50 protein-coding genes and 1 pseudogene (1 of these 51 running past the window's edge) are annotated in these 57,671 nt (G+C 68.0%); 23 read left to right on the top strand and 28 right to left on the bottom strand.

All coding sequences use genetic code 11. The annotated features are described in order from the left end of the window. Positions 1–343 precede the first annotated feature (343 nt). The 4 genes from AB4Z47_RS18895 to AB4Z47_RS18910 are packed head-to-tail and all read right to left on the bottom strand — an operon-like array spanning position 344 to position 6,493. Positions 344–3,550 (bottom strand): MMPL family transporter, encoded by a 3,207-nt coding sequence (locus tag AB4Z47_RS18895; protein ID WP_441952437.1) that lies wholly within the window; start codon positions 3,548–3,550, stop codon positions 344–346. After that, on the bottom strand, positions 3,550–4,278 hold the full coding sequence (locus tag AB4Z47_RS18900) for an NYN domain-containing protein (protein WP_441952438.1): 729 nt from the start codon (positions 4,276–4,278) through the stop codon (positions 3,550–3,552). Before AB4Z47_RS18900 ends, AB4Z47_RS18895 begins: the two co-directional genes overlap by 1 nt. Then, positions 4,278–5,087 (bottom strand): tRNA (guanosine(46)-N7)-methyltransferase TrmB, encoded by an 810-nt coding sequence (gene trmB / locus AB4Z47_RS18905; RefSeq protein WP_441952440.1) that lies wholly within the window; start codon positions 5,085–5,087, stop codon positions 4,278–4,280. Before trmB ends, AB4Z47_RS18900 begins: the two co-directional genes overlap by 1 nt. Positions 5,088–5,146: 59 nt before the next feature. Further along, complete coding sequence (locus AB4Z47_RS18910; RefSeq protein WP_441952442.1) at positions 5,147–6,493, bottom strand: lipase family protein; 1,347 nt, start codon at positions 6,491–6,493, stop codon at positions 5,147–5,149. 164 nt (positions 6,494–6,657) lie between these two features. On the opposite strand from AB4Z47_RS18910, the gene AB4Z47_RS18915 reads away from it, so the two are divergent. The 4 genes from AB4Z47_RS18915 to AB4Z47_RS18930 all read left to right on the top strand — a co-directional run bounded on the left by AB4Z47_RS18915 (position 6,658) and on the right by AB4Z47_RS18930 (position 12,324). Next, positions 6,658–7,440: an SDR family oxidoreductase gene (locus AB4Z47_RS18915; RefSeq protein ID WP_441952528.1), complete on the top strand. Its 783-nt coding sequence runs from the start codon at positions 6,658–6,660 to the stop codon at positions 7,438–7,440. A gap of 65 nt (positions 7,441–7,505) precedes the next feature. Further along, positions 7,506–8,639, top strand: a complete 1,134-nt coding sequence (locus AB4Z47_RS18920) for a hypothetical protein (protein ID WP_441952444.1) — start codon at positions 7,506–7,508, stop codon at positions 8,637–8,639. Beyond that, a complete protein-coding gene (locus AB4Z47_RS18925; RefSeq protein WP_441952445.1) occupies positions 8,626–10,257 on the top strand; it encodes a hypothetical protein in 1,632 nt (543 codons plus the stop codon). The genes AB4Z47_RS18920 and AB4Z47_RS18925 overlap by 14 nt, the downstream gene beginning before the upstream one ends. 234 nt (positions 10,258–10,491) lie before the next feature. Further along, positions 10,492–12,324: a phosphoenolpyruvate carboxykinase (GTP) gene (locus AB4Z47_RS18930; RefSeq protein ID WP_441952447.1), complete on the top strand. Its 1,833-nt coding sequence runs from the start codon at positions 10,492–10,494 to the stop codon at positions 12,322–12,324. 140 nt (positions 12,325–12,464) lie between these two features. Here the strand turns inward: AB4Z47_RS18930 and AB4Z47_RS18935 are convergent, their stop codons facing one another. The 3 genes from AB4Z47_RS18935 to AB4Z47_RS18945 form a co-directional block, all read right to left on the bottom strand. After that, complete coding sequence (locus AB4Z47_RS18935) at positions 12,465–13,061, bottom strand: GNAT family N-acetyltransferase (protein ID WP_441952529.1); 597 nt, start codon at positions 13,059–13,061, stop codon at positions 12,465–12,467. 269 nt (positions 13,062–13,330) lie between these two features. Then, positions 13,331–14,005 (bottom strand): hypothetical protein, encoded by a 675-nt coding sequence (locus AB4Z47_RS18940; RefSeq protein WP_441952449.1) that lies wholly within the window; start codon positions 14,003–14,005, stop codon positions 13,331–13,333. Between the two features lie 602 nt (positions 14,006–14,607). Next, entirely contained in the window at positions 14,608–15,780 is a 1,173-nt protein-coding gene (locus AB4Z47_RS18945; RefSeq protein ID WP_441952451.1) for a glycosyltransferase family 4 protein, read from the bottom strand. A gap of 114 nt (positions 15,781–15,894) precedes the next feature. On the opposite strand from AB4Z47_RS18945, the gene AB4Z47_RS18950 reads away from it, so the two are divergent. Beyond that, the gene (locus AB4Z47_RS18950; protein WP_441952452.1) at positions 15,895–16,680 is read left to right on the top strand and encodes a class I SAM-dependent methyltransferase; all 786 of its coding nucleotides are present in this window, start codon (positions 15,895–15,897) and stop codon (positions 16,678–16,680) included. A gap of 17 nt (positions 16,681–16,697) precedes the next feature. Here the strand turns inward: AB4Z47_RS18950 and AB4Z47_RS18955 are convergent, their stop codons facing one another. After that, complete coding sequence (locus tag AB4Z47_RS18955; RefSeq protein ID WP_441952454.1) at positions 16,698–16,988, bottom strand: hypothetical protein; 291 nt, start codon at positions 16,986–16,988, stop codon at positions 16,698–16,700. A gap of 208 nt (positions 16,989–17,196) precedes the next feature. On the opposite strand from AB4Z47_RS18955, the gene AB4Z47_RS18960 reads away from it, so the two are divergent. Beyond that, the gene (locus AB4Z47_RS18960; protein ID WP_441952455.1) at positions 17,197–18,642 is read left to right on the top strand and encodes an aldehyde dehydrogenase; all 1,446 of its coding nucleotides are present in this window, start codon (positions 17,197–17,199) and stop codon (positions 18,640–18,642) included. On the opposite strand, the gene AB4Z47_RS18965 is transcribed toward AB4Z47_RS18960, so the two are convergent. Both AB4Z47_RS18965 and AB4Z47_RS18970 read right to left on the bottom strand, forming a co-directional pair. Further along, positions 18,643–18,846: a hypothetical protein gene (locus AB4Z47_RS18965; protein WP_441952457.1), complete on the bottom strand. Its 204-nt coding sequence runs from the start codon at positions 18,844–18,846 to the stop codon at positions 18,643–18,645. It abuts the gene before it with no gap. A gap of 322 nt (positions 18,847–19,168) precedes the next feature. Further along, a complete protein-coding gene (locus AB4Z47_RS18970) occupies positions 19,169–20,119 on the bottom strand; it encodes a GlxA family transcriptional regulator (protein WP_441952459.1) in 951 nt (316 codons plus the stop codon). Between the two features lie 111 nt (positions 20,120–20,230). Between AB4Z47_RS18970 and AB4Z47_RS18975 the strand changes: the two genes are divergently transcribed. Further along, the gene (locus tag AB4Z47_RS18975) at positions 20,231–20,983 is read left to right on the top strand and encodes a phosphohydrolase (RefSeq protein WP_441952460.1); all 753 of its coding nucleotides are present in this window, start codon (positions 20,231–20,233) and stop codon (positions 20,981–20,983) included. 42 nt (positions 20,984–21,025) lie between these two features. On the opposite strand, the gene AB4Z47_RS18980 is transcribed toward AB4Z47_RS18975, so the two are convergent. After that, positions 21,026–22,798: a hypothetical protein gene (locus AB4Z47_RS18980; RefSeq protein ID WP_441952462.1), complete on the bottom strand. Its 1,773-nt coding sequence runs from the start codon at positions 22,796–22,798 to the stop codon at positions 21,026–21,028. 194 nt (positions 22,799–22,992) lie between these two features. Between AB4Z47_RS18980 and AB4Z47_RS18985 the strand changes: the two genes are divergently transcribed. Together AB4Z47_RS18985 and AB4Z47_RS18990 are read left to right on the top strand one after the other, a co-directional pair. Further along, positions 22,993–24,204, top strand: a complete 1,212-nt coding sequence (locus AB4Z47_RS18985; RefSeq protein ID WP_441952463.1) for a polysaccharide biosynthesis protein — start codon at positions 22,993–22,995, stop codon at positions 24,202–24,204. A gap of 24 nt (positions 24,205–24,228) precedes the next feature. Then, a complete protein-coding gene (locus AB4Z47_RS18990; RefSeq protein WP_441952465.1) occupies positions 24,229–24,594 on the top strand; it encodes a VOC family protein in 366 nt (121 codons plus the stop codon). 67 nt (positions 24,595–24,661) lie between these two features. Here the strand turns inward: AB4Z47_RS18990 and AB4Z47_RS18995 are convergent, their stop codons facing one another. Continuing rightward, on the bottom strand, positions 24,662–25,816 hold the full coding sequence (locus AB4Z47_RS18995; RefSeq protein WP_441952467.1) for a porin PorA family protein: 1,155 nt from the start codon (positions 25,814–25,816) through the stop codon (positions 24,662–24,664). A 202-nt stretch (positions 25,817–26,018) separates the two neighbouring features. On the opposite strand from AB4Z47_RS18995, the gene AB4Z47_RS19000 reads away from it, so the two are divergent. Next, a complete protein-coding gene (locus AB4Z47_RS19000) occupies positions 26,019–27,272 on the top strand; it encodes an acyltransferase family protein (RefSeq protein WP_441952468.1) in 1,254 nt (417 codons plus the stop codon). Positions 27,273–27,290: 18 nt separating this feature from the next. On the opposite strand, the gene AB4Z47_RS19005 is transcribed toward AB4Z47_RS19000, so the two are convergent. The 5 genes from AB4Z47_RS19005 to AB4Z47_RS19025 all read right to left on the bottom strand — a co-directional run bounded on the left by AB4Z47_RS19005 (position 27,291) and on the right by AB4Z47_RS19025 (position 34,475). Further along, positions 27,291–27,791 (bottom strand): DinB family protein, encoded by a 501-nt coding sequence (locus tag AB4Z47_RS19005; protein WP_441952469.1) that lies wholly within the window; start codon positions 27,789–27,791, stop codon positions 27,291–27,293. 84 nt (positions 27,792–27,875) lie between these two features. Then, positions 27,876–32,447: an alpha-(1->3)-arabinofuranosyltransferase gene (locus AB4Z47_RS19010; RefSeq protein ID WP_441952471.1), complete on the bottom strand. Its 4,572-nt coding sequence runs from the start codon at positions 32,445–32,447 to the stop codon at positions 27,876–27,878. Then, complete coding sequence (locus AB4Z47_RS19015; protein WP_441952473.1) at positions 32,428–32,598, bottom strand: DUF2613 domain-containing protein; 171 nt, start codon at positions 32,596–32,598, stop codon at positions 32,428–32,430. Before AB4Z47_RS19015 ends, AB4Z47_RS19010 begins: the two co-directional genes overlap by 20 nt. 187 nt (positions 32,599–32,785) lie before the next feature. Beyond that, positions 32,786–33,880 (bottom strand): isochorismate synthase, encoded by a 1,095-nt coding sequence (locus AB4Z47_RS19020; RefSeq protein WP_441952475.1) that lies wholly within the window; start codon positions 33,878–33,880, stop codon positions 32,786–32,788. Between the two features lie 121 nt (positions 33,881–34,001). Continuing rightward, entirely contained in the window at positions 34,002–34,475 is a 474-nt protein-coding gene (locus AB4Z47_RS19025) for a universal stress protein (RefSeq protein ID WP_441952477.1), read from the bottom strand. Between the two features lie 184 nt (positions 34,476–34,659). On the opposite strand from AB4Z47_RS19025, the gene AB4Z47_RS19030 reads away from it, so the two are divergent. From AB4Z47_RS19030 to AB4Z47_RS19040, 3 genes are all read left to right on the top strand, one after another. After that, a complete protein-coding gene (locus AB4Z47_RS19030) occupies positions 34,660–35,823 on the top strand; it encodes a glycoside hydrolase family 3 N-terminal domain-containing protein (protein ID WP_441952478.1) in 1,164 nt (387 codons plus the stop codon). A gap of 99 nt (positions 35,824–35,922) precedes the next feature. Further along, the gene (locus AB4Z47_RS19035; RefSeq protein ID WP_441952480.1) at positions 35,923–36,522 is read left to right on the top strand and encodes a TetR/AcrR family transcriptional regulator; all 600 of its coding nucleotides are present in this window, start codon (positions 35,923–35,925) and stop codon (positions 36,520–36,522) included. Between the two features lie 120 nt (positions 36,523–36,642). Further along, positions 36,643–37,893, top strand: coding sequence for a DUF5685 family protein (locus AB4Z47_RS19040; protein WP_441952482.1), 1,251 nt, complete (start codon positions 36,643–36,645; stop codon positions 37,891–37,893). Between the two features lie 94 nt (positions 37,894–37,987). Here the strand turns inward: AB4Z47_RS19040 and AB4Z47_RS19045 are convergent, their stop codons facing one another. Together AB4Z47_RS19045 and AB4Z47_RS19050 are read right to left on the bottom strand one after the other, a co-directional pair. Then, a complete protein-coding gene (locus AB4Z47_RS19045; RefSeq protein ID WP_441952483.1) occupies positions 37,988–38,857 on the bottom strand; it encodes a MaoC family dehydratase in 870 nt (289 codons plus the stop codon). Next, the gene (locus AB4Z47_RS19050) at positions 38,854–40,212 is read right to left on the bottom strand and encodes a 3-oxoacyl-ACP reductase (RefSeq protein WP_441952484.1); all 1,359 of its coding nucleotides are present in this window, start codon (positions 40,210–40,212) and stop codon (positions 38,854–38,856) included. The genes AB4Z47_RS19045 and AB4Z47_RS19050 overlap by 4 nt, the downstream gene beginning before the upstream one ends. Positions 40,213–40,420: 208 nt before the next feature. Between AB4Z47_RS19050 and AB4Z47_RS19055 the strand changes: the two genes are divergently transcribed. Beyond that, on the top strand, positions 40,421–41,743 hold the full coding sequence (locus AB4Z47_RS19055; protein WP_441952485.1) for an acetyl-CoA C-acetyltransferase: 1,323 nt from the start codon (positions 40,421–40,423) through the stop codon (positions 41,741–41,743). Positions 41,744–41,804: 61 nt separating this feature from the next. Here AB4Z47_RS19055 and gnd read toward each other — a convergent pair whose 3' ends face one another. Continuing rightward, on the bottom strand, positions 41,805–42,833 hold the full coding sequence (gnd, locus tag AB4Z47_RS19060; RefSeq protein WP_441952486.1) for a phosphogluconate dehydrogenase (NAD(+)-dependent, decarboxylating): 1,029 nt from the start codon (positions 42,831–42,833) through the stop codon (positions 41,805–41,807). 550 nt (positions 42,834–43,383) lie between these two features. Here gnd and AB4Z47_RS19065 point away from each other — a divergent pair. Further along, the gene (locus tag AB4Z47_RS19065; RefSeq protein ID WP_441952487.1) at positions 43,384–45,042 is read left to right on the top strand and encodes a VanW family protein; all 1,659 of its coding nucleotides are present in this window, start codon (positions 43,384–43,386) and stop codon (positions 45,040–45,042) included. A gap of 17 nt (positions 45,043–45,059) precedes the next feature. Here AB4Z47_RS19065 and AB4Z47_RS19070 read toward each other — a convergent pair whose 3' ends face one another. Both AB4Z47_RS19070 and AB4Z47_RS19075 read right to left on the bottom strand, forming a co-directional pair. Continuing rightward, positions 45,060–46,145 (bottom strand): DUF4185 domain-containing protein, encoded by a 1,086-nt coding sequence (locus AB4Z47_RS19070; protein ID WP_441952488.1) that lies wholly within the window; start codon positions 46,143–46,145, stop codon positions 45,060–45,062. 183 nt (positions 46,146–46,328) lie between these two features. Next, positions 46,329–48,179, bottom strand: a complete 1,851-nt coding sequence (locus tag AB4Z47_RS19075) for an acyl-CoA dehydrogenase (RefSeq protein WP_441952489.1) — start codon at positions 48,177–48,179, stop codon at positions 46,329–46,331. Positions 48,180–48,888: 709 nt separating this feature from the next. On the opposite strand from AB4Z47_RS19075, the gene AB4Z47_RS19080 reads away from it, so the two are divergent. After that, positions 48,889–49,479: an alpha/beta hydrolase family protein gene (locus AB4Z47_RS19080; RefSeq protein ID WP_441952490.1), complete on the top strand. Its 591-nt coding sequence runs from the start codon at positions 48,889–48,891 to the stop codon at positions 49,477–49,479. A gap of 66 nt (positions 49,480–49,545) precedes the next feature. Here AB4Z47_RS19080 and AB4Z47_RS19085 read toward each other — a convergent pair whose 3' ends face one another. The 3 genes from AB4Z47_RS19085 to AB4Z47_RS19095 form a co-directional block, all read right to left on the bottom strand. Beyond that, complete coding sequence (locus AB4Z47_RS19085) at positions 49,546–50,220, bottom strand: class I SAM-dependent methyltransferase (protein WP_441952491.1); 675 nt, start codon at positions 50,218–50,220, stop codon at positions 49,546–49,548. A gap of 39 nt (positions 50,221–50,259) precedes the next feature. Further along, complete coding sequence (locus AB4Z47_RS19090; RefSeq protein WP_441952492.1) at positions 50,260–51,474, bottom strand: erythromycin esterase family protein; 1,215 nt, start codon at positions 51,472–51,474, stop codon at positions 50,260–50,262. Positions 51,475–51,572: 98 nt separating this feature from the next. Continuing rightward, entirely contained in the window at positions 51,573–52,679 is a 1,107-nt protein-coding gene (locus AB4Z47_RS19095) for a DUF4185 domain-containing protein (protein ID WP_441952531.1), read from the bottom strand. A gap of 293 nt (positions 52,680–52,972) precedes the next feature. Here AB4Z47_RS19095 and AB4Z47_RS19100 point away from each other — a divergent pair, with 293 nt between their 5' ends. Continuing rightward, a complete protein-coding gene (locus AB4Z47_RS19100; protein WP_441952493.1) occupies positions 52,973–53,293 on the top strand; it encodes a hypothetical protein in 321 nt (106 codons plus the stop codon). Positions 53,294–53,434: 141 nt separating this feature from the next. Beyond that, positions 53,435–53,686, top strand: a pseudogene (locus AB4Z47_RS19105) (hypothetical protein); the annotation flags it as partial. Between the two features lie 282 nt (positions 53,687–53,968). Here AB4Z47_RS19105 and AB4Z47_RS19110 read toward each other — a convergent pair. Continuing rightward, a complete protein-coding gene (locus tag AB4Z47_RS19110; protein WP_441952494.1) occupies positions 53,969–54,766 on the bottom strand; it encodes an alpha/beta fold hydrolase in 798 nt (265 codons plus the stop codon). A 134-nt stretch (positions 54,767–54,900) separates the two neighbouring features. On the opposite strand from AB4Z47_RS19110, the gene AB4Z47_RS19115 reads away from it, so the two are divergent. From AB4Z47_RS19115 to AB4Z47_RS19130, 4 genes are all read left to right on the top strand, one after another. Beyond that, the gene (locus AB4Z47_RS19115) at positions 54,901–55,125 is read left to right on the top strand and encodes a hypothetical protein (protein WP_441952495.1); all 225 of its coding nucleotides are present in this window, start codon (positions 54,901–54,903) and stop codon (positions 55,123–55,125) included. Continuing rightward, entirely contained in the window at positions 55,112–55,408 is a 297-nt protein-coding gene (locus AB4Z47_RS19120; RefSeq protein WP_441952496.1) for a hypothetical protein, read from the top strand. The genes AB4Z47_RS19115 and AB4Z47_RS19120 overlap by 14 nt, the downstream gene beginning before the upstream one ends. A 147-nt stretch (positions 55,409–55,555) precedes the next feature. Continuing rightward, the gene (locus AB4Z47_RS19125; protein ID WP_441952497.1) at positions 55,556–55,885 is read left to right on the top strand and encodes a hypothetical protein; all 330 of its coding nucleotides are present in this window, start codon (positions 55,556–55,558) and stop codon (positions 55,883–55,885) included. Positions 55,886–56,150: 265 nt separating this feature from the next. Beyond that, positions 56,151–56,783 (top strand): hypothetical protein, encoded by a 633-nt coding sequence (locus AB4Z47_RS19130; RefSeq protein ID WP_441952498.1) that lies wholly within the window; start codon positions 56,151–56,153, stop codon positions 56,781–56,783. Between the two features lie 108 nt (positions 56,784–56,891). Here AB4Z47_RS19130 and AB4Z47_RS19135 read toward each other — a convergent pair whose 3' ends face one another. Together AB4Z47_RS19135 and AB4Z47_RS19140 are read right to left on the bottom strand one after the other, a co-directional pair. Next, entirely contained in the window at positions 56,892–57,092 is a 201-nt protein-coding gene (locus AB4Z47_RS19135) for a DUF1905 domain-containing protein (protein WP_441952532.1), read from the bottom strand. Next, the gene (locus AB4Z47_RS19140; RefSeq protein ID WP_441952499.1) at positions 57,089–57,526 is read right to left on the bottom strand and encodes a hypothetical protein; all 438 of its coding nucleotides are present in this window, start codon (positions 57,524–57,526) and stop codon (positions 57,089–57,091) included. The genes AB4Z47_RS19135 and AB4Z47_RS19140 overlap by 4 nt, the downstream gene beginning before the upstream one ends. Positions 57,527–57,576: 50 nt before the next feature. Between AB4Z47_RS19140 and AB4Z47_RS19145 the strand changes: the two genes are divergently transcribed. Next, positions 57,577–57,671: the start of a polyprenyl synthetase family protein gene (locus AB4Z47_RS19145; protein ID WP_441952500.1), read on the top strand. 1,915 nt of this gene lie beyond the right edge of the window; 95 of the gene's 2,010 nt are visible here — the first part of the coding sequence; it begins with the start codon at positions 57,577–57,579; its stop codon lies beyond the right edge, outside the window.

Genomic DNA, 57,671 nt, shown 5'->3' on the forward strand with positions numbered 1-57,671 from the left:
CACATCATCCCACATCATCCACCACATCAGCAGGGAAAACCCTGGTCAACAACCCCACCGACACCAAATCCGACAGCCGACGATCCGACTCCGGCTTCACCCATCCACCACGAGGCACACCGACACAATACCGCCCCAGCCATTAACTGAACGGTATTGCGGCTAGCATCGCCGGGCTCTACGGTGTGACCGCCACGACGGTGTCCAACGGCGTCGCGACCAGCGCGCGAAACGAATTCGTCCGCGGCCGCAGCACGTTTGCGTTTCTGCGGATGGCCGTTGCAGCACCGCTGAGTCTGTGCACTCGATCGCGTGCCGCGGCCTTTCGCCTTTCGGGGGTTGTTCACTCGCGATCGCGGCGGCGCAGCAGTTCGTTCACGCTGACCGTGCGTCCGTCGCCGCCATGGTGGCGGCCTTCGTCGGGCTTGCCGATGGGGCGGCGGGAGGAGCGGAGTTCGGCCATCCAGTTCTCGATGCTGCTGCGGTTGCTGTCCGGGCCGGCAGCGGATTCCTCGGTCGGCTCGGCGTTGGGTGCCGCGTGATGGGTGGGACTACTGGTGGCGTCGCCCGGGGTAATGGGTGGCCGAGGATCCGGCGGCGTGGTAGCCGACCGCGGCGCCCCATCGACCGCCGGGACGTGCGCGATGCCCGACTCGACGGTCGGAACCTGTGCGAGGTCCGAGAGCGGTCCCGGTGCGGTGCTCGAGAGCCGGTGCCGTTCCGGCGCGATGCCTGAGTGTCGGTGCTGTTCTGGTGCGGTATCCGAGTGTCGGTGCGGTTCTGATGCAGTGCCTGAATGCGGGTGCGGTTCTGGCGCGGTGTCCGAGAACGGTTGCGGCTCCGGTTCGGCCGCGACCGTCGGGGTCGACCGTGGTTCGGGTGGCAGGACCGACGGCGTGATGGGGCGCGGGCCGTTGTCCGGTGTGGGCGTCGAGGGGGCACTTCCGCGTGGCCCGTTCGGCTCCCACGTCAGGCCTGCGGACGGATTCGAACGCGAGCCTGTCGGATCATGCGGAATCGCGGACGTCGACGGCGGTCGCGGGTCGCCCTGCTCGGGCGGCGCGGAGCGCGGACCGGGCAAGGTCCACGGACGGGGGTGATCTCCCTGTGTGGGTAGGGAATTCACTGGCGGTGTCGGTCGCGGCCGGGTCGGATCCAGGGGTGCGGGCGCCTGTGGTGTAGAAGGTGCGGGCGCTGCCGCAGGCGGCATCCGGTCGAACCGCCGGGTCGGCGCCTCGGCCTCGATCTCCTCGACGGTGCGCGGCCTGCGCGGTTTACGCGGCACCTTGTTCGGGGCGGCGACCGCGGCCATCTGCATGGTCACCGGGTCGGTGATCGGAGTGGTCTTGACCAGGTCGACGAGGTCGCCGCCGACACGCTCGTCGTCGAGGATCGGTTCGCCGAGCCCGATCTTCTCCTGCACCTTCTTCATCCAGGCAGGCGCCCACCAGCAGTCGTCGCCGAGAAGTTTCATCGTGGCCGGAACGAGCAGCATGCGCAGCACCGTCGCGTCGATGAACAACGCTGCGATCATGCCGTAGGCGATGTACTGCATCATCACGAGGTCGGAGAACGCGAACGCGCCGGTGACGACCAGCAGGATCAGTGCCGCCGCGGTGATGATGCGACCGGTCTGCGCGGTACCGATCCGGACCGCCTCGGTGGTGCTCGCCCCCGTGGCACGCGCCTCGACCATGCGCGACATCAGGAAGACCTCATAGTCGGTCGACAGACCGTAGATGATCGAGATGATCAGCACCAGCACCGGCGACATGATCGGCTGGGGCGTGAAGTTCAACAGGCGCGCGGCATGACCGTCGACGAAGATCCAAGTCAGGATACCGAGGGTGGACCCGAGTCCCAGCGCGCTCATCAGCGCTGCCTTGATGGGCAGCACCAGCGATCCGAAGGTCAGGAACATCAGCAGCGTCGTGACCAGCAGCACCAGTCCGATCATCAGCGGCATCCGGCTCAGCAGCGCGTCGATACTGTCCTTCTGAATCGCCGGTTGTCCGCCCACCAGCATCGTGACGCCATCGGGCAGTTCCATCGAGCGTAGGAACTCGATGGTCGGGTCGGCGTGTTCCGAATCGGTCAGCGTCGTCGCGGTCTTGAAGATGGTGCGATCGTTCGGCGCCGTACTCGGCGGGTAGGCGAACTCTCCCGCGAGCCCGGGCGCCTGGCTCGCGCTCTTGACCGCCTTACCCACGGCAGGAGTCAGATCGGTGCTGTCGATCATGAAGACCAGTTCGATCGGATCGGACTTGCGCAGCGGGAAGACGCTGTCGAATTCTTTCTGCGCCAGCCGAGTCGCGTTGTCGGGCGGCAGGTAACGCTCGTTGATGCCGCCGAACTGGAGATTCTTGACCGGAATGATCAGCAGCAACAAGACGATGCACAGCGGGATCGCGATCTTGAGCGGGTGCTTCATCACCCATCGGGTGGATCGGCCCCAGAACCCGCTCTCCACCTCCTCGGCGGTCTTGGTCTTGCGGAACCGCCTGAAGCCCAACATGTCGACGCGCTTGCCGAGTACGCCGAGCATGGCGGGCAACACCGTGATCGAGGTCAGCGCCGCCAGCGTGACCGTCGCGATCGCGCCGTAGGCGACCGATTTGAGAAAGCCCTGTGGGAACAGCAGCATGCCGCCGAGGCTGGCGACGATCATGGTCGCGGAGAACACGACAGTGCGACCGGCGGTCATCACCGACCTGCGCACGGCGGCCCGGGTGCTGTATCCCTCGGCGAGCTCCTCCCGGAATCGGCTCACGATGAACAAGCCGTAGTCGATCGCCAGCCCGAGTCCGATCATCGAAACGACTGGGGAAACGAACGAATTCACCTCGGTGAACTCGGTGATGAAGCGGACGATGCCCCACGCGCCGATCACCGTGAGCCCACCGACGATGAGCGGCAGGGCGGCAGCGACGATCCCGCCGAAGATGAAGAACAGCAGCACGGCCACGGCCGGGATGGCGAGGATCTCCATTCGTTTCTGGTCGTCGGCCATGGTGTCGTTCAAGGTGCCTGCGACGGCCTGCAACCCGGCAACCTGCACGTCTACGCCCGGGATGTCGAAGACGTCCTTGACCTTGCGGTAGTTGCGCACCATCTCGGTGTCGTTGTCGCCCTTGATGGCGATCGAGGCGAAGGCGTATTTCTTGTCCTTCGAACCGAAAAGGCTGGTCTGCGCGGGCGCCGCGTCGGTGCGCCAGTACGTCCCGTTGACCTTGGTGATCTCGTTCGGGTGATCGCGCGGCAGGCTGTTCAGGCTGGTGACGATTTTGCTGCTGAATTCGGGATCGTCGACGGTCTTCCCCTGCGGCGCCGTGTACAGCACGATGACGTCGGAGTTGTGGTCCCGCTCGAATGCCGCGTCCTTGATCCTCGCCGCGCGTGCGGATTCCGACGTGGGATCATCCCACCCGCTGGAACTGAGGTGGTCTTCCAGACCGAGGCCGTAGGCACCGAGAGCCAGGAGCCCGGCCATGAGGACGCCGATGGTGGCGAAGCGCAGCCGGTAGACCAGATCGCCCCAGCGTGTGAACACTAAGCGACTCCTTGGGCGGGGCGAGAGGTGAGCAGTGCCGACAGCGGCCGGAACGGCTGCAGCCAAGCACCCTCGTCGGGCAGCGATTCGAGGCTCACTCGGGGCAGCGGTTCACGGAACACGCCCGGAATATCCTCGAGGTCGATGAATTCGAGAGTATCGGATGTTACGGCCCAACTTGCGTGCTCGCGGAAGCCGAGTACCTGAACCGGCACGCCGGTGGTGGCGAGCTCCTCCAGCGGCTCGCGAAATGCCTGGCCGTCGGCCGAGGCGACCATGATGCCGGCCAGGCCCGCGCCGCGGCTGCGTAGAGCGATATGCGCCAGCATGTCGGCGTCGACATCGGAGTCCTCATCGATCTTCGGTTTCGCGAAGACCGCGTAACCGACGTTGCGCAGTGCCTCCACCCATGGCCGGACGACGTCCGCGGTGCCCGGCGCGATGTTGGTGAAGACCGTGGCTTCGGGCTCGACCCGGTGCGCGCTGCCGGCCGACAGTTCGGCGGTTCTGGCCAGCAGCCAGCGGCCGAGCGCATCGAAACGGGGGCGATAGGCGGCGGTCGGCCGCCCGCCCAGAATGGCGCCGAGGCCCATGTCGAGGTTCGGGGCGTCCCACACCAGCAGGACCCGGCGGACGTCCGGCGTCACACCGCCGAGTCCTTCCGCTCCGCCCCCCTGCACCTCCCCGGCAACATCGACCACTTCGTGGGCCATCGCACTGACGCTCATCAGTCGATCTTCCCCCATATGAGCTCTGTGATGGCGCTACCGGCGCGATGTGCCTTGCCTTCGAATTTCGTGACCGGTCGTTCGAAGCCGATCGGCGCGGTCGCCCGATGCTCGGCGCTGACCCCTCCCGTGGTTTCGTTCAGTCCTCTGAGCAGTGGTTCTGCCATGCCGACCTGGTAGATGTGCTCCGCGTAGCCTGCGTGGTCGGTGGCGACGTGCAATACGCCGCCGGCCTTCAGGCGATTCGCGATCAACGCGACCGTCGCGGGCTGCAGCAGCCGCCGCTTGTGGTGCCGCGCCTTGGGCCACGGGTCGGGGAAGAAGACGCGAACGCCCGTGAGCGATTTCGCGGCAATCATGTTTTCCAGCACATCGACGGCGTCGCCGCGCAGCAGCCGGATGTTCTCGATCCGCTCGCGCTCGATGCGCTGCACCAGCTGGGCGAGGCCGGGCTGGTAGACCTCTATGCCGATCAGGTTCAGGTGCGGTTCGGCCTGTGCCATGGCGGCCGTCGCGGTGCCGGTGCCACAGCCGATTTCGATTACCAGCGGGGCGTCGCGGCCGAACCAGGCGGACGCGTCCAACGGCTCGTCGGCGACTTCGCGGCCGATCGTCGGCCACATCCGGTCCCAGGATTGCTGCTGGGTCGCGGTCAGGGCGCCACGGCGGGACCGGAAGCTGGTAACCCGTGGATACAGGCGGGAGCCGGTCTTGCGTCGGGGCCCGCCTTCAGCCGGAGCCGAAGCTGTGGACGGCGGGCCCGGAACTGACTCGGCAGTATGGTTCGCGGCGTCGTTCACGGCATCCATTGTCCAGTATCGAGCGATCAGTGCGGCAGTCGGTCGCGCTCGGATCACTGAGCAGGAGGTCAGGCGGCCCGCGCCGGTGCGATCCGTGCCGCGGGCGCCTGCTCCTGACGCAGCGGGCGGCCCAGCGCGACCTTGGCCGCGGTCACCGCCATGTCGAGCAGGCCGCGCACCCCCGCAGGCGAGGCCGCAACCGACCATACGGTCGTATCCCCGCCGTCGCTCACCGGTTGCCCGGCGAGTCGCTCGGCCAGCCACTCCAGACTGATCGGAGTGGACAGCGGCAGCAGCGAGAAGTGCTCGCTGAGCCGGTCACGCACGTAGGTCACGACGGCACCGCCGCGTCGGTAACGCGCTACCTGATCATCGATGCCGTCCACATGGATGATTTGGTCGTGCACCGGCTGCACTACGAGCAGCGGGCAGGTGGGCGTCGTGTTGCCGAGCCGCAGATCATCGAACATCGCCCGCAGTGGCGGGGTGTCGAGCACCTCGGCGAGCGGGCGGCTGAGGAAGTCGTCCACCTTCTTGTTGGCCAGCCCGAGGATCGCGCCCAATGGTGTCGCGTTCTCCGCGCGGACGACGAAGCGGTGGCCTTCCGGCGTCAGCTCGTTGTCGATCACCGCGGCCAGGGCGGGATAGAGCCTGCGTAGTGCGGCGATCACGATGGCGGGCAGGCCCGCGTAGGGGGTCCCGTTCAGGCGGTCGAACACCTGACGGGGATCGCCGACCGGTGCGCCGAGCACCGCGCCGACGATGTCGAGCTCTGGCGCGTACGTCGGCGCCATCTCTACTGCCCACGAGCTGGCCATGCCGCCGCCGGAGTAGCCCCACACCGCCACGCGGGTGTCGGCGCCGAGTCCGAGCGGGGCGAACCGCAGGGCGGCGCGAATGCCGTCGAGCGTGCGGTAGCCGGGCTCGCGCGGGGCACCGAAGTTTCCGTGCGGGCCCTCGTGGTCGGCGATGGTGACCGCCCAGCCGCGGCGTAGCGCGTTCGCGACGAGCAGCCATTCGAGCTGGGTGACCGAGCCGAGCGCGTCGGCGCCGCGGCGCAACGCATACGACGGCGAACACTTTTCCGTGACCGCGTCGATCGCGGTCTGGAATGCCAGCAATGGACGGTCCTCGTCCGGCTCGGCGCCGATCGGCAGCAGAACCGTGGTGACCGCCACTTCCGGGGCGCCGTGCAGGTCGCAGCTTCGGTACAGTAACTGCCACGCCGAGACCTGTTGTGGGACAATGCCGAAAAGCGCCAGATCGATCTTCCTGGTGCGGAGGATGGTGCCGGGTGCCTTTGCTCCGAACCCCTTCGGTGGCCGGTGGAAGGGATCCCTGCTCGGCAACGGGGGCTTGTGGTCCGCGGCTGAAGCGGGCTCCGGATCGACAGTGCCGATGACATTCGCGGTCATGACACCTCCTCATCGTCGAGTCGGTTGCTGCATTCGAACGTTGCGTTGATCGAAGCGTTATTCGAACATTGCGTTTTGGTAACGGCTGGACCATAGGAGGGTATATGACCGACCGCAGGTCTGGGAACCCCCTGGTACGAGGCCGCGGGACTAGGATTACCGGCATAAGCAGACCGACAGTGTTCATCACCGGGGCCGCGGCCGGAATCGGACGGGCCACGGCCCTGCTTTTCGCTGCGCACGGATACCACGTCGGGGCCTACGACATCGACGAGGTGGGCTTGACCAGGCTCGCCGCCGACATCACCGGCAAAGACGGCAGCGTGCGCACCGGGGTGTTGGATGTGACGAACAACACGCAGTGGGCACAGCGACTGGCCGAGTTCCACGCCGCGGCCGGGCGGCTGGACATTCTGGTCAACAACGCGGGCATCCTGAGCGCCGGGCCGTTCGAGTCCATCGAGCTGTCCGCACACCAGTCGATCATCGAAGTCAACCTGGGCGGTGTGCTCGCCGGAACCCACTGCGCGTTCCCCTACCTGCGCGACACCCCCGGCGCACAGGTGGTCAACCTCTGTTCGGCGTCGGCGATCTACGGCCAGGCCGAGCTCGCAAGCTACGGCGCGACCAAGGCCGCGGTCAAAAGTCTCACGGAGGCATTGGATCTCGAATGGGAACGCCATGACATCCGCGTGATCGCGATCTGGCCGCTGTTCGTGGCCACCGCGATGGTGGATGGCGTGGCGACCGGGACGACGAAGTCGTTGGGCGTCTGGCTGACCTCGGACGATGTCGCCGCCGGAATCTGGGACGCCACGCGCAAGCGCGGCCGGCTGCCGAAGGTGCACTACGAGATCGGCGCGCAGGCAAAGGTGCTGGCGACCGTCGCCAAATACACGCCGAACTGGGCAGTGCGGACCGTGAACAAATACTTCAGCGGCCGCTGAGCGGTCGAGCCTGTCCCGCGACCCGACTTCTGACAGAATTGCGCCCCGTAAAGGGGGTGTGCAGCATGCAGACAGCCACCGAATCTCATGGGCCGCTGCGGGAGCGCGGCGTACCAGCGTCCGAACGCGACCAGCTGGACAAACTGCTCGCCGAGTTGCGCTTCGGGACGGGCCGGGACGTGCAGATCGGGTATGCCGCTGCGGCGGCCGTCAGCACCTGGCGTAAACCGCCACGCATCCAGGTGACCGGGCGCGCGCACGCGGGACGCACCACGGTGCTGCACGCGCTCGCGCTCATGTCCGCGGTGGAGACCGAGCCGGTGGACGAGCCGGGGCTACCCGACCCGGTGCTCGACGCTGACATCGTCGTGTACGTGCTGTCGGCCGCGCCGACACCCGCCGACCGTAGGATGCTCGCTACGCTGCCGCCGGGGCGGGCGGTCGTGGCGCTGAACAAGGCCGACGCGATCGGCGCCCGCTGGAGTGACGCGGTAGCCGCGGCCGAGCAGTACGGCAGGGAACTCGGTAACCCAGTGCTTCCGGTGGTTGCGTCGCTGGCGGCGCGCACCAGGGCGGGCGCGGTGAGCGGCGAGGATCTCGCCCTGCTGCGCAGGCTCGCCGCCGAGGCGGACCCGTCGCTGATCCTCTCGCCGGATCTGTTCGTCGCGCCGGGGCCGGATCTCGCGGAGCGCGAGCAGTTGCTGCAGCGCTGGGATCTGTATGGCGTGGTCTGTGCCTACGCCGCCCTGCGCCACCACCCGGAGCTCTCTGCGCAGGCGTTGCTGCAGATCCTGCACGCCGCAAGTGGGATCGACGCGCTGCACCGGCTCCTACACCGCCGCTACGAACAGGTCTCCGCGCTGCGCGGCGGCGAACTGCTCGACGACCTGGCCCGGCTCGCCGCCCGTGCGGTGCCGGGCGAGGGCGAGCACGCCCGCGACGTCCTGGAGTCCTATCTCTCCGGTGATGACGCCCTCTGGCTCGGACTCTGTGCGGGGCTGGCCCGGCCCGAGGTCGCACACCTCGCCGCGGGCTATCCGTCCCCGGCGCCCTCCGACGCCGACGACGCGATATCCCGCGCCGCCCGCTGGCGCGCCGTCGTCTCCAGCGACATGCCCCCCGCCGCCCGCCGCGCGGCACTTCGTGTGCACAACGGTTACGTCCGACTATGGGAACGGATGAGCAGTGCCGGACTCTGAACCTGCGGAACCGCCGACGGTGACGTCCCCAGGGCAGACGGCCGATACCGACGTGGAGCGAACCGCTGCGGCGGAGCAAACAGTCGTCCGCCCCGCCGACGATGCGCGGGCGCGGACCGAGCTCGCGCCGTCACCCGAGGTCGAGGCGGTGGTGGCTCGATGGAACCCGCAGGGCATCGCCCTGCTGCGCGCGGTGCACGGGTCCGGCGCCGCGAGCACGGTCACGGTGATCGGCCCCGCCGATGCCGACACCACGCTGCTGCGGACCGAACTGGCCCGGTTCGAGCCGCGCGTCGAACTGTCCGAGCCGCTGCCGGACGCGAGCACGGCGGTGGAGACCACCACGTCGCCCTCGGTCAGCGCGCTGTCGGCGGTCGCGCTGATCCTGCTGGACGCGGGCACCACTATCGGCGCGGACATGCTCGGCCTGATCGGAAGGTTGCGCGCGGACGGAACGCGAATCCTGCTCGCCATGAACGGCATTCACGCCTACCAGGACTGGCGCGCCGTGCAGTCGCGCAATCTGGAGCTGTTGGCCGGCCAGGGTGCGGCCGACCTGGCCATCGTGCCGGTCTCGGTGCGGCTCGCGGTGGCGGCCCGCACCGCGGGCGACGCGGGACTGCTGGATCGTTCCGGCCTCGGCGCGCTGCATGCGGAGCTGACCGCCGCGGCCTCCGGCGCGCACGCGGCAAGCGGTGAGCGGCTTGCGGCGGTCACCGGCCGGGTCCTGGCCGATACACGTCAGCGGGTGGTCGAACAGGTGTCCGCACTGCGCTCCGGCAGCGAATCGGCGCGGCTGCGCGAGGAGCGGGCGGTGCTGCTCGCGGGCCGCGACGGCGGACGCGCCACCGCGATGTCGACACTGCGCGGGCAGCTGCACCTGGCCAGAGTCGACCTGATGACCGACATCGGCGCGCAGGTCCGTGCGCTGCACACCACCGCTCGCGGCGAGCTCGAGCGGCTGCGACGCGCCGAGCTCCGCGGCTACCCCGATCGGCTCCAGCAGGGCGTCACCGAACTGGCCGGCGCCGTCGACCGCACCATCGACCACCGTCTGGCCGAACTCCGCTCTCGAATGGACAGCGTCGAGGGCGGCGTGCAGCCGCGACGGCGTGATCCGGCCCCGCGTGTCGGCCCGGACCCCGAGCCGAGACATCGAGGTGTCGAAGATCACCTCATGATCGCGCTCGGCGCGTCGGCCGGTGTCGGCCTCGGTCGCCTGCTGGTTGCTCCGCTGTCGCTGCTGCCCGCGCTGGACGTCGCCAGTGTCCCGGTCGCCCTGCTGCTCGGCGGCGGCGCCGCGGCCTGGGTGGTCCGCGCGCGCGGACAGCTGGCTGATCGAGCGCATATCCGGCAATGGGTGGCCGACGCATTGATCAATGTAAAAGCCCAGCTCGAGCAGCGGGTGGCGACCGCGCTCGTGGAAACCGAAACCGTGTTGGCCGATCGTGTGGTGCAGGCAAGCACCGCGCGAATGGTCGACATCGACCGCCGCATTACCGAACTGGAGGCCCGGCTGCGACGGATGGCGGCCGAACAACCGGGACAACTCGCCGCATGCGAGCGCGATATCCGAATCATTGATCGCTGGATCTTGCCTGTTGAAGTAACCAACTGATTGGGTACACAGTGAGGAACCCGATTCCGTACCGGTCGTCACATCGCGTTAATCTCTAATCAGGAACTTGGGCGTCCGCTAAGTCCTGGTACGCCGCCCATCCTGGGTGCGCTTTCGACTGGTCGTAGCGGGTGCCTTCCCGCCAACGGTGGCGCTAGGTGTGTTCGCGCTGGTCATGGGCCTAGGGCCAGGCGGCGAAGCATCGAACAGCCGCCCATCTCAGGAGAGTTTTTCATGACCTCAGCGACCATTCCTGGTCTTCGTGGATCCGACGGCAAGGCGCCGACCGAGCACAGCGAACTACTCGCCTGGGTACTGGCAGTCGCAGAACTCACTCAGCCGGAGCGAGTGGTCTGGGCTGATGGTTCGGACGAGGAATGGGACCGGCTGACCGAACAACTCGTCGCGGCGGGGACGTTCAAGCGGTTGGACGAGAAGAAGAAGCCGAACTCCTTCCTCGCGCTCTCCGACCCCTCCGACGTGGCCCGGGTGGAATCCCGCACGTTCATCTGCTCCAAGACCGAGGCCGACGCGGGCCCGACCAACAATTGGGTCGACCCGGCCGAGATGCGCGCCACGATGACCGAGCTGTACCGCGGCTCGATGAAGGGCCGCACCATGTACGTGGTGCCGTTCTGTATGGGCCCGCTGGGCGCCGAGGACCCGAAGCTGGGTGTCGAGATCACCGACTCCGAGTACGTCGTCGTGTCGATGCGCGTGATGACCCGGATGGGCACCGCCGCCCTGGAGAAGCTGGGCGCCGACAAACCGTTCGTGAAGGCGCTGCACTCCGTGGGCGCGCCGCTGGACGAAGGCCAGCCCGACGTGCCGTGGCCGTGCAATGACACCAAATACATCACCCACTTCCCCGAGGATCGGGAGATCTGGAGCTACGGCTCCGGCTACGGCGGCAACGCACTGCTGGGCAAGAAGTGTTACTCGCTGCGGATTGCGTCCGCGATGGCCCACGACGAGGGCTGGCTGGCCGAGCACATGTTGATCCTCAAGCTGATCTCTCCGGAGAACAAGGCCTACTACATCGCCGCCGCGTTCCCGAGCGCCTGCGGCAAGACCAACCTCGCGATGATCCAGCCGACCGTGCCGGGCTGGCGGGCGGAGACCCTGGGCGACGACATCGCCTGGATGCGCTTCGGCAAGGACGGCCGCCTCTACGCGGTGAACCCGGAGTTCGGCTTCTTCGGCGTCGCACCGGGCACCAACCGCAGCTCCAACCCGAACGCCATGGCCACCATGGACGCGGGCAACACCGTCTACACCAACGTCGCGCTGACCGACCACGACGACGTCTGGTGGGAAGGTCTGGAGGGCGAGCACGACCACCTGATCGACTGGAAGGGCAACGACTGGTACCTCCGGGAGACCGAAACGCTTGCCGCCCACCCGAATTCGCGCTACTGCACGCCGATGGAGCAGTGCCCGATCCTGGCTCCCGAGTGGGACGACCCGCAGGGCGTGCCGATCTCGGCGATCCTGTTCGGCGGCCGCCGCAAGACCACGGTCCCGCTGGTGACCGAGTCCTTCGACTGGCAGCACGGCGTGTTCATGGGCGCCACGTTGTCCTCGGAGCAGACCGCCGCCGCCGAGGGCAAGGTCGGCACCGTGCGTCGCGATCCGATGGCCATGCTGCCATTCATGGGCTACCACGTCGGCGACTACCTGGGACACTGGATCAACGTCGGCAAGAACGCGGACGCCACGAAGCTGCCGAAGATCTTCTACGTCAACTGGTTCCGTCGCGGCGCCGACGGCCGGTTCCTGTGGCCGGGCTTCGGTGAGAACTCCCGCGTGCTGGAGTGGATCATCGGACGCATCGAGGGCTCGGCCGACGCCGAGGCGACCGCGATCGGCAACGTGCCCACCGCCGCGCAGCTCGACCTGGACGGCCTCGACGTCGACGCCGATGATGTCGACGAGGCGCTCGTGGTGAACGCCGACGAGTGGCGCAAGGAGATCCCGCTGATCGAGGAATGGTTCGAGTTCGTCGGCGACAAGCTGCCTTCCGGCGTGCGTGACGAGTTCGAAGCGCTCAAGCAGCGTCTGGGCTGACACTCCACCAAAAGTAGCACCGCCCGCGCCATCTGGCAGATGGCGCGGGCGGTTTCTTTTGCGCGGCAGGCGGTTCCCGCGTCGAAGACGGGCGACGGGTCACCCGGTGAAAATTTCGTCGGGCTTCCGCGATGAACTCGTCACTCGCGACGCGGAATGTCGCAGCTACCGCGGAGCCGGGGAACCTCGGCAGGTGTTCGCGGAAGGGCATAAAGTGCCATGCGGCGATTCGGCATCTGATGCTCACCCAGAAATGCAAAGCCGGCATACTCACAGATCTTGCGAGCCTCGGTGTTTCGGTGATCAGGGTCGACCATCAGTCGCTTGCACTCGGGTTCGAGTTCGAACAAACTTGCCACCACTCGAGGCAATAGCCTTGGGCCGAGACCACGCCCGACCAGATCGTCCTCGGCAGCAGCGACGTGTAGACCGATATCGTACGGGTCCGCGTCGTATACGGTCGCAATGGAATCCTGAGCGGAACGATAGAACTCGAAATAGCCGCCAGGCCTACCCCGGAAGGTTCCGATGACGGGTCGCGAGTAGGTGCCCTCGACTTGAGCTTTCAGGTGGCGATACCAGCGCTCGGTCGGCCAGTCTTGTTCCCATGCGGCAACCAACCGTGGCTGGCGCATCCAGTGCGCGATCAACTCGGTGTCGGAGCTGTCCGGGTCCACGACCCGCACCCCGTAAGGGGCGGCAACTTTCGGGATGGGTGGCGGCGGTACGGCCAACACCTCAGGGGCCAATCCATCAGTGAGCTGCCGGGGCAGAACCTGCGGGGTTACAGTCAAATCGGATCCTCACTACTTCACAACGCCGTGATCATCCTACGGAGACCCGGTTCACGACTTTCGCCATTGTGGGGAGTGCCTGAGGCTCCCTCGTGGGGACGGATCGAACCCGGTCGCCGTCATCGACTCGGTCCGGCACCTTCAGGCGGCTCCGCCGATTGGCCCGGCAAAGCCTCTCGACAGGCCTAGCCGGCCGAGGCCGAGTGGGAACCTCACTCCTTGTCGCGTGGCGGCTTTTCCTCGTCGTACGGCTGGTTCATGGTGTTCTGGAACTTCATCGCAGAGGCAATGCCCACCGGGACGCCGATTACCGCAGCGCCGACGATGGCACCCAGCCCACCGAGCAGACCGGCACCGGCAAGACAGCCTGCGATGAGGGTGAGGCCTGCGGCATCGAGGACGGGTGCCCCGAAGACCGCACCGGCCACTGCACCGGTACCGCAGCCGATAGCCGCGCCGATCGCACCACCGGCCAGAGTTCCGATCGAGGTGGCCAACTGGAACTCGTTGACAGCGGCCTGTATCGCCGCGTCGAACCGTTCGGTGTGGGGATCAGCGCTGATTTGGTCGAGGTGCATTTCCGGCGTTGCGGCTTGCGCAGCCGCCTTCGCTTCCGCCGGAGCCTCGACGGCTTCCAGCGCCTTCGGCTCAACCGCGAAAGACGCAACGCCGGCCACTGTGTTGCCGGTCGCGTCCTTCACCTGAAACTGCCCGCCCTGGGTGATGAGCGTGGACATCCCGGTCTCGATGACCACGGACTGGTCCAGGGTGTTGCTGGTGTAGTGCACCCCCGGCAGGATCTCGGTACTCAATGTGCGCCCGTCCGGCATCGCGGGCCCGGCGACCGCCGTAGCGGACCCGACTCCCACCGCACTCACAACCGTCAAGGCGATAACGGTAGCGCGGGTGACTTTATTCATGTTGTAGGCCCTTATCTCTGAGATGCACTGACTGCGCGGTGTCGGTCGGTTCGTCGATGAGCCTTCCCCCGTTCGTGGGTGCGAATCCGCTGTAAGCACCACACCGACGAACCCCATTTGCTGTCCGCGCCGTCCACTGAGCTTTCGACTTCAGGAAGTAATTTAACGGAAACGATTTTCGTTGTCTATCAGACTTCCCATCGGCGAAAATGGTTTGCGACAGCTACCGTAGGTGGACGAAATCCGATGTGTGGCAATGCATCATGAGTAATTTTGCGACCCCGGACACTTATCCGTGCCGGGTGCGCCCCGCGACCTACTGCGGCAATTATCGACTTGTAGACCGTGCTGCCGACAAGGAACGCCCGGCGGCGTCAGAGTGAGTCGGACGCGAAGGACTCCTGCCCGAGGTAGTGAGAAGTCTCTGACTTGCACAAGCGCAACCGATGTCACCGCAGGTGCGTCGAGACATGACCGACAACCTCCGCAAGTCGTACCCGGCGGATGGCATCGGCCAGGCCGCAGCCGAGCAGTCGCCCACGACCGATAAGGCGAGCGGATCGTGCGGATCAGTCGGCTGTACGTGGCGCGATCAAGCCCGCGATGGGCTCGCCACCGGCCGCGGCGGACAGGACTTCGTAGACGCCGTTTCCCGTCTGCTCCCAGGAGAACTCGCGTGCGCGGGCGCGAGCCTTCTCCCCCATGACTGTGCGCGCCGCCGGATCGTCGAGCAGATCGCCTACGGCATCGGCCAATTGGGTGACGTCATCGACCAGGATGCCGGTCGCGCCGTCGACGATGGAATCGGTGAGCCCACGCGAGCTCCGGTAACCGATGGTCGGCACGCCGTGCTGGGCGGCCTCGATCACCGCGAGTCCCCATCCCTCCTTGCGCGAGGGCAGCACGTGCACCCACGCACGGGCGAGCAGTTCGTGTTTGCGGCGTTCGTCGACGTGGCCGTGAAAGGTGACGGCGTCGGCGATATCGAGTTCGTGGGCGTTGTCCTTCAGGTTGTCGGCCCACCAGCCGTCGCCGATCACGTCGAGGCGCAGGCCGGGAACGCGATCCCGCAGCCGGGCGACGACGGCGAGCGCGTCCTCGATCTGCTTGTGCGGCACCAGGCGTGAGAGCACCACGACGGTCGGTGCGGCTGTGCGCGTTTCCGCGGCACCGGTGGGGGCGTCGACTGGAACCGGTTCGGCTCCATTGCGGACCACCGCGATGCGCGAACGATCCACGCCGAGCGTGGCCAGCTCCTCGGCCGAAGGCAGCGAAACAGTCAGATATTGGATGCCCCGATGCACGCGCGGCGACAGCCGCGACTCGATCCACCAACCGATCCGACCGACCAGCCGCCCGGCCACCGGCCACTGCTCACGATGTCCGTGGTGCACCAGCAGCACGGAGGGCGCCTTGGTGACCGCGGTGGCGAAGAACGGGATGCCGTTCTGGGTGTCTATGACCGCGTCGGGGCGCACGCCGCGCATCGGTCCGAGGCCGAGCCTGCCCAGCGCGAGCGCGGCGAGCGCGCGCGGATACACGGTGTAGCGCCCACCCGCCCTGCTGATGTCGATGCCGTCGATGCGTTCCCGCCGCGGCGCCCCCGGATAGCGGGCGGTGCGCAGGGTGACCTTGACCCCACGTGCCGCGAGCTGCGCGCCGACCTGCTCGAGGTACCGCTCGCTGCCGCCGCCCTGCGGGTGCCCGGTGTCACGCCAGCAGAGCAGGAGGACTTCGCGCACAGTGGAGCTTCTCTCGGTCAGGTGGTCTGGTGGGGACGTCGGATATCGCGCTACACCCTAACCCGAGCACCCGCCGAGAATGCCGACCGTCGGGCTTGTGCGAAACTCTGCGCCGTGCTCAAAGCCGAAACAGTGCCCACGGGGGGTGACTCGCCCCGGTTCGCCCGTCGGGCGACCCTGCGCCGATCGCTGCGATTGCTCGGCAGCTTCCGGTTCGAGCAGACCGATCCCGCGCTGTTCTACGGTGGCCTCGCCGCCGACAGCACGACGATGATCGCAGACTTCTACGCCGACCTCACCGGCCGGTCGCTGGACGGCGCCACGATCCTCGACGTCGGCGGCGGACCGGGCTACTTCGCGGACGCGTTCGTCCGGACGGGTGCGCGCTACATCCCGGTGGAGCCGGATCCCTCGGAGATGCACGCCGCGGGGCTCTCGGTCGCGGGTGCGGTCCGCGGGTCCGGGATGGCGCTTCCGTTCCGCGACGAGGCGGTGGACATCTGCTTCTCGTCGAACGTCGCCGAACACGTGTCGCAACCCTGGGTGATGGCCGACGAGATGGTGCGGGTAACCAGGCCGGGCGGGCTGATCGTGCTGTCGTACACGGTGTGGCACGGACCGTTCGGCGGGCACGAGACCGGACCGTGGCACTACCTCGGCGGCGAGTACGCCGCGCGGCGGTATCGGCGCAAGCACGGACGGGAGCCGAAAAACCGCTTCGGTACTTCGCTGTTCGCGGTGCGCGCCGCGGACGGATTGCATTGGGCGGCGCGCACTCCCGCCGACGTGCGCACGGTCTTTCCCCGATATCACCCGCGGTGGGCCTGGTGGATGGTTCGCATCCCGGTCGTGCGCGAGTTGCTGGTGAGCAACCTGGTCGTTGTAGCAGCTAAAAGTTAGCCGAGCTAATGCTCGAGTTATCCGCTACGCCAGCGCCGCTTGCTGTACGGCGCACGCAGCGGCTCACTCCACGGCGATTCGAGAATGGCGAGTCCGACGGTCTCCAGCGGGGTGAGCCCGACCAGATCGGCCAGCGTCCTGACAGCGGCGACAGCTTCGGCGGCCTGCATGGCCGCGGTCGCTTGCTCGATCGTCAGGGTGCGTCCGGGTAAGAAGGAGACCACCCATCCTCCACTGCCGACGCACTTCGCTTGATGCTCGGTCTGATCGCTGGTCATCAGCGATCGGCGGATCACTTGCACAGCCATGACTCGGACTCCCCAGTTACGGTATCGGTTCATGAATCGAGCGAGCTGATCAGTAGCTACAGCATCCCTTGTCCAGCAGTAGAACGCAATAGTGCGTTCTACGAAAAGCGAACCGAGAGGTCGGGATTCACACTGCTCAGGGGGTTGGCATGGCGAAAAACTAGAACAGGTTACAGACAACTGGAGCGCAAAACTGTAACGTGTTCTCATGCACTATGACAGTTTGTTCATCGGCGGCCGCTGGACCGCGCCAGCCACCGCCGAGCGCGTCCAGGTCTTCTCGCCGGCCACGGTCGAGCCGGTGGGCAGCGTCCCCTCGGTGACTCGGGCCGATGTCGACGCCGCGGTCGATGCCGCACGTCATGCCTTCGAGCACGGTCCGTGGCCGTCAACGTCGCCGGAGGAGCGCGCCGGGGTGCTCACCCGTGCCGCCCGCCTGATCGAGCAGCGCTCCACCGATCTTCTGGCCGCCCTCGTCGCGGAGGTCGGCACGCCGCAGGTGATGGCCATGACGTTGAACCAACTCCCCTCGGTCGCCGTGCTGGACGCCTATGCGGCATTGGCGAAGTCGTTTCCGTGGCGCGAGACCCGCGTCGGCGGGTTCGGCACCACCCGGGTTACCCGCGAGCCGCGCGGCGTCGTCGCCGCGGTCACCGCGTGGAATGTCCCGCTGTTCCTCGCCGCCAACAAGCTCGCGCCCGCGCTGCTCGCGGGATGCACCGTGGTGCTGAAGCCCGCTCCGCTGACTCCGATCACGGCCAACCTGCTCGCGGACATTTTCACCGAGGCCGGCCTGCCGGAAGGTGTGCTCTCGGTGCTGCCCGCTGAGCCCGACGTGGCCGAATACCTGGTCTCGCACCCCGGCGTGGACAAGGTCACCTTCACCGGAAGCACCGCGGTCGGCAAGAAGATCGGCGCGATCGCCACCGGACAACTCAAGAGCGTCTCACTCGAACTCGGTGGCAAATCCGCGGCAATTCTGCTGCCGGACATGGACCTCGCGGCTGATATCCCGGTGCTGTCATTCTCCGGCCTGATGAACAGCGGGCAAGGCTGCGTCGCACAGACCCGCATCCTCGCACCGCGCAGTCGATACGACGAAATCCTCGAAGCGCTGGTCGAACACGTGAAGACGATGAAGGTCGGCGACCCGACGGACCCGAGTGTGCAGCTGGGCCCGCTGATTTCCGAACGCCAGCGCGACCAGGTCGAGGGCTACATCGCCAAAGGCAAGGCCGAGGGTGCGCGGCTGGTGCTCGGCGGCGGTCGTCCGGAAGGTCTGGACCGCGGCTGGTTCGTCGAGCCGACGATCTTCGCCGACGTGGACAACAAGTCCACCATTGCCCAGGAGGAGATCTTCGGTCCGGTGCTGTCGGTGATCCCGTACGAGACCGAGGACGAGGCCGTCGCCATTGCCAACGACTCGATCTATGGCCTCGCGGGGTCGGTGTGGACCACCGACGTCGAGCACGGTGCCGAGATCGCGGCGCGGGTGCGCACCGGCACCTACGCGATCAACTGGTATGCCTTCGACCCCAGTTCGCCGTTCGGCGGCTACAAGAATTCCGGACTCGGGCGGGAGAACGGCCCGGAGGGTCTCGACTCGTTCTGCGAGCAGAAGTCGCTGCTCATGCCGCTCGGCTGGTCGGGATGATCAGCCGGTCGGCATGACCACGCGGAGGACAGGGGATCCGTCGCTGTCCGGCCGGTTCGGCGCGTCGACGAGCTCGACATGCCAACCGGGCGGCAGCACCGACTGCAGACGCCCCGCTGCGCGGCGCAGCGGCGTGCTCGCGGTCGCGAACTCGACTCCAGTAACCAACGGGGCAATGGATGCCGCCGTCTCCAGATCGGCCATGCTCCAACCACCTCTCGCGCGTCGATCACGACGTTCGCCGCGGGAATCGCGGGATCCGATGTCGGTAGGGAAGTAGTTCAGCGATCGGTTAACAATCAGCAATCTTACTGGACGCTCATGGAACGGAGAACACGTCAAGCATAAGCTATGGCTACACGAATCCTCTATAAGAGGATTACCCCTCGACGTGTCGCGGTAAACCCATTCGCGGGCATAAATCCACGACCGCTCGACCGGCTTTGCTGGATCGGCGCGATCGGGAAACGAACTTCGATGCCCGAACATGCAGCCGCACAACGACATCCGCGGCTTGTCACGTCGGTCAGCGTCGTAGCGCTCGGCGATACGCCGCAGGGGTGGCTCCCGTCGCGGCCCGCAGATGCACCCGCAGCGCGGTGACGCTGCCGAATCCCGATTGTGCCGCAACGACTTCGACCGGCAACTGTGTGCTTTCCAGCAACTCGCGGGCACGCGTGGTGCGCTGCGCATCGAGCCACCGCCGCGGCGTGGTGCCCACCTCGGCCTTGAACCGACGGATGAACGTGCGCTCGCTCATCACTGCGTGCGCGGCCAACGCCGAAACATCGACCGCCGCCATCGGTTCGGCGACGGCCCAGGCCATGGTGTCGGCTAGGCCGCCGCGGAAGTCGTTGTCGCCGAGCGCATCCGGGATGTACTGTGCCTGGCCACCCTCCCGATGTGGTGCGGTCACGTTCCACCTGGCCAGTTTCGCCGCCGCGCCGGCGCCGAGTTCCCTCCGGACGATGTGCAGACACAGGTCGAGGCCCGCCGACAGCCCCGCCGAGGTGAGCACGTCGCCGTCGTCTACGTAGAGCGCCGCCGGGTCCAGTTCTACCGCGGGAAACAGGGTGGCGAACTCCTCGCGGTAGGCCCAGTGTGTGGTGGCGGGACGGCCGTCCAGGAGGCCCGCCTCGGCCAGGATGTACGCGCCGACGCAGATGCTCACCATAATTGCCCCGCGCGCCGCCGCTGCCCGGAGTGCAGTGAGCACGTCCTCCCGGGTGGGCAGCGACGGAATGGCGATTCCGGGCACGACGACGATGTCGGCGTCCGCGAGGGCCTCCAGCCCGTGCTCCACCCGCAACTCGAAGCCGTTGGGCGTCCACACCGGTCCCGGGCGCAGCCCGCAGGTGCGCATCTCGAACCCGGACGGCTCGCCGGTCTTGCTGGGCCCGTGCCGGAACGCCTGGACGGCACAGGCCAGGTCGAAGGCCATGACGCCGTCCAGAGCGAGAGCGACCACTTTCCTCATCGGGACCAGTTTGGCATGAATCCACGCATTACTGTCATCTCCGCCGCTCGTCGCGGACCCGGATGCGCACTTGACTGAAGCGAACAGAGTCCGACGACGAAGGAAAGCGCTGTGGCCGCACCGACGGGCATCGATTGGGAATGGGCCACCCGCACCGGCGGCGCACTGTCCAAGGCGCAACGCCGCAGACTGGCCGCCGAAACCGCCCGCACGCTGCCCGCGGTGGTGCCCAACCGGGTCCGGCTCGCGTTGGGCCGCCGCGGCCGAGGCAAACTCGAGTTCGCCGGCCTGCGGCTGCCCGATTCCGCCCTGTCCGTCGCGGCGGAAACCGAAGCGCGCGAATCGCTTTCTTCGCATGTGCTCGAACATTCGCTCCGGACCTATTACTTCGGACGGGTGCTGGCCGACCTGGACGGTGCGGCCTATGACCACGAGCTGGTATACGTCTCCTGCCTGCTCCACGACTTACAGCTCGAACATCCGACGCCGCAAAGGTGTTTCGCGGTGCAAGGTGGCGAACGAGCCGTCGCGCTCGCGCTCGGCGCAGGCGCGCCCCGCGAACGCGCCGACGCGATCGGCGCGGCCATCGCCGCCCACATCACCCCCGGCGTCGCCGACGACCTCAGCGACCCCGGCGGCTTCGTCTCCGCGGGCGCTTCGGTCGACGTCCTCGGCACGCGCCTGGCCGAACTGGATCAGGACTGGGTCGCGGAACTACTGCGCCGCCACCCACGCCACGACTTCAAGCGACACCTGATCGCTGCCTTCGAAGCGGAGGCGAAAGCAGTGCCCGAAGGCCGGGTTCGCTGGCTCAATAGCGCGGGCTTCCTGCACATGATCCGAAGGGCACCGTTCACCGAATAGCTCGAAGTCCTGTTTCGGCACGGGCACGGTCGATGATCCGGGCTACCCCCGGGTTTTCGTTCGCGATCGAGCGCGTGCGCTGAGGGCGACCAGCGGGCCGGCGATAAGAATTGCGCCCCAAAGGAAGTGGGCCGCACACGCGAGGACGCGGTGCGTCGTCGATGATCCGCGCAGCTCGATGACGCCGGGCACGCGATACAGCGCAAGTTCCAGATCCTGGTACCTCGGCTCGAGCTGGGCGAGCGTCGTCTCCGACGCGCCGAGCGGACCGGGGGTGGTGTGTTCGACCAGCACCCAGCCGACTCCGAGGTGCGCCAGATCCGAGGCCGAACCGCCGTGCAGCAGAAGGGTTTCCACCTCCGCGGCGCGGGTTCCCTCTCCGGCTACGGTCCGGCCGCGCACCGGAAGCTCCCCGGTCTGCAACACGTCGTTGGGCACCATGCGCGGAGCCGGGTCCAGTACCGGTGCGGCGCCGCTGTAGCGGAACTTCCGGAACATCCCACCCGGTAGGACCGCGACATCGCCAGGACCGTCGACCCGTTCAGCGACCCGCTGCCAACTGCTCGGATAGGCCACCGCCTGGACAGCCCCGCCGACGCCCCACATGAGGTCGAACAGCGGGAGCACCAGTAGCGCGACGAACACCGCCGCGACCGTCGACGTCACCGCCCGGCGCGCCGTCTGGGGCGTGGTCGCGGGTGTCGTGGGCTGCGCGGTCTGGGCCGGGAAACGCCGGGCGAGCAGAGCGCATCCCGCCGCGGCACACAGTGCGTAGGCGGGCATGGCCAAAGCCACGTACTTCTGGGTGTCGCGCAGCAGGCCGGCGCCGGGTACATAGGCGACCAGCCACTCCAGCACGTGCATGCCCCACCTCGTCGCGCCCAGCGCGGGAAACAGGATCGCGACCGCGGCCAGCAGTAGCAGAGCGCGGCCGACGTGCTTGCGGTCCGGCTCGTCGGCACCGGTGGCGACCGCTCGCACACCCAACGCGACGATCACCAACAACAGCACCGTCCCTACTGCCGCGAGCGGCGTCGTTCGCGAATCCGGCACTGCCTCCGAGTTCCAGATCCCCCCGAGCCCGGCCAGGGTGCCCAACGTCCCGAGACCGGGTTCGGCTCGAGCGGCGAAGGCCGCGATACCCGTGGGATCGGACGGCTCGGCGCCCGAGCCGGACAAGAAGGCCGCGGTCAGCCATGGTGCCGACGCTGCCACCCACAGGGCGAGTGTCGCCGGCAGGTGCCGCGGTCGGACCAGGGCGAGCGCGGTGCAGCCCGCGAGCAGCGCGCCGGTCGGCGTGAGCCCCGCCGCGGCGAGCGAGCCCGCAAGTGCGCCCCATCCGCGGCCGCCCCGGTGCCCCGCACGAATCCGGTAGGCGGCCGATGCGGTCCACGGCAGTGCCGCGTAACCGGTCAAGAGGCTCCAGTGCCCTTGCAGAAGGCGCTCAGCCACATACGGATTCCACAGCGCGATCGTCGCGGCGACCAGCTGCGGTCCGATCGACGCCCGCAGCAGTTCCCGCGCGAGCACCGCCGACCCGTACGCCGCCGCCCACAGCGCCACTGCCAGGACCATCTTGACGATCAGCCCCCCGTCCACCACCGGCGACAGCGCCGCGAGCAAGGCGTCCTGCGGAACTGCCCGTGGCGCCGCGTCGCCCAGCCCGAGCGCGGAATCGGTCGGATAACTCCGCGGTGTACTGACCGCGTCTCGCAACAGCAGATATCCCGGTCCCAGCAGCGGCCCGGCCACGAGCAGCGCCCCCACGGCGCTGTACACCGCAGCCACCCATCGCCCCTGACCGCTCTCGTTCACGCCTGAGCACCCTACGTCCTGCCCGCACTGCCCGCTGTCGTCGGTGTGGGCGGGGAGAGACGAGGGTCGGATCGGCTTGCTCGCCGCCACGCACTGTCCGCACAAACACGGCGCTCGAGGTCCGGCGGGGCGCGGCGGAGGTCGGGATTCGGGGTGGGACGATGGGCGGCGTGTCTGCTGCCCATCGTTTTCCTATGGTGGCGGATCTGACGTTGGTCACGGCTGGGGCGATGACCGCCAATGTCGCGGGGTATCTGCTGCAATTGCTGGCCGGGCGGTGGCTCGGGGTCACCGGGTACAGCGAGTTCGCGAGTCTGCTGGCGGCGCAGCTGTTGTGCGCGGTGCCGGCGCTGGCGTTGCAGAACGTGGTGGCCAGGGAGCTGGTCCGCGGGGCGGGCGTGGCGGCGCTGCGCGGGTTGCGGTGGCGGTGCGCGGTGATCGTCGCCGTGGTCGCGGCAGTCCTGGTGCCGCTGGTGACCGTCACGCTGCACGTCGGTGTCGGCGCGGCCGCGGCGGCACTCGGTGCGGCGCCCGCCCTGGTGCTGCTGTCTGGTGAGCAAGGGATTCTGCAGGGTGGCAAAAGGTTTCGGGCCTTGGGCGTGGTGCTCGGCGTAGCGGGAATCGCCAGGGTCGCGCCCGCGCTCGTGGTGTTGGCGCTGGGCGGCGGTGCGGCGCCGGCGCTGTGGGCGGCGGCCTTCGGGATCGCGGTGGCGGCGCTGTTCGCCAGGGTCGCCGCCGGTTCGCCACGATCGCGGGTCCGCGCCGGAACCGGGGAGGACGAGGTGGTCGCGGCCGTCGGCGTGCTGCCCGTCCTGCGGGCCGCCCAGGTCCAGGCCGCGCTGATGGCGCTGTCGTCGGCCGACCTCATCGTGGTCCGGATCGTGCTCGACGACGTGGACGCCAGCCGCTACGCGCTCGGCACCATCGCCGCCAAGATCGCATTCTGGCTGCCGCAGGCCGTCGGCGTCGTGCTGTATCCGCGAATGGCTCAGCCGACTCACTCGGCGCAAGCGATCCGGGCCGCGCTGGCGGTGCTCAGCGGGATCGGGATGGTCGCGGTGCTCGGCGCCGCGCTCGCCGCGCCGCTCGCCCCGCTGCTCGCGGGCAAGGACTACGCTCCGATCCAGGGCCTGCTGTGGTTGTTCGCGCTGCACGGCGCGCTTCTGGCCGTGCTGCAGGGCGCGATGCTCTCGGCCATCGCCGTGGACCGCACCGCGCTCGCCGTGGTCACCTGGGTGGGGCTGGCCGTCGAAGTCACGCTGATGGTGTCGTTCGCCCGCTCGGTTCCCGCTCTCATCACGACGGCCGCTTCGGTCGCGGCCAGCACGACCCTGCTGGTCGCCGTGATCGTCCTGCGCACCGCCGATCACCCGACGCGCGCGGAGCCGCTGAGCCCGGGCGGTTGACGCACACCTGTCTACGATCGTCCCATGATCACGGCAGTGCACACCCTGGTCTACGCGAAGGATCCCGACGCGGCCCGCGCGTTCTTCCGCGACGTCCTGCAGTGGCCGAACGTCGACGCGCACGACGGCTGGCTCCTGTTCGCCACCGGACCGAGCGAACTCGGCGTCCATCCCACCGAAGGGGCGCCTGGCCACGAGATTTCGCTGATGTGTGACGACCTCGAACGGACGATGGACGAATTGGCCGCGCGCGGAGCGCGCTTCGCGGGCGAGATCGCGGAACGTGACTTCGGTCGCTGCGTGGACCTGCGTATCCCCGGTGCGGGAACGATGCTGTTGTATCAACCGCGGCACCCGGTCGCGTATCCACTGACGGCGGCCAGAGCCTGAGCCTGAAATGAATTCGGCTCCCCCGCCGCGATGGCAGGGGAGCCGAATTCGGTACTGCTCAGCGGGATCAGGGCTGCTTGGTGATCCTGATCTGCTCGGTGGGCGCATCGTCGGCACCACGGCTCGGAGCGCCGCGGTTCGGAGCCGATCCGCTGGGACGCTGGCTCGGGGCGCCGCCCGGGCGCGCGGGCGCCGGGGCCGACCCGCCGCGGATGCCGAGGAAGACGCCGACGATCAGCGCGACCACGCCGAGAATGCCGAACACGATCGGCATGATCCGGCCGTACAGCGACAGCTTGTCGATGTTCTCCTTGGCCACCGAGATCTGGGATTCGATGGTGTTCTCGTCGAACACGAGGTGCGACTTCAGCGCGGTGATCTCCGGCTTGTCCGCGCTGCGCGCGTAGTAGAGGTGGAGTTGCTCGCTGCCCTTGATCACCGTGCCGGTCTTGGGCTCGACCCACACGTCGCGGGTATTGGTGTAGAACCGCGTCATGGTCACCGGGGTCTCGTCCCCCTCGACGCCCCACTTGGCGGCCGGCAGGCTCAGCCGATTCGTCGGCGCGTGCACTACGTCCCACAGGTTGGTGGCCGGGACCGACTGCTGGAAGTGGTAGACCTTCATGTTGTTGATCTCGGTCTCCTCGACGAAGTTGGCGTCGGAGGTCTTGCGCGCGTTGAGATCGAAGTACGGGTAGGTCTTCTTCTCGGTGCCGATCGGGAACCGGTACTGCAGGCCGGTGTGCTGCACCGGGTCGGCGATGTTCTCGCCTTCTTTGGTCGTGGTGACCGCGATGGAGCCGTTGGGATCCTTGTCCACCGGCATGCCGGTCTTGCGGTCGATGGTCACCCGGTCGATGGTCGCGGTCAGCAGGCCGGTATCGCCCTGCTTGTCGATGCGTCGCAGCGTCTGGCCCGCCTGCAGCGTCATCTGGGTGGCGTCGGCCGGGTCCTCGACGGTGAGGAACCGCTGCGTGACCAGGGGAACGTTGGTGTCGACCTTCGCCGAACCCTCCGGCGCGGTCAGTGACTTGGCGTCGAGCACGAGGCTGTCTTCACCCGGCTGGTTCGTCGCGATCGTGGTGATTTCGATGTCGAGGGGAGTTTTCGCCAGTTTGCCGACGGTGTAGGTCGGAATCATCAGCGCGGCGACGATCAGCAACACGCCGAGACCCACGAGCAGGCAGGCCACCATCCTTCTGGTACCGGCACTCAGTGCCATGCAAACTCTCCTCGTCGTAGAACACAGGTCGTTCCGCCGAGTACTGCGGGCAGGCCGCGGCACTCGTGAGCCCCGACACTAACAGTCCGATGTCGTAGCATGCGGCGTCGAGGCCGAAACGGCCGAGAAATCGCCCGAGTCTAGCGTGAGATCTGAAACGCCGAATGATCACCTGTGGATCGGCAAGCCAGACTGGAGCCTGATGACCGCGACTGTGCCCGCAGCCCCCGCGACCGAACGGGTGCGCTCGCGCGCGTTCGTGCCCGCACTGGAGGGCATGCGCGGGATGGCTGCGCTCGGAGTGCTGTTGACCCACGTTGCTTTTCAAACCGGGGCCGCGGGGACGCCGGTCATCGGCCGGGTGTGGGGCCGATTCGACATGGCGGTCGCGGTGTTCTTCACGCTGTCCGGATTCCTGCTGTGGCGCCCGCACGCGGCAGCGGCGCGTGGGCTGGGCAGCGCACCGTCGGTCGGTTACTACCTGCGGCATCGTGCCGCGCGTATCCTGCCCGCGTATTGGGTGGTGGTATGCGCGGTGCTGGTGCTGCTGCCGAGCGCGGCCGGGACCGCGGGCCTGCGCGTGTGGGTGTCGAATCTGGCGCTTCTGCAGGTGTTCGTGCCGCTGACGCTCACCGACGGGCTGACCCAGATGTGGAGCCTTTCGGTCGAGGTCGCCTTCTATCTGGTGCTGCCTGTGCTGGCGTTCGCGCTGGTCCGGTTGCGGGGGTCCGCGGCGCGCCTGCGAGTGCCGGTGATTCTCGCGCTCGGGGTGATCAGCCTGGGGTGGAACTTCCTTCCGGTGCCGACGCCGGACGCCATCCACGCCGACAACTGGCTGCCCGGTTATCTGCCCTGGTTCGCGGCGGGCATGCTCTTGGCGGAGCTGGCCGACAACAGCGTGCGGCTATCGAACTGGTGGAAGGTCGCGGCGAACCAGCCGTTGATGTGGACAGTCGCGGCGGTCGCCTTCCTGCTCGCGGCGACCGATCTGGCCGGACCGGCCGGGCTGACCCGCGCCGAACCGTGGCAATACGCGGTGAAGATGGGGCTCGGCACGATCATCGGGTTCGCCCTGCTCGCGCCGCTGGTGCTGCGGGATCCGGCGGCGCGACCGCACCGCTGGCGACTGCTTGCAGGTCGGTCGAAACAACACCGCTGGCGACTGCTTGCAGGTCGGTCGAAACAACACCGCTGGCTGGAATCGCCGGTGGCCGCGACGATCGGACGCTGGTCCTACGGCATCTTCATCTGGCACCTCGCGGTGCTGTCGATCGTGTTCCCGGTGTTCGGAATTCTGCCCTTCCACGGTGACTTCTGCTATGTCCTGCTCCTCACCGTCGCCATCACCCTTCCCGTCGCGTCCGCAAGCTACGCGCTGGTCGAGGAGCCGGTGCGCCGCTGGGCTCGCGGCGGAGATCGGACGAAGCGGGCCCCGGCGATCGAACCCGCGCCCTGATCGGCGGGTCTCTCGGCGTCAGCCATCCAGCTGTCGATGCATGTCCAGCAGGTGGTGGCGCAGTTCGTGCAGGGTGTGCAGCGCGAGCCAGCGCAGCGAACGCTCCTGCGGCTCGGGGTAGGCGAACAGCAGGGTGCGCTCCCAGTCTCCCTCGCCGAGCCGCTCCAACACGTTCGCGAACAGCAGCGCCGCATCGCGGATCTGCCGGGCCACGTCCGTGGGGCTCTGCTCCGCGTAGCCATCGTGCTCGACCCGCTCGTCGCGGCCCATCAGCGTCGCGGGCGGGTTGTCGATGCGGCGGGCGGTGAGCACGCGTTCACGCTGCGCGAGCAGCACGTCTCGTGTGTGGCAGGCGTACTCCAGGGGCGACCACACCTCGGGCTCCCTGCGCTGTCGCAACTTGCCCGGATCGCCGCCGAGCAGGTCGGCGTACTCCACGGCGTGCTCCCGCGCCAGTGACGGCACGTCGGCTGCCGAAGCCAAGTCGTAGACGAAACCGCATTCGGCACAGGTATTCACGCGTGCTCACGTTAGCAACGAGCGCCGTTGCGGCGCACGGTGAATCGATGTGTTCGGAGGGAATATCGGGTCGGATCGCGGGCGCTAGCCGGCGCCTCGTCGGCGGGGCAGCGCCGCGACCCCCACGGCGACGACCGCGAGCAGCGCGGGCAGCTGCACAAGCAGCGACCCGCCCACGTAACCATCGGGCGAGCGCCACGGCCCGGTGGACAACACGGTGGCGGACAACGCCGTGCCGACGCCCGCCACGATGGCGAGTGCGCGCGGAGCGACGTGCGGCGCGAAACGGGTTGCGGCCAAGGCGATCACCGTCGCGACGGTGCCGACCGGGCCCGCGATCAGCGTGGTCGCGACGGTGAGCCCGACCGCTGCCGGCCACCATCTGCCCCAGGTGGACGGTGCCGAATCCGTTCCGGCGCCCAGCTCGTCCGCCTGCGCGTCGACGCGACCGGGGTGGGCTGCAGGTCGGTTCTCTGTCCGTGCGCGGCGAGGAATGGCGAGGACCGCGAGCGGGAGGAGCAGTAGCAGGCCGCCGAAGATGCCGAGTCGGTACCAGCGGTCAGCCGGGAAGGAGATTGTGACCTGGCCGCTGACGTCGGCGGGCAGCAGCCAGGCTTGTTGCCAGCCGTTGGCCACCACCGGTTCCATGACCCGTCCATCCGGCGTCGTCGCACGCCAACCGACATTTGTGCTCAGGGGCAGCACGAGTAGGCGGTTGCCCGCGTCCAGCTGTTGTGGCGCGGGGGAGTTCAGCTCGGTGCGGGCCGGGTGCAGCGGATCGACCGAGAACAGGCCTGTGGGGCCGACCGTTGCGCCGGCCTGGCTCTGCGACAGCACGTGTCTGCCCAGCGTCGTGGCCGTCGGTTCGCTACGGTCCAGGCGCAGCCGATCGACGAAGAACAGGTCGGTCGGCCCGACTGTTACGTCGGTCCGGCCCTGCCGCAGCGCGAACTCGCCCTGTGTCGCGGTATCCGGCTCGGTGCGTTCGACGGCGGCGGAGTTCTCCGCGCAAACCCGGGCCGGAACCGGTGCCCCAGAACGTAGTTCGTCGGCGGTGGCGGTGACGGTGGTGTGCAGGATCTGGTCGCCGACGCTGATGGTGGGGCCGAGGGCGCACGGGACAGTGATCGGGCGGTCGAGTGGTGCGGGTTGGGGGTAGTCCGGTCCGAGCACCACTACCTCGGCGAGGCCTGGCGGCTGCGTCTGTACGAAGCCGAGTGCGGTCTGGTCCAATACCGCCTTCCAGGTGCGCAGGCTGAGTTCGATCCGGTCGGTCATGGTGGGGTGCAGGGAGATGCGGGTCGGTATACCAGGGGAACTCTCGTCCAGCTCACGCACCTGGGGGCCGTCGCCGAGATTCACCGTCACCGAGGTGGGCGCCGCGGGCAGCCCGCCGAGCGAGGAGGTCAGCTCCAATCCGGTCACCAGGGCGGGTTCGGGCAGTTCGATCGTGAGCGTCGGCCTGCCACCGGTCAGGTCCCGGACGGAACCCTCCGGCGCGGTCCAGGTCGTGCGCGGGTCGCCGTCGGTCGCGGCGAACGCGGCGCCCCGTAGGTCGCCGACGTCGGCTTTGCCCCGGGCTACCGGCCGGCTGTGGTCGGTCAGCAGTGCCTCCAGCGCCGGGCCCTGCCTGGTGCGGACCGTCAATTCCGGAGTCACCGACATCGGATCCGGTACCGACAGGGTGCGCTCGAACGTTCCCGGTTCCTCCGGAGCCAACGCGAGGCCCTTGCTGCATCGAACCCGGTTGGGCGAATCGAAACAGGCACTGCGGCCAGGGAATTCCTGTCCTAGATCCCAGGTGCGAACCTGTGCGCCCGTCGGTGTGGGCGGCAGCGCCGTGCGATGCCGGATGTCGACGCGGACCGGCGCATCACGAACCGAATAATCGTTCAGGGCGAGTTCGCTGATGCCGAATTGCCCGCCGCGGGAACCACCTTCGGTTCGGGTGGCCGTGATGGTCAGCCAGTCGGTCGTGCCTGCGGGCAGCGAAACCGAAACGGGCACACCGGGTTCAGGCACCCGGACCGAGACGGTGCCGTTCGCGGTGCGCACCTCGACCCACTTGACCGGGTCGCCGATGGCAGCCGAGCTGGTGGTCAGGTTCAGCTGTCCGGTCTTGATCGGGCGGTCGAGGTCGAGCCGAAGCCACTGTCCCAGTGCGCGTTCGGTGCCATTGCTGATCCAGGCGGTAGCTGGATCGCCGTCTACCACGGCCGCGGTCGAACTGCCCGGTGCCGCGCCACCGAGCTGCGTGGCGTCGGCGGCCGAACTCGATGCGGTGATTGTCGCGCCCGACCACTCGCCGCGCACCAGCTCGGTGTCGGGCACCGGATAGTCGGGCACCAGATTGTGTGTGCGGCGCGCGTCGTCGGGAGCACGGAGCGCGGAATTGTGGTTGTCCACCCGGCCGAAATCAGCCTCGCGATCCATGGGGGTATCGGTGACGGTCACCGGGCCGACAGGCAGTCCGGCCCGCGCCGCGTCCGCGGCGAGCAAGCTGGGAGTCTCGGTCGTTCCCGGATCGCGGTGCAGTCGTTCGAGCACCTCCGGACCGCCTTGCACAACTGGCACCTGTCCTAGCGGGACGGTATACGCGCCGGGGAACGAGTCCGGCGCGCCGGTCCCGCCGCGCACCTCGGTGGGCGTTCCCGGCGGACTCGTGTCCACCCGGTAGATCTCGGTCGCCGGATATGGGGGGCGCAGATCGCCGTCGGCCACCAGATCGTCGGCGATCACCACCGATTCGATCGGGTCGCCGAACGCGGCGACCTTCCTCAAGCCGGGGGAGCCGTCCAGCGCTCGGTGCGCCAGCATCGGACGCGTCGACCGGGAAGTATCGGGATCGAGGTCGTTGCGCAGCACCACGATTCCGATGCCCTGTCCGGCCAGTGTCGCGGCAAGCCCCGCCGACGGCCTGCCGTCGGCGATCAGCCGCTGCACCGAATCCATCGCGCGGATGGTGCCCGGCGGGTTCAGCGGCACCGCGTCGCGGATCGCCCACGGTGTGCTCGCCAGCGCCTGCAGCGGTTCGTCCCGGGTCAGTCCCCAGACCTGGCTGCCGAACGGCGCGCCGGGCACCACAAGGGCACGGGTGTCGGAGGCATTATGCCGCAGCCAGTCCGCGGTCTGCTGCCAGTAGGCCGGCACCCGGTCGTAGGCACCGCGCGGTGCGAGCTTGCCGGTCCAAGCCAGCGATGTGGACAGCGCCAGCGCGGCCAGGATCAGCGCGGCGACTGCGACCGCGCGATCCCGCTCCGGGTGCGCGAACGCGGCGCGCCACACCCGCATCGGCACCGAGCCGGGCAGCGGAACCCTGGCGAGCAGTTGGGCGAGGCCGAGCACGAGGGGAATGCGGATCAGCGGTTCCAGTTTGTGCACGTTCCGCAGCGGGGCGCCGCCGGAATCGAGAAAGACCCGCACCGATTCCGCGAACGGCCCGCCCAGCTCGCCGACGTACCCTGCGCAGATGCCGACCAGCCCGACGCACAGGATCACGGCGAGCCTGCCGCGGCACGGCATGGACCGCAGGGCGAGTCCGGCCATGCCCGCCGCCGCGAGCAACCCGGTCGCGAGCACCGCAGCGGGCTGGGTCACCAGCACCGCGCCCGCGATTCGTTCCGGCGAGACGAACGGAGTCCAGCTGTCGGTACCGCGCAGCACCTCGCCGAGCGAGGCCCACTGCGTGGTCACCCCGGAGGATTCGATGTAATCCAGGAACGGCGGACTCACCTTGCCGAGCAGCAGCAGCGGCACCGCCCACCAGAACGTGGCGAGCACGAGCAACGGAATCCACGCTGCGGTGAACCGCCACCAGCGCCGGTTCAGGCGGTACGACGTCGATCGTGCGTGGCCGGACGTAGTCCGTGTCGGGCCGGATGGCGAGGCAGCCGCAGGTTGTGTGCTGTCGGACGTAGTCCGTCCGTAGCCCCGCGCCGGGTCGAGCGCAGGCGAGGCAGCCGCCCACCACAGCAGGGCGGGCAGGACGGCGGCGACCGTCGCCACCGCGTTGACCGAGCCCATCAGGGCGAGCGCCAACGCGCTGCCCGCGGGCGATGCGGCGCCGCCCCGTCGCCGCTCGCGATGGGCGATACCGAGCGCGGCGGGCGCCAGCAGCACCCACGGCGCCAGCATCATCGGCAGCGTTTCCGACGAGATCGACCCGAGCGTGGTCAGCACCCGAGGCGACAGGGCGAACGCGACCGCCGCGACGACACGCGACCCGCGCGTGCCGATGTCGAGCGTTTCACAGAGGCGGACGATCCCCCAGAATCCGGCGAGCAGCAGCAGTGCCCACCAGATCCGCTGGGTAGCCCAAGCGGGCACGCCGAGCGCGTGCCCGAGCGAGAAGAACGCACCGTGCGGAAAGAAGTACCCGTAGGCCTGGTTCTGCACCTGGCCCATCGGTGCCTGGCTGCTCCACAGATGGCTCGCGCGTTCCAGGAAGCCGAACGGGTTCTGTGCCAGGTCGTATTTTGTGTCGGCGACCGTGAGGCGGGGCGCCTGTGCGAAGGTCAGCAGAAACGCCGCGACGATGGACGCGGCGAACCAGCGTCGACCCAGCGGCGCAGTGCCGTGCTGCCCCGGCGCCGCGGAAGATCCGAGCGAGTCGGCAGGTGCAGCGGAGGTCAGCGGCTCAGCGGCTGCCGTACTCAACGGTGTTCAGCAGCGAGGAGTCCTTGTCGCCGCTGCGGTCGATGTCCGGGCGCGAGTTCTGCTGCACCGCCACGGTGATGAGGAGAACACCGAGCACGCCCAGCACAGCGCCGGCAACCGCACTCGCAACACCGGGGACAGCAAACTTCATCGGAGAACTCCAATACATCGATGCAGGCACATTCCCGGCCAACCTAGCAGGGCGTCCGGTCTTTGCACTCGTTCAGGCCGTGGAATCCCCTCGGTGCGCCGCACGGCTCGCTACCGTCGCTGTCACTCGACGCCGAAAAATTCACGACCAGTGGGCCGGAATGATCTCGACGGCGCCGAATCCGACCTCAGTGTGTGGGCAGCGTGCAGTGCAGTCCGCCGAGCAGTGTGCGCAGCTTCGCGGTGGTCTCGTCGAGCTCGGCCTGCGGGTCGGAGGCCGCGACGATGCCGCCGCCGGCATACGCGTGCACGGTGCGCCCGTCGGCCGACAGCTCCGCGCTGCGGATCGCGACCACCCACGCGCCGTCGCCGTTCGAGTCGCACCAACCGACGGCTCCGCCGTAGAACCCGCGGTCCTCCTCTATGTCCGTGATGGTGTCGAGCGCGAGGTCGGTCGGGGTGCCGCAGACCGCGGGCGTCGGGTGCAGCAACAAGGCCAGGTCGAGAGCGGTGTTCGTGGCGTCGCGCAGGCGTCCGGTGATCGGCGTCGCGAGGTGCCACACTTCGTGGGTGTTGATCAGCTCCGGGCCGTCCGGAATGAACAGCTCGAAGCAGACCGGGTCGAGTCGCTCGCGGATCCAGTCGATCACGAACGCGTGCTCGTCCCGGTTCTTGGTGCTGGCCAACAGCTCTCGGGCCTGCGCGGTGTCGGCGTCCGGGTCGGCGCGCCGCGGCAGGGTACCCGCCAGCGGACGGAGCGTGACCGTGTCGCCCTGGCGGGCGATCAACACCTCAGGTGTGGCGCCCACCAGCGTCGCTCCGGTCCGTCCTGCGGGCGTCAGGTCGACGGCGAAGACGTTCGCATGGGGATGCCTGGTCAGCAGATGTCCGGCGACCAGTTCCGGGTCCAGTGCCGCCCGCGCCTCGGCCAGCACGGAACGCGCCGCGACGACCTTGCGCAGTGGCTGCGCCGAGTCATTCATTTGCTCAACCAGTTTCGTCACCCGCGCCACATGCTCTGCCGGGCTCGGTATCTCGGTGACGAACTGCACCGCGGGCAGGTCGGGAAGCGCGGCGGGCCGCCAGGGGCCTGCCGTGTGCTCGGCGCGTTCGGGCACGCTGAGCGCGGCGGGACGACGCGGATCGAAGGGCAGCGCGCCGACGATCAGCTCCGCGGTCTTGTCCCGCAGCGCCGCCACGGCCCGGTCCGCCTCATCGAAGGCGACCCGGCTGCCGTACGCCCGCACCACGCTGTCGGGCTGAGCGAGCAGGAATCCATCCATAGTTCCCCGACCCTAACCCCGTTCACGCTCCGCACCCGGCCGGAGCGACCGAAATCTCACGTGGGGCACTTGCTTCGGCAAACGCGGGAGACCTCGCCATGGCGTGCCACGCGTCGGCGGATTACGCGGTTTTGCCGGGTGGGACGAGGAGGACGGGGCGGTGGCAGTGCTTGAGGACGGCGTCGGCGACGCTGCTGTGCAGCAAGGCGCGGATGCCGGTGGCGCCGCGGGTGCCTGCGACGATGATGTCGGCATCCAACTCGTCGGCGCATTCGACGATGGCGTTCCAGATCGTCGTCGTGCATTCGACGGTGCGCGCCTCGGCGTTCAGGCCCGCGAGCTCGGCCAGCAGCACACCCTCGGCGTTGGTGGTGCGGGCGTCGACGTAGGCCACGTCCTCGATCTCGTCGTCGGGCACCCATTCCGGTTGCATGACACCGGACAGCCCGGAGAGGCGTGCGGCCTGGCGCACCATGGGTTCCCACGCGGTCAGCACGATCGCCCGATTCGCACTGAGGAACCGTCCGGCGTATTCGACGGCCCGCTTGGCATTCTCCGAACCGTCGTAGGCGATGAGCATGAGATCGCAGGGCACGATGACCTCCTGGTGGGAGAATCCGGAGACACCTCGAGATTACCCTCGCCGAGCCCACATGAACCGGGTGGCGCATGCGGAAGACCTGCGCATACACGGTCGAACTCGCGGGCGGCCCGTCTTTGTCTCGGTAGCGACGTAGCGGCTGGGCTCCGCTATCACCCCCCGAGTACCGTTGATCCTCATGCGGAAGACGCCTCTGCTCGTGCTTGCCGTTTTCGCCGCCGTCGCGACCGCGTGCTCGGGCGGCGGCTCCACCGATTCGACGTCGTCGCGGCCCACCACGCCGGATGCGACGACCGCCGCCGCCACGCCGGTCACCTCCCCGGTTCGGCAGGACTGCACCGCGGGGTACCTCGCGCAGTTCACGACCCGGGAGAAGCTGGCCCAGCTGCTGACAGTCGGCGTCACCGGCGCCGCGGACGCCACCGATGTGGTGCGTACCGAGCAGGTCGGTGGCATCTTCGTCGGCGGCTGGACCGACCAGGCGCTACTCGGTTCGGGTGAGATCGCGCAGGTAAAACAGGCCGCCAAGGTGCCCCTGACAGTAACCATCGATGAGGAGGGCGGCCGCGTCTCCCGGGTCCGCGACCTGATCGGGCCCGCGCCGTCGGCCCGCGTGACCGCGCAGACCATGACCCCCGAGCAGTTCTATGACGCGACCCTGACCAGGGGTCGGGCTCTGAAGGACCTCGGCGTGACGGTGGACTTCGCCCCTGACGTCGACGTCAGCAGCCAGCCCGACGATTCGGTGATCGGTGACCGCTCCTTCTCCGACGACCCTGCCGTGGTCACCCGCTACGCGGACGCCTACATCCGCGCGATGCGCGAGGTCGGCGTCGGCACGGTGATGAAGCATTTCCCCGGGCACGGCTCCGGCTCCGGTGACTCGCACACCGGCGCGGTCCGTACCCCGCCGCTGGACGCGATGCAGAGCGTCGACCTCGTGCCGTTTCGCGACCTGATCGGCTCGGGCGCGGCCGTGATGGTCGGCCACCTGGACGTGCCGGGCCTGACCACCCCGAACGTTCCGGCCAGCATCAGCCCGCAGGCGATGGCGCTGCTGCGGGAGGGCCGGGGTTACGGCGCAGCACCCTTCCAGGGACCGATCTTCACCGACGACCTGGGCGGCATGGCCGCGATCAGTAGCCGGATGTCGATCGAGGACGCGGTCGAGGCCGCACTGCTCGCCGGTGCCGACAACGCCCTGTGGATCACCACCGACGCGGTGCCCCAGGTGCTCGACCGGCTGGAACAGGCCGTATCGAGTGGCCGCTTGTCCATGGCGCAGGTGGATGCCTCGGTGCTGCGCATGGCCACTTTCAAGGGTGCGCTGCCGCGCTGCTGACGCGGGCCGCCCGGCGAAGCCGGGTGTGGGGGAGCAAATCGGAACCCCGGAACTTACCTTGGAGTAAGATATGGGATTCACCATGTGGTAGGAGTGTGGATGGCGGGCGGAACGAAGCGACTTCCACGCGCGGTTCGTGAGCAGCAGATGCTCGACGCCGCCGTGGAGGTTTTCTCGCGTAAGGGCTTCCACGACACGTCGATGGATGCGATCGCCGCCGAGGCGAAGATTTCGAAGCCGATGTTGTACCTGTACTACGGCTCCAAGGACGAACTGTTCCGCGCGTGCATCCAGCGCGAGGGGCAACGGTTCATCGAGTCCGTCGCGCCCGCGGGCAACCCATTGCTGTCGCCGCATGAGCAGGTCCGCACCGCGTTGGAGGGTTTTCTCGGCTTCGTCGACCGCAATCGCCGCTCCTGGCAGGTGCTCTACCGTCAGGCAATCGGCCAGCAAGCGTTCGCGTCGGAGATCGAGAACTCTCGTGAGCGCGTCATCGAGTTGACCGCCAAGCTGCTCGAGTCCAGCGCCAAGCACGCGGAGCCGGGCACGAACTTCGACGTCGTCGCGGTCGCCGTGATCGGCGCGGGTGAGGCCATCGCCGACCGCTTGTCCAGCGGCCGAATCGAGGTCGCGGAGGCCGTCGACCTCCTCGACGACCTGGCCTGGCGCGGTCTGGCCGGCCGGAAGAAGCCCGAGTAATCCGCCCGCCCCTCCGCCGGCGAACGCGCCAGTTGCCACCGGGCCAACAGCCTGCCAGAGTGCTGGAGTTCAGAAACGCGGACCGGCTCATTCGAGCGAGCCGGGAGAAACGGGGCGGAAGTGTTCGGGTTACTCAGGCCGTGTGCACACGGCGCTCAGAAGTATGGAATCGACGCGGCCGAGTGGCGCACGCATCTGTGCGGATTGTGTCTCGGGCTGCGGGACGGTCACGGTCAGCTCGCCCGTGCCACCACCAACAAGGACGCCCTCGTGTTGAGCATGCTCACCGAGGCGCAGTCCGGCTCGGTGGCACGCACCACCGCCGCGCCCTGCCCGCTGCGCGGGATGCGACGCGCGTCGGTGGCGACCGCGGACTCCCCTGGTGTCCGGCTCGCAACCACCGCCTCGTTGCTGTTGGCGGCGGCCAAGATTCGCGACCACGTGGACGACGGGGACGTCGCCGTGCTCACCCGCAGGCCATTGGCCAAAGCGGCGACGCGCTGGGCTGGGCAAGCGCGCGCGGGCGCGGCCCGGATCGGACTCGACCTCGAACCGCTCGTCGCCGCGCTCGGGGTTCAGGTGCACCTGGAGCAAGCCACGAAAGATTCGGGCAACGTCCGCAATTCGAGCACGACTACCGGGTTCGTGCCGGAATCACTTGCTGCGTCGTCACATTGGCGTTCAGCGATGGCGCCGTCTGCCGACCCGCTGACCCGGCTGACCGCGCCCACCCAGCTGTGCGCGTCGGAGTTCTTCGCCCACACCGCCGTACTGGCCGACCGTCCGGACAACGTCGACGCGCTCAGAGAAGCGGGGTGGCAGTTCGGCCGGATCGCACATCTGGCCGACGCCGTCGCGGACTATGACGACGACCTTGCGCGGAACAACTTCAACCCGCTGGCGGCCACCGGAACCACCGTGCCAGAAGCCTACGATCTACTGCGGCAGTCGAATTCGAGCCTGCGTGCGGCGATCGCGGCAGCCGAGCTGAGCCGGGCCACCACCGTGCGCTGGATGCTGCTCGATCCGCTGACTTCGGTGCTGCGACGACTCGGCAGCGGCATCGGGACGGTCGTCGCGCACACTTGCTCGGCTTCGCGCGACACCGCCGGTCTGCCACATGCTCACGCCCGCGGCACGGGCCATCGCCCGCCTACCCGCCGACCGGGTGTCGGTGAATCCCTCGCGCTGATCCTCGGCGCCTACTGCACTGGTTACGCCTGCTGCGCCGACCACACTCAGCCCTGCACCGGTGAACGCAAAGACGCCTGGATCAAGGACTGCGATTGCGACGGCGGCTGCGGAGATTGTTGTAGCTGCGGTGATTGCGATTGCGATTGCTGTGACTGTGGCTGTGACTGCGGCTGCTGATCCGGTTTACCGGCATTCCGGCGGGGGATGGAAATGATCGGAGCCGCATGCCGATTCGCGCGAATCGGCATGCGGCTCCGGTGATCGGATTCGCTCAGCGCAGGGTCGCAGTCAAGTGCGGGTACCCCTTCTTCGGGTGGCGCAGTGCCAGATCCCAACCGCCGTCGACCTGGTCGGCGTACAGGTTCACGGTGGAGGGCAGCAGTATCGGCTTGCCGAACTTGACGTCATAGGTGGTCGTTTCCGGGATGCGGCCCTCGATGGCGCCGAGGACGGTCGCCGCGGACCACATGCCGTGCGCGATCGCCTTGGGAAAGCCGAATGCCTTGGCGCCCAACGCGGAGGTGTGGATCGGATTGCGGTCACCGGACGCGGCCGCGTACCGGGTGATCGTCTTCTGGTCCGCCCTAAGCGTGCGCAGCGGCGGCGGCGGAACTTCGTCCGGCTTGGGCTCCGGCTTCGGGCCGCCCGACAGCGAGGTTCGCTGCTGGTGCAGGAACGTGGTGACCTGGTGCCACACCAGCTCTCGCCCGACCTTCACATCGCTGATCGCGTCGACGAGCAGGCCCTTCGGGTGCTCCCGCAGGTTCTCGACGTGCGTGCGGATGTCCAGCGGCTCGCTCACCGAGATGTCGCGGGTGCGCGCGATCAGGTTCTGCGCGTGCACCGCCCCCACCGCGACGAACGGGAAGTCCCGCGCCACCACCAGCTGCATGGCCAGCGGGAAGGTGAGGATGAACGGATAGGTCAGCGGCAGCGCGTCGCCGAACCGCAGACCGGTCGCCCGGCAGTAGGCGGCCAGGTGATCCGGATCCACGCGCAGCCCGTCGAGCTGGACGGCGCGGTCCGGCACCGTCGACTTGCGCGCCGATACCAGCGGCACCGGCACCGCGCCGAGCGCAGCCTTGACGAACAGACTGCTGTTCTTCGGCGGTTCGGCCAGCGAGATCGTTTGCGTCATCATGCCCCGATCAGACTCTGCCCGCAGACCCGAACGATGTTGCCGGTCACCGCGTTCGAACCCGGGCTCGCGAAGTACGCGATGGTCTCTGCGACGTCGACGGTCTGGCCGCCCTGCAGCAGCGAACTCATCAGGCGGCCTGCCTCCCGGGTGGCGAGCGGGATGGCGGCGGTCATCGCGGTCTCGATGAAACCGGGCGCGACGGCGTTGATGGTGATGCCCTTCTCCGCCAGCTTCGGCGCCTCGGCGTCGACCATGCCGATGACGCCTGCCTTGGAGGTGCCGTAGTTGGTCTGGCCGCGGTTGCCCGCGATGCCCGCGATCGAGGACACGTCGATCACGCGGCCGCCCTCCTTCAGCGCACCCCTGGCCACGAGGCCCTCGGTGATCCGGTGCGGCGCGGCGAGATTCACGTTGATGACCGAGTTCCAGCGGCCCTCGTCCATGTTCGCCAGCAGCTTGTCACGGGTGATGCCCGCGTTGTGCACGACGATGTCGATGCCGCCGAACCGCTCGGTGGCGAACTCGGCCAGCTTCTCGGCGGCGTCGGGGGCGGTGACGTCCAGCGCGAGCGCGGTGCCGCCGACCTTGTTCGCGGTCTGCGACAGCGCCTCACCCGCCGCCGGGATGTCGGCAACGATCACCTGCGCACCGTCGCGGGCGAATACCTCGGCGATGGTGGCGCCGATTCCGCGCGCCGCACCGGTGACCACGGCGACCTTGCCGTCCAGCGGGCGATCCCAGCCGGCCGGAGCGGACGCGTCGTCCTTGCCGACCCGGATGACCTGGCCGTCGACGAATGCCGACTTGGCCGAGAGCAGGAAGCGCAGGGTCGACTCCAGGCCGGTCGCGGCGGCCGACGCCTCCGGGTGCAGGTACACCAGCTGGGCGGTGGAGCCGTGCCGCAACTCCTTGCCGACCGAGCGGGTGAAGCCCTCCAGCGCGCGCTGCGCGATCTGTTCGTCCACGCTCGACGTCAGTTCGGGCGTGGTGCCGATGACTACGATTCGCCCGGACGGTGTGACACTGCGCATGGCGGGCTGGAAGAACTCGAACAGTTGCGAGAGGTCCTCGATCGAGCCGATGCCGGTGGCGTCGAACACCAGGGCGCCGTACTTGGTGCCGGTACTCGGCGCGTCGGCGAAGGTGTAATCCGACAGCAGAGCGCGGACCGGCTCGGCGACGCGGCCCTTGCCGCCGATCAGCACCGGACCGGGCAGCGGCGGCTGGCCCTCGACGTAGCGACGCAGGTTCTCCGGCTGCGGCAGGCCGAGCTTGCTGGCCAGGAACGCGCCGGGGGTGGAGTGTACGAACGATCCGTAGAGGTTGGGAGCACCCTTGCTCTTGCTGGCTGCCACTATTCCTACCTTTTCTGAGTTCTGTCTCTCGGTATGGGGTCGCCCCGGCGCGGTCTGCTGGCGCACATTGCGGGGTACAGTGTCGACAACAAACTTACTCCAGAGTAAGTTTAATGTAAACAACCGCGGCGGGGCGCCGATCTGCGTGGATCCTTCACGCCGACACCGGGCCGCCGAGACATCCATCCACGAGACCTTGGAGACTCGAGTGACCAGCAAAGCCCGTTCGGCGAAGAGCACCGCCAAAACCGGTAAGACCACCCGCCCGGTCGCGATCGTGGGCGGCAACCGGATTCCGTTCGCTCGCTCCGACAAGGCGTACGCGCACGCCTCCAACCAGGACATGTTCACCGCCGCGCTGGACGGCCTTGTCAGCCGCTTCGGCCTGCAGGGTGAGCGGCTCGGCATGGTCGTCGGCGGCGCCGTCCTGAAGCGAGTCGGGGAGCACGGCCTGATCCGCGAGAGCGTGCTCGGCAGCAAACTCAGCCCGTACACCCCGGCGCACGATCTGCAGCTGGCCTGCGGCACCGGACTCCAGGCAATCGTCACCGTCGGTGACGCGATCGCCGCGAGCCGGATCGAGGCCGGCGTGGGCGGCGGCACCGACACCACCTCGGACGCACCCATCGGCGTCAGTGATGCCCTGCGCGAGTGGATGCTCGACGCCAACCGCGCCAAGACCAACAAGGACCGCCTCAAGCTGGTCGGCCAGCTGCGCCCGAGCATGATCGGCATCGAGATTCCGCGCAATGCCGAGCCGCGCACCGGTCTGTCCATGGGTGAGCACGCCGCCATCACCGCCAAGGAATTCGGCATTCCCCGCGAGGCGCAGGACGAGCTGGCCTACCTCTCGCACAAGAACATGGCCGCCGCCTACGATCGCGGCTTCTTCGATGATCTGATCACCCCGTTCCTCGGGCTGACCCGCGACGACAACCTGCGCCCGAACTCCTCGGTCGAGAAGCTGGCCACCCTGAGGCCGGTCTTCGGCGTCAAGGCGGGTGGCGCGACCATGACCGCGGGCAACTCCACCCCGCTCACCGATGGCGCTTCCGCGGTGCTGCTGTCGAGCGAGGAGTGGGCCGCCGAGCACAACCTTCCGGTACTTGCCCACCTGGTCGACAGCGAGGTCGCCGCGGTCGACTACATCCACGGCCCCGACGGCCTGCTGATGGCGCCGACCTACGCGGTGCCGCGGCTGCTCGCCCGTAACGGCCTCACCCTGCAGGACTTCGACTATTACGAGATCCACGAGGCGTTCGCCTCCGTTGTGCTGGCCACCCTGGCGGCGTGGGAGTCCGACGCCTACTGCAAGGAGCGGCTCGGCTTGGACGGCGCGCTCGGCTCGATCGATCGCAGCAAGCTCAACGTCAACGGTTCCTCGCTGGCGGCGGGTCACCCGTTCGCCGCGACCGGCGGACGCATCGTCGCCTCCACCGCGAAGCTGCTGGCGGAGAAGGGCTCCGGCCGTGCGCTGATCTCCATTTGTGCCGCGGGTGGCCAGGGCGTGGTCGCCATCGTCGAGCGGTAACACCCGCACAACGAACGTGCCCCGTACCGGAAGTTTCGGTCGGGGCCACATTCGTTGCCGCTTACTTCCCGGGCAGCTCGTCGTGCCCGCCGAACGCCAGGCGCATCGCCGAGAGCACCTTGTCCGCGTACAGCGACTCGCCTCGCGAGGAGAAGCGCGCGAACAAGGCGGCCGACAGCACCGGCGCCGGCACGCCGGTGTCGATCGCCGCGTCGACCGTCCAGCGGCCCTCGCCGGAATCCGACACCCGGCCGCCGAACGACTCCAGGCGCGGGTCGGCGTGCAGCGCGGCCGCCGTGAGGTCCAGCAACCATGAGGCGACCACCGACCCACGCCGCCACACCTCGGTGACCTCGGGCACGTCGATGTCGTACTGGTAGTGCTCGGGGTGCTCCAGCGGCGTCTCCTCCGCGGAGAACTCGCCCGCGTGTGCGGCGCCGTAGTTCGCCTTGTGCAGGATGTTCAGACCCTCGGCGTAGGCGGACATCGCGCCGTACTCGATGCCGTTGTGCACCATCTTCACGAAGTGCCCAGCGCCCGCCGGTCCGCAGTGCAGGTAACCCTGCTCGGCGGTGGACGGCTCACCGGTGCGTCCCGGCGTGCGCTCGGCCGCGCCCACGCCCGGCGCGATGGACTTCAGCAGTGGGTCCAGGTACTTCACCTGCTCCGCCTCGCCGCCGATCATGAGGCAGTAGCCGCGGGTCAGGCCGAACACGCCACCCGAGGTGCCGATGTCCAGGTAGTGGATGCCCTTGGGCTTCAGCAGCGCGGCCCGCTTGATGTCCTCGTGGTAGCGGCTGTTGCCGCCGTCGATGATGATGTCGCCGGGCTCGAGCAGCTCAGCCACGCGGTCGATCACCGCGCCGGTCGCGCCGGCGGGGATCATCACCCACACCACGCGCGGTGTCTCGAGCTTGCTGACGAAATCGGCGAGTTCGGTGGAGCCCTGGAAGCTGTCACCCAGCTCTTCGCGCAGTTCGTCGATGTGTTGGGGGCGACGTTCGTAGCCGACGGCGGTGTGTCCGTCCTCGACGATGCGGCGCACGATATTGGCGCCCATCCGGCCCAGGCCGATCATTCCCAGCTGCATGCCATCCATCTCCCTCGTAAAGTGGCGAACTCTTGTGGCGAGAGGTCATGGTCGATTGTCCCGCGTGGGTCGGATCACAATTCGCCTGGCGTGTGTAACGCCCGCTGCCCCCGGTGGGATAAACAGGTTGGCTTCGCGCAGTTGCCAGACCCCCGACCCGGCAACTGTGCGGAGCCGCTTTCGCGTGTTCTACCCGGTTCCTTGCGCGAGGTCTGCAGATTCCGTTCGCTGACGTTGTCGGCAAGGACCACTATCGTTGCCGGGGACTTGTGTTGTGCGAGTTTCCAATTCAATCGAATGGGGAGGACGGTTCGTGACGAGCCAGCCGAGCATCGGACCCCGCGGCCCACAATCGGGTGGCGACGTCGGCCTACGTCAGTTCCGCCGGTCGGACCCATCCCACGAACCGGACCAATCGGTCGAATGGGAGGGTGGTTCGGCGCCGACCCAACCCCTGCAAGCCGGTCGACGGCCCGTGCCGCCCGCCCCCCGCCGTGCACCCGGACGCCGTCCGATCGCCAGCCCCCCGCCCAAGCGCCCCAATATCGCCGTGGTACGCCGGGCGGGCATCGCAGTCGGTGCTGTGCTCATGGCGGCCGGCCTCGGCTATGCGGTGGACTGGATGCTGTCCTCGGGTGACGTTCCGCGCGGCACGGTTGTCGCAGGCGTGGACGTCGGCGGCATGGACAAGGCCGCTGCCGATGCCACGCTGCGTGCGGAACTCGAACCCAGATCCGGCAGAGAACTGCCGTTGCGCATCGGTGACGTGCAGACCCGTCTCGTGCCCAGCGCCGCGGGGCTCGCCGTGGACTGGGACGGCACCTGGTCGCGGATCGGTACGCAACCGCTCAACCCGATCACCAGGCTCATCTCCTTCTTCACCACCCGCGATGTCGCGATCGCCAGCAAGGTCGACGATCCCACGCTGAAGCGTGAGCTGACCGACCTGCGGGTCTACGACCGCCCGTCGGTCGAGGGCACCGTCCGCTTCGACAAGGACAGACCCGTTGCGGTGCCGCCGGTTCCTGGACGTGTGCTCGACGTCGTCGCCGCACGTGCGGCGCTGGTCGACAACTGGATCACCGGTGCACCGCTGGATCTCCCGGTTGTGCCCGCGCCGCTGAACGTGCGTCCCGAGGCGGTCGACCGGGCGCTGCGCGAGATCGCCCAGCCCGCCGTGCGGGCGCCGATCACGTTCGCCGGCAAGGACGCGGCGGCCAGGCTCGAACCGGAGCAGACCGCATCAGTGCTGACCTTCGGGCCGGACGGGCAGGGGGGTCTCGCCGTGACCGTCGATCAGGAGGCCGCCATCGGACTGCTGGCTCCGCAGCTCGCCCTCTCCGAAGTCGAGCCGAAGGACGCGACGTTCGCGGTGTCCGGCGGCAAGCCGACGGTCGTTCCTGCCGTTGTCGGCGACAAGGTCAACTGGCCGAAGACGCTAGAGCAGTTCACTGCGCTGCTGGTCGCACCGGGTGAGCGGACCGGGCAGGCGGTCTACGAGCGAGTCGAACCGAAGCTGACCACCGAAGCGGTCCAGGGCCTCGGCGTCGTCGAGACCATGGGTTCGTTCACCACCAGCGGCTTCAGCGGCCCTTCCGGCGTCAACATTCGCACGGTGGCCAGGAAGGTCAACGGCGCGATCGTGAAGCCGGGAGACACGTTCTCGCTCAACGACTTCACCGGCCCCCGCGGCACGGCCGAGGGATATGTCGAGTCCGGCATCATCGACCACGGCCGCCCGAGCACCGCCGTCGGCGGCGGCATCAGCCAGTTCGCCACCACCCTCTACAACGCCGCGTACTTCGCCGGGTTGGAGGACGCGGGCCACACCGAGCACAGCTACTACATCTCCCGCTATCCGGCCGCCCGCGAGGCCACCGTCTTCGACGGCGCGATCGACCTGAAATTCCGCAACAACACCGGAACCGGTGTCTACATCGAGGCTTTCACCACCGACTCGGAGGTCACCGTCCGGCTGTGGGGCACGAAGACGGTCGATGTCGAATCCGTCACCGGCGAGCGCACCAAGCCGACCGATCCCACCACCATCAACCTTCCCAAGGGTAAGGACTGCATCGCCACCGAGGGCGCCCCGGGCTTCACCGTCTCCGACACCCGCATCATCACCGACCGCAAGACGGGGCGCGAAGTGTCCCGTAAAACCCGCACGGTCAAATACGACCCGGTGCCAGTGGTGAAATGCGAATGAGCTCCGGCGAATAGGGATCAGAGTGGCGTTCGCATCAGCAGCACGTTGTATTGGGCGTGCTGGGTGACCATGAAGTAGAGATCGCTGCCCGTTTGGTACGGGAAGATCATCGGAGCGTAGGCGGTGGGCAGGGCGCGGGCGTCGATGAGGACGCGAGGCTCGCTCCACGGGCCTTCGGGGGCGGGGGCGGTGCGCATGACGACGCTGTTGGCCGGGTCGGTGGTCAGCATGACGAACTGGCGGAGGTAGTCGTTCCACATGACCGAGATTTCACCGACACTTCCGACGATGGGGGCCGCGGACTTGGCGTCGCCGGGTTTCCAAGCGCGACCATCCCAGTACTCGTAGGCGTCGATGTCGGCGATGCCGGATTCTGTGGCGCGGGAAACGAATCCTGGGTTGTTGCGCCCCGCGGGGGTGCCGTAGCGGTAGACGTAGCCGCCAGCCTTCACAAAGGCATTCTGCTGGAATTTCTCGTGGCCGTCGACGTTGGCGCGGCGGGTTGTGGCGAGCTGTGACCAGGTGCGGCCGCCGTCGTGGGAGGCGGCGAGAGTGCAGAAGTTGGTGCTCCATTTTCCGTTGTCGCCCCATTCCCGGACCGACATCAGGCTCATGTACTGGACACCGCCCGCCGAAATGCCCGCGGTCGGAATGAAACTGATCTCGATGCCGGGGATCTTGGGGCTCGGCAAGGGATTCGGTACGACGTCGTCGAAGACGATTCCGTTGGACGGGTTACGGTCGGAGCTGCGGAACAGCACATTGCTGGTCCAGGCCCAGATGCTGCCCGCGAGGAGGTTGGGGAAGCCCAGACCGGCGCTGTCGCCGAAGGCGGTGATCATCCGGCCGCTGCCGTCGTCCCACATGATGCCGAGGTCGGTGCCGAGCACGTTGACGTTCTGGGTGCGGTTCGGGCTGTCCATGCCGGTCACCTGGTACACGGCCTTCGTCGGGCCGGGGAGTTCGGGCAGGCCGTGGATGCCGTTGAGCGCCGGGATCGGCATGACGTTGTTCGGGTCGGCCACGACGGGCGCTGCCGCGGCGAGCGAGAGGACCGCGGCGAGCGCACCGGCTCGGGCGAGTGCGGACAGCGATCGAGTCATCCGGACAATCCCTTCTCCTGTGGCGCGGTCTGCCCGGATATTGTGCCTGCTCATGGCCACTATGTCCCGTACATCGGCGCGAGCCCGGTCGTTCGGGCGATTGTCACCGGTCGGCCGCCGCGACACGACAACGGCCCGGAGAAATCTCCGGGCCGTTGTGCCGTAGGCGGGTTGTGCGAACCGTCAGAAGGCGGCTTCGTCCAGCTCCATGATGTCGTTGTCCAGGGTGGACAGCACGGCGCGAGTGGCGGTCAGCTCGGGCAGGATGTTGCGCGCAAAGAACTGCGCTACCGCGATTTTGCCCTGGTAGAACGCCTTGTCGGCACCCGTGGCGCTTGCTTGCAGGTCGGCACCGTCGAGCGCTGTGATGGCGACCTCGGCTTGGCGCAGCAGCTGCCAGCCGATGAGCAGGTCGCCGACCGCGAGCAGGAACCGCACCGAACCGAGGCCGACCTTGTACAGCTCGGTCTGCTGCTCCTGAGCGCCCATCAGGTAGCCGGTGAGCGTGGCGGCCATGGCCTGCACGTCCTCCAGTGCGGTGGCCAGCAGCTTGCGCTCGCCCTTCAGGCGGCCGTTGCCCGCCTCCGAATCGATGAACTTCTGCACCTGGCCGGCCACATGGGCCAGCGCGACGCCGCGGTCACGGGCGATCTTTCGGAAGAAGAAGTCCTGCGCCTGGATCGCGGTGGTGCCCTCGTACAGCGAGTCGATCTTCGCGTCCCGGATGTACTGTTCGATCGGGTAATCCTGCAGGAAGCCGGAACCGCCGAAGGTCTGCAGTGACTCGGTGAGGTACTGGTAGGCCCGCTCGGAGCCGACACCCTTGACGATCGGCAGCAGCAGGTCGTTGACCCGCGCGGCCAGATCGGCGTCGGCGCCCGAGACGTGCTGCGCTACATCGGCGTTCTGGTGGGCGGCGGTGTACAGGTACACCGCGCGCAGGCCCTCGGCGTACGCCTTCTGGGTGGCCAGCGAACGACGCACGTCCGGGTGGTGGGTGATGGTGACGCGGGGCGCGGCCTTGTCGTTCATCTGGGTCAGGTCGGCGCCCTGCACCCGCTCCTTGGCGTAGTCGCGGGCGTTCAGGTAGCCGGTCGACAGGGTCGCGATGGCCTTGGTGCCCACCATCATCCGCGCGTGCTCGATGACATCGAACATCTGCGCGATGCCGTTGTGCACCTCGCCGACCAGCCAGCCCTGAGCGGGGATGCCGTGGCCACCGAAGGTGACCTCGCAGGTGGCGGAGACCTTCAGGCCCATCTTGTGCTCGACGTTGGTGACGAAGACGCCGTTGCGCTCGCCCAGCTCGCCGGTCTCGTGGTCGAAGTGGAACTTCGGCACGAAGAACAGCGAAAGGCCCTTGGTGCCAGGGCCTGCGCCCTCGGGGCGCGCCAGCACCAAGTGCATGATGTTCGGGAACAGGTCGTCGGCGTCGCCCGAGGTGATGAACCGCTTCACGCCCTCGATGTGCCAGGAGCCGTCTTCCTGCTTGATGGCCTTGGTGCGACCGGCGCCGACGTCCGAACCGGCATCGGGCTCGGTCAGCACCATGGTGGCGCCCCAGCCCTGGTCGGCGGCGATCTTCGCCCAGCCTTTCTGCTCTTCGGTGGCGTTGTTGTAGAAGATGTTCGCGAAGCCGGCGCCCGCGGCGTACATGAAGGCGGCGGGCTGCGCGCCCAGGATCAGCTCGGCGATGGCCCAGTACGCCGCGCGCGGGACCGGCATGCCGCCGAGCTCCTCGGCGATGCCCAGCCGGTCCCAGCCGCCGTCCTGAATGGTGCGGTAGCTCTTCTTGAAGGTCTCGGGCAGCGTGACCGTGTGGGTCGCGGGGTCGAAGACCGGCGGATTGCGGTCGGCGTCGGCGAACGATTCACCGAGCGGGCCCTCAGCGAGGCGGCGCACCTCGTTGAGCATTTCCTTGACCGTGTCCGCGTCGAGGTCGCCATAGGCGCCGCTGTCCAGGACGGAACCGAGGCCAAGGACCTCGAAGAGGTTGAACTCCAGGTCGCGGACGTTGCTCTTGTAGTGACCCATCTCAGTACTCTCTCCGTTGAGTTCGGGTGCGGTCGGTTGGTTGCCGTTCCCGCCCGTTGTTCGCTCCACCGGGTAGTCGTGCCGGTTGTCCGCATACTACCCGCGGGTAACTTATCAGCCATATTACCGACCGGTAATGAGTCGGCAAAGGGTGATGCGCGCAATGTGACGCGATAAACACAGCGGCTCTCGCGACCCAGCTCGCACCATGCTGTAGCGCCCCGGCTGTGACCCGACCGGCGACTACTGGCATGCCCCGAACATCCGAATCCCGCGGACCCCGCCTCTCGCAACCCCGCCGGCCCCACTCCCGCTTCCGAGCGAAGCTGTTCAGGGGCGCTCCGCGTTCCGCCGTGGGTGGGGAAAATTCGCTATTTTCGTGTCAGTAATTCAGGGGCGCTTCGCTGGCCCCTCCGTGGGGATAGAAAATTTCGGCGTTGGTCTCGCCTGGCTGGTGGTTGAGGGGCTCTGGCCTGTGGCCGTGGTGAGGCGCAGGATGTCAGGGTGTGCGTGTTGCGGTCGAACCCCGATCCGTCTGTGGTGCCGGTGAGCCTGCGTGTCAGCGAGACCGAGCATTCCCCTGTTCGCGGCCCGGCTCGCGTCCGAGCGGCCGCCGCGTCCGCGACGAAGTCGCCAGCGGCGGTCGCTCAGCCGCGAGCCACAAGGGGGCCGCGAACCCGCCGCGCCCGCGCGGCCAATAAAGTGGGGTGTGCGAATCGAGACGAGCGCCGGACCGGCTGAGATCGAACTCGACCAGCCCCGCGAACCCGCGTTCCTGCTGCTGCTCACGCACGGTTCCGGCGGCGGGGTCGATGCGAAAGATCTTCTCGTGGTGCGTGATTCGGCGCTGCGGCTGGGCGGTGCCGTCGCAAGGGTTGTGCAACCGTATCGGGTCGCCGGTCGTCGCGCGCCCGGTTCGGTAGTCAAGCAGGATGAGGCGTGGCTCGAAATCGTCGCCCATCTGCGCGGCCGCAAGCGCATCCCCCTGATCCAGGGCGGGCGCAGCAACGGAGCCAGGGTCGCCTGTCGCACGGCCGTGGCGGCCCGCGCACGCGGCGTGCTCGCGCTCTCATTCCCGCTGCACCCGCCCGGAAAACCGGAGAAGTCCCGCCGCGAGGAACTCCTCGCTGTCGGCGCCATCGAGGTAGTGGTCGTCAACGGCGCCAACGACCCCTTCGGCATCCCCGACCCGGCCGACGCCGCCGAAGTCCGTGTCATCCCCGGCCAGCCACACTCCTTCCGTGCCGGGTTCGACCTCATCGCCGACACAGTCACCCCCTGGCTCGCTCGCTGGTGCTGACCCGACGGGCGGCGTACGGCCGCGGCATCGTGGAAGAAGAGGTCTGCACGGCCGCTCGTCGGTAGATCAGTCGGTGGGGCGCGTGGCGATGACGAGGGCGTCGATGGCGTCGCGCGTTTCGGTCGGGCGGAAGACTCGGTCGGCGATGCGGATTCGGATGCGGTGGGCGGCGGCCGCGGGGCCGAGGTCGGCGACGATGTCGTCGGGGGTGAAGAGGATGGCCGGGTCCTGTGGGCCGCCGAAACCGTCGGTCAGGTTCGTGGTGTCGTGGCCGAGGACGAGCAAGGTGCCTTCCGGAGCGAGCAGGTCGGCTGCCCGGCGAACCACTGCGCGGCGCTGCTCGGCGGGTAGGTGCAGGAAGACCATCAGGACCAGCTCGAACGGGCCCGTGATGCCCGCCGCGTCCAGGTCGGTGACATCGGCGCACTGCCAGGTGATGCGGCCGCGGACCGAGCGAGACAGTCGCGACGCCACGGTGCGGCCCTTGTCGATCCCGACCTGGGAATAGTCGATGGCGTGCACCTGCCAACCGTGCGTCGCGAGCCAAAGGGTGTTGCGGCCCTCGCCGCAGGCGAGGTCGAGCGCGCGCGGGAACTCCGGTGGTTCGCCTTCGAGGGTGGCAGGGTGTAGCGGCGTCCGCCGCTCCAACCCGTAGACGTGCTCCACCACAGTGCTGTTCGGCGGTGCGCCCCAGACCAATTCCGTTTGCGCGTAACGCTCGTCCCAATCGGCCGCATCCATGATCCGAGTTTATTGGCCCCCGGCCCGCGTCCGGCTTGCTCAGGCGGATGCCGGCGGCAGCCAGTGCACCGGCGTGGTCTCCCGCACGTGGAGCAGCACATCGAACGCGGCGGCGAGCGATTCCACCCGGATGTTCGCTTCGGCATCCTTTGCCGGGTCGTACACGCCGCTGATGGTGCGCGCCTTCGCGGGTCCGTTCAGCCAACCGCGTACCGATTCGTGCGCGTCGGCGTGCAGGTCCACGTAGTAGGCGGGCAGGTCGAGTGTGCCGAGCGCGGCGTCGACCAGGTCGGGCAGCGGGTCGGGTGCTACAACCATCCCCAGGTCACCGTGGTGGAAGCCGATGGCCACCGAGATGTATCCATCGCCGAAGTACTCACGCAAATGACTTCCCACGCCACGGAATTCGGCCGAACCCATGGCGAGGAGGGGGACGTTGGTCGTGTGGGCGAGCCCGTCCCAGTAGGCGATCTTGGCGCCTGTCGTGCGCTGCCACTCGATCAGCGTTTCGGCGGAGGGCCGCTCGTCGCGGGCGAAACCTCCCTGGCCCGCGACGCTCCGCTCATGGAAGTGATGGATCAGGCGCGCGTGGGTGAGCGCGGTGGCGCGTTCCCGCGTGTCCGGTAGTGCTTCCAGCAGCGTGAGCGCGGCCCGCGCGTGTTCGACGAAGGGGCGGCCCGGATGGATGCCTTGGTGCCGCTGGACATGTTCGTCGACCTGGTGCGCGGTGCGGATCGGCGCGAGGTGCCCATCGATCGCGGCCAACTGCTCCGGTGCGGTGTCTTGCACGTAGGCGAGCACCGCGTCGTAGTCGCTCGGCTCGGCCAGTGGCGGTTCGACGCCGAAGATCCGCACCGGATCGGCCGGATGGGCGAGGTTGTACGCACGAATCCACCGCAGTGCCGCGACTGTCTCCTCGGTTCGCCACGGCCGCCACGCACCGGCGAGCACGGTTTCGGGATCGCTCGTTCCCGCGGTGACGAACCGATCCCAGCGTGCGCCGGAGCGTGCAGTGTCCTTGATCGCCAGCGCGCGGAAACCGTGGCGCTCGACCAGGGCGCGGAACACCCGCTCCCGCACCCCGAAGGTCTGCCGGGAGAACCGTGTCGATTCGCCGAGCCCGACCACCGTGGCGGAGCCGAGCTGTGCGAGCAGCGCGTCGAGGTCCGGTCCGTCGAAGGCGGGATCGGTGCTGTCGACCGCATGGGCGTTGGCACCGAGCCATGCGTGGACGTCGGTGGTGGTGGTGACCATTGTTCCTCCCGAAAACTGAGACGATGCGACGCGGCTCAGCCTCATACATGAACCATGGTTGAGGTCAAGAACCGTGTTGAACGGGAGGGCTCCGGGTACTACAGCGTCGTGCGCATCAACACGACGTTGTACTGGCTGTGCACGGTGGTGAGGAAGTACAGATCGCGCCCGGTTTGGTACGGGAAAATCGACGGCGCGTACGCGGTCGGCAATTCCCTGCTATCGATCAGCACTTCAGGATCACTCCACGGACCCACTGGCGAGGACGCGCGGCGCATGACGACAGAATTGAAGGGATCGGTGGTGAGCGAAATGAATTGTCCGAGATAGGAGTTGTATCTCACCGATAGTTCACCGACGCCCCACATGATCGGCACCGCCGCGTTCACATCGTCCTTGCGCCAACCGCGGCCATCCCAGTATTCGTATTCGCGGAGATTCTCGATGTCGGTCTCGCGGACGCGGGCGATGTAGGCGGCGTGGTTGCGTCCGGGGCGGGTGCCGTATTCGTAGACGTATCCGCCGTCCTTCAGGAAGGCGTTCATCTGGAAATTTGCGTTCGCGCCCTCGTTCGGTCGTCGAGTGGCCGACAGATCGGCCCAGGTCTCGCCGTTGTCACCGGAGGCGGCCAGGCCGGAGAAGTTGGTACTCCACTGGCCGACGTCGTCCCAGCTTTTCACCGACATCATGCTCATGTACTGCACGCCGTTGACCGAGATTCCAGCGGTGGGGATCCGGCTGATCTCCAGGAACGGGATCTTCGGGCTGGGAATCAGGTCGCGGGCCTGACCGAACACATCCCGGACCACGCTGTCGAAAAAGATGCCTTTGGCCGGATCCTGGGTATGGCTGCGGACGAGGATATTGCTGCGCCAGGCCCATGCGCTGCCCGCGAGCAGGTTCGGAAAACCGATGCCCGCGCTGTCACCGAAAGCGGTGAGCATTTCGCCCTGCCCGTTGTCCCACATGATGCCGAGATCGGTGCCGAGCACGTTGTAGTCCTGGGTGTTGTTCGGACTGGCCATGCCGGTCAGCTGGAAGACCGCCCTGCTGCGGCCGACCAGATTCGGCAATCCATTGGTGCCGTTGAGCACCGGAATCGGATTGATCGCGTTTGGATTGGCGATGGCGGGGGTATCTGCCGTAAAAAGCAAGGCCGAGACACCCGTCAGCGCCGAAATCAGTATGGATGCGGTCCTGGTCAATGTCTGTGAGCCCTCCGGTTTCTCGCCGAGAGCAGTGCGAAACACAGACGTCCCGCGATACACAGACCCTTCGCAGTGTGCCACGCACCACTTTTCGACTGGCTGGCAAATCGTCAGAATGCTAACAGCGAAATTTGTCTCAGACCGGCGGATCGCCAGCCGACTTCGCTGAATATTTGCTGACAGCCTTGGGGAACTCCGCGTCGGGCGTGGTGAAACCGTACAGCGACCTCGGCGCCACCCCTGAACCGACGGTGCACGCTTCGGCGGCAACGCACCGCGGCGGTTGCTCGATGCCGTCGCGCAAAGCCAGCGCCGACGCACGGTCGGACGTCGTGCTGATCACTGGCGCCGAGGTGGTGGCCTCCTGGAACGCTGCCGCCCGCACCGGCACGGTGCTGGACTGGCCCGAACAGTTGGAGGACATGCAGCCCGGCACGATCGTCGGCTCGAACCGCGCACCCAACCCGGACATGGAGACCGCCGCGGGCCTGTGGGGCCCGGTGTACTTCTACGCCCTGATTGCTGCGCCACAGGCTCGGGCTGCGGAAGTACTCCTGCTTCCCGGTGGCCGTGCAGGTCGCCGCGGAGGCGCTCGGCCTGCCGATCGATGACCCGGCGCGACCGCTATCGATCACCGGCGGGCTCACCCTCGCGGACGGGCCGGGCAACAACTACGCCACCCACTCGATCGCAACGCCGTCCGGCATGCTTCGCGACGACCCGCGCGTCGTCGGCCGGACGACCGCGCTGGGCTGGTACAGCGCCAAGCACGGTGTCGGCGTGTATTCGGCCAGGCCACCCGCCCGGCTGTTCCGCGCGATCGAAGCGGAGGTCCCCCGGCGCGACGCGAGCCGGAGCCCGAGTATACCGGTCCCGCGACCGTCGAGGCCTACACCGTCGCCTACCGCAAAGGTCCAGCGCCGGACCACGCCGACGAGCCGGAAGCCGTTGTGGTGAGCGCCCTGACGCCCGCCGGCACCCGCATACTGGTTCGGACGTCCGATGCCGACACGATCGCGGCGTGCACCGACGGCGACCCGCTCGGCGCGGCCGCCGGCATTGCCAGCGCGGACACGTTCACCCTGCTCACCGACCCGCAGTGGGCAGGGACGCTGAAGGCCGTGTCGGAGCGCGTCCGGGAGACGCAGGAGCAGCGCAGGGGCGCGCATGCGCACGCGACTCTTGGAACCGAATTCTCCAGCCTCGGTGGGGAAACGCGATGCGCGTGCTGCTGGGCGCGGCCGACGCGGACACCCTGCTCGCCCCGCCCGCTCGAGGAACAGACGCTAGCGCTCGCGCTCGATCGTCTCGCGCAGGACCTGCGCGCAGCCGGTGGGGTCGTCGTAAAACGGGGAGTGCCCGCTCCCGTGCAGCGTGATGTGCCTGGCGTTCGGCAGCATGCCGCGCGCCCTGCGGCTCTGTGTCGCGTAGGTGAGCAGGATGTCGCGGGTGCCCCACGCAATGGTGACCGGAATGTCGGCCAGCGCACCGATTTCATGCAGTTCGGCGTCGGCGAACGAGGCGAGCGCCGCATCGAACCCGGTGGCGTCCGCAGCGCTGGTCGCGGTATCCAGCGCCACTCGAGCGTCCAGTGCCCAGGGTTTGCCGAAGATCAGCGTCAGGAAGGCCGTCCGGCCCGCCGCCGTGCCGAGGACGTGCGGCAGTGCGGGGCGAAGCATGCGCGCGAGCGCGCGTGACTTGCCCAGTGACTGCTGGCACCAGACGCGACCCGCGGTGTCCCAGAAACCGATCGGCGAGTATGCGGTGACCGAGCGCGCCAGACCGCGCGCACCCAGATTCAGCGTGATCAGTCCGCCCATCGAGTTGCCGGCCAGGTGCGGATGATCGATTCCTTGCGCGGCGAGGAATTCGGCGAGCGCGACGGTGAGGGTGTCGACGGTGGTGTGCGCGAGTGCGGCCGACGCGCCGAACCCGGGCAGGTCGACCGCGATGACCTCGTGCGACGTGGCGAGGGTGTCGATGATCGGCTCCCATATCTGCCACCGGCTGCCGACCCCGTGCACCAGGACGAGTGGGTCCCCCGCGCCGACCCGGTGATGGTGCAACGTCGTCATGGTGGTCATCCCCACTCGTCGTCGTCCGAATGGACCAACCCTAACAGCAGTCACCAGCCATCAGTTCGAATCCGCGGAGCGCCCGCCACGTGAAGCAGAAACTGTGCGCTGTGATGCCCCGAGTACGCGGTACGATAATTGGTATGGCAACGCGTAAGGTCACACTGTCGCTGGATGCGGCCGCCTGGTCCTTTGCTGAGCAAGCTGCGGCCCGCGCGGGTATGTCGCCCTCGGCGTGGATATCGAAGGCCGCGCGCCGCGAGGCGGTGCGTGCGGGCGTCGGTCCGGTGCGGGACGTGACTTCCGAGGCCGCCGCGGACGCGGCCGAGCTGGCGGCCGCCGAGGAGGCGATGCGTGCGTCGGGGTGAACTGTGGATATACAACCCGCATGGTTCGCCGCGTCGTCGTACGGTCGTGCTCATCAGCAGTGACGGAATCAACGAATCTCCCCGCCCGTGGTTGATCGCCGCCGAGGTGGTCGACGAGGACCCGCGGGACATTCTCGCAGTTCCGGTGGAGGAGCACGGCTGGGTGCACGCGGGAAACATCGGGCGCATCTTCCGCGGTTGGCTGGCCGAGCGGGTCGACGTGGTGGACACCGACACATTGGAGCGGCTCGACACCGCTCTGCGAGCCGCGATGGATCTGTGAGACCCGATCCGCCGGTGCAACGCATTGTGCGAGAACGTAACCGGCGCCGATCGCCGCGAACGGCTACCGTCTAGCGCGGCGCGGCATTATGGTTGCCACGCCCCCGAGGTGGGAATTCGACGGAAGAGGAGTCAGGTGCGGATCTGCATGATCGCCGCTGCGCTGATCGCGCTGCCGGTGCTCGCGGCATGCGGTAGCGACAAGGACACGGCGGCGCCCACGGTGACGCAGGCCGATCTCGCCAAGTCGCTGCATGACAAGGGCCTCAAGAACCAGCAGCTCGCCGACTGCGCCGCGAAGGTGTTCGTGGATCAGGGGATTTCACAGGCCGGATTGCGGGTCATGATCAGCGACAAGTACGACGCGAAGGCAGCCGACCAGGAGACGCTGGGAATGAGCAAGGAGGACGCGGACAAGGCGCGTGCCGCCAGCGGTCGGATCGCCAGCGAGTGCATGTCGGCTGCGCAGCCGCGCTGAGCGAGCTGCCGGCACGGTACCGGTCCAGCGGCGCCGATCAGCTTCCGCGACGGCGCCGATCAGCCTCTCCGAGGCGCCGATCAGCCTCTCCGAGAGGGTCTTCGAGCAACCTCTCCAAGGGCGCTGACCAGCGGACTCGATCCGCCGGACCGACAATCCACGATTCGCGTAGCGGACCGGGAGTGCGCATCGTACGCTGACGCTACGTCGGCTCGGGTGTCGACCGGAAGCCGAGGATTCGACCGTGTCACCACCGCCTTTGCCGATGTCGACGGATCCCGTGGGAGCGCCTACGCCACAACGGATCACGCCTTCCGGCCGATGGTTCGTGCTGGGCGGCGCGCTGATCGCCCTCGGCGTAATCGGCGGCATCGTCCTCGGCGTGGTCGGTTTCCTGCACGCTTCCGGCCGTATCGATGATTTCCAGCGGGTGAAGGTGCCGGGCTCCGGGATGGTGAACTTGACCGAAGCCGGTGGATACACGGTGTATTTGGAGTATCCGGGCGCGTCCTCCGACAGTGCGAAGAGCTCGGTCAGCCTGCGGGTCACCGATCCGGGCGGCGGACACGTCGCACTGGAGCGGTACGGCGCGAACGTCACCTATTCCTTCGGCAAGCACGAGGGGCGGACCGGGTTCTCGTTCGAGGCGAGGCGACCAGGCGCCTACCGGGTGACCACGGCGGGCGACTCGGAGGTGACCGTCGCGATCGGCCAAGGGCTGGGCTCGTCGTTCGTCGGTGCCCTGCTCGGTGCGCTCGGCCTCGGATTCGGTGGCGTGATCCTCGGTGTACTGGTGATCGTTGTGGTGGCGGTCAAGCGGAGCGGGAGCAAGCGCAGAGCCGCTGTCGCGGCCGGCTGGTACCCGCCATCGGGACGCCCGGTCGAAGTCGAATATTGAGCATGGGAGACACACACAGAGCCGTCGCGTGGATGGCTCGAGCGTGTGCCGAACTCGTCGGCAGGCTCGCGGGATGACCGCTCGGCCAGGGAGCGCCGTGCCGGCGCCTCACAACGCGACAGTGAGTTCGATCCGCGCAGCCGAACCCGCCGCCAACCACTCGGCGGTGCGCACCGCCTTCTTCACCGGCAGCACATAGGTCGCGCGTGACTTGTCCTGAAACAGCGATTTCGACCAGCGGCTCTTCCCGATCGTCAGATGCACGCGCACCGCGCCGAAGCCGGGTTCCGGACTGGTGAGCTCGCCTATTCAACTGTCGCGAGTTGTCGAAGGATTTCAGCCGACGGGTGACTGGAATCGGGAGCAGTGACGTAGCGACTCCAGGTCGCCGCCTCGGCGGCGATTTTCGTGGTCGTGACGTAGTGATAGCCGAGCGCGTCGGCGACGACAGAGGCCGGTATCTGCTGGATGTGCTGCCGCATGGCCGATGTCCAGCCCGGAACATTGAGGACACCAAGCACTTTCAGCAGCCCGCCCAGCGTCTCAAAACTATGTCGCAAGTACGGGGAACTGCTGCCGTGAGTACCAGACCCTGGTCCCGGAATAGCCCTACTCGGCCCGGCAACGTCGATCGGGGAGATACTCGCCCAACGGCACTCATCAACCGACATCACCTTTGTGACGGATACGTCGAAATTGGCTGATATCAACACCTTCCGCGCCAGCATGGTGTCAAATTCCACTGATCAACGGTGTGTGTAGATGACCGATGTACCCAGTCAGGAGTGCCCGCGTGCCACGTGAAATCGATTCGGCTGTCTTCCCGCATCTGGAGGCGGACCTCGCCCGCGTCCGTGACGTTCTCGGACCTGTGCGGTTCGAGGGTAG

Source organism: Nocardia sp. 2TAF39 (assembly GCF_052114905.1).
GTDB lineage: Bacteria > Actinomycetota > Actinomycetes > Mycobacteriales > Mycobacteriaceae > Nocardia.

What these genes read in the sequence shown, in the direction of transcription:
- AB4Z47_RS18930 (WP_441952447.1), top strand. Translation starts at nt 10,492, where the DNA reads ATGACCTCAGCGACCATTCCTGGTCTTCGTGGATCCGACGGCAAGGCG.
- AB4Z47_RS18920 (WP_441952444.1), top strand. Translation starts at nt 7,506, where the DNA reads ATGCAGACAGCCACCGAATCTCATGGGCCGCTGCGGGAGCGCGGCGTA.
- trmB (WP_441952440.1), bottom strand. Translation starts at nt 5,087, where the DNA reads ATGGATGCCGTGAACGACGCCGCGAACCATACTGCCGAGTCAGTTCCG.
- AB4Z47_RS19085 (WP_441952491.1), bottom strand. Translation starts at nt 50,220, where the DNA reads ATGGATGCGGCCGATTGGGACGAGCGTTACGCGCAAACGGAATTGGTC.
- AB4Z47_RS19020 (WP_441952475.1), bottom strand. Translation starts at nt 33,880, where the DNA reads ATGGATGGATTCCTGCTCGCTCAGCCCGACAGCGTGGTGCGGGCGTAC.
- AB4Z47_RS18955 (WP_441952454.1), bottom strand. Translation starts at nt 16,988, where the DNA reads ATGGCTGTGCAAGTGATCCGCCGATCGCTGATGACCAGCGATCAGACC.
- AB4Z47_RS19030 (WP_441952478.1), top strand. Translation starts at nt 34,660, where the DNA reads ATGCGGAAGACGCCTCTGCTCGTGCTTGCCGTTTTCGCCGCCGTCGCG.
- AB4Z47_RS19090 (WP_441952492.1), bottom strand. Translation starts at nt 51,474, where the DNA reads ATGGTCACCACCACCACCGACGTCCACGCATGGCTCGGTGCCAACGCC.
- AB4Z47_RS18970 (WP_441952459.1), bottom strand. Translation starts at nt 20,119, where the DNA reads ATGAGGAAAGTGGTCGCTCTCGCTCTGGACGGCGTCATGGCCTTCGAC.
- AB4Z47_RS19100 (WP_441952493.1), top strand. Translation starts at nt 52,973, where the DNA reads ATGCCGTCGCGCAAAGCCAGCGCCGACGCACGGTCGGACGTCGTGCTG.
- AB4Z47_RS19110 (WP_441952494.1), bottom strand. Translation starts at nt 54,766, where the DNA reads ATGACCACCATGACGACGTTGCACCATCACCGGGTCGGCGCGGGGGAC.
- AB4Z47_RS18985 (WP_441952463.1), top strand. Translation starts at nt 22,993, where the DNA reads ATGGTGGCGGATCTGACGTTGGTCACGGCTGGGGCGATGACCGCCAAT.
- AB4Z47_RS18995 (WP_441952467.1), bottom strand. Translation starts at nt 25,816, where the DNA reads ATGGCACTGAGTGCCGGTACCAGAAGGATGGTGGCCTGCCTGCTCGTG.
- AB4Z47_RS19125 (WP_441952497.1), top strand. Translation starts at nt 55,556, where the DNA reads ATGATCGCCGCTGCGCTGATCGCGCTGCCGGTGCTCGCGGCATGCGGT.
- AB4Z47_RS19115 (WP_441952495.1), top strand. Translation starts at nt 54,901, where the DNA reads ATGGCAACGCGTAAGGTCACACTGTCGCTGGATGCGGCCGCCTGGTCC.
- AB4Z47_RS19070 (WP_441952488.1), bottom strand. Translation starts at nt 46,145, where the DNA reads ATGACTCGATCGCTGTCCGCACTCGCCCGAGCCGGTGCGCTCGCCGCG.
- AB4Z47_RS18910 (WP_441952442.1), bottom strand. Translation starts at nt 6,493, where the DNA reads ATGACCGCGAATGTCATCGGCACTGTCGATCCGGAGCCCGCTTCAGCC.
- AB4Z47_RS18965 (WP_441952457.1), bottom strand. Translation starts at nt 18,846, where the DNA reads ATGGCCGATCTGGAGACGGCGGCATCCATTGCCCCGTTGGTTACTGGA.
- AB4Z47_RS18960 (WP_441952455.1), top strand. Translation starts at nt 17,197, where the DNA reads ATGCACTATGACAGTTTGTTCATCGGCGGCCGCTGGACCGCGCCAGCC.
- AB4Z47_RS18990 (WP_441952465.1), top strand. Translation starts at nt 24,229, where the DNA reads ATGATCACGGCAGTGCACACCCTGGTCTACGCGAAGGATCCCGACGCG.
- AB4Z47_RS19045 (WP_441952483.1), bottom strand. Translation starts at nt 38,857, where the DNA reads ATGATGACGCAAACGATCTCGCTGGCCGAACCGCCGAAGAACAGCAGT.
- AB4Z47_RS19075 (WP_441952489.1), bottom strand. Translation starts at nt 48,179, where the DNA reads ATGGGTCACTACAAGAGCAACGTCCGCGACCTGGAGTTCAACCTCTTC.
- AB4Z47_RS18900 (WP_441952438.1), bottom strand. Translation starts at nt 4,278, where the DNA reads ATGAGCGTCAGTGCGATGGCCCACGAAGTGGTCGATGTTGCCGGGGAG.
- AB4Z47_RS19000 (WP_441952468.1), top strand. Translation starts at nt 26,019, where the DNA reads ATGACCGCGACTGTGCCCGCAGCCCCCGCGACCGAACGGGTGCGCTCG.
- AB4Z47_RS19130 (WP_441952498.1), top strand. Translation starts at nt 56,151, where the DNA reads ATGTCGACGGATCCCGTGGGAGCGCCTACGCCACAACGGATCACGCCT.
- AB4Z47_RS19035 (WP_441952480.1), top strand. Translation starts at nt 35,923, where the DNA reads ATGGCGGGCGGAACGAAGCGACTTCCACGCGCGGTTCGTGAGCAGCAG.
- AB4Z47_RS19015 (WP_441952473.1), bottom strand. Translation starts at nt 32,598, where the DNA reads ATGAAGTTTGCTGTCCCCGGTGTTGCGAGTGCGGTTGCCGGCGCTGTG.
- gnd (WP_441952486.1), bottom strand. Translation starts at nt 42,833, where the DNA reads ATGCAGCTGGGAATGATCGGCCTGGGCCGGATGGGCGCCAATATCGTG.